Here is a 56235-nt window from a genome sequence, read left to right as displayed (position 1 = left end):
TGCCTCGCTGCTCACTGCTGCGGCAGTCACGCTGGCAGGCAGCGTCGGTTTTGTCGGGCTGGTGGTTCCCCATATGCTGCGCTTGGTGGGCGCGCATGATCACCGCGTGTTACTACCCGCAAGCGTGCTCTTGGGCGGGACGTTGCTGATCGTCGCCGACACCGGCGCCCGCACGGTCATCGCCCCGGCGCAGCTGCCCGTGGGGGTGATCACCGCATTGCTCGGGGTACCGCTGTTTCTGTTCCTGCTCAATCGGGGCTCGGAACGATTACTGGCCACGATACGCTGAACGATGGCAACACTGGCAACCCAGAAACTCTCCGTCAAAATCGGTAACGTCGCGATCTGTGCCGATCTCGACCTCGAAGTAGCCCCCGGTCAATGCTGGGGGCTACTGGGTCGCAACGGGGCCGGTAAAACGACCCTGCTTCACACACTGGCCGGACTGCGCGCACCGCTGGCCGGTAAGGTGATCCTGGGGAATCGGGCCCTAAGCGAGTTGCCGCGGCGCAAAGTGGCCCAACAGCTAGGCGTACTGTTTCAGGAGGAGGCCGACGCCTTCCCCGCCACGGCGCTGGAAACGGCTTTGATCGGTCGTCACCCTTACCTCGGCCGCTGGGCATGGGAAGACGATAAAGATGTCGGACGCGCCATACAGTCACTGCATCTGATGGGAATCGACGATCTGGCGACACGGCTGGTCTCGACCCTCTCCGGTGGCGAACGGCGCCGACTGGCGTTGGCGACTCTGCTCACCCAGGACCCGGACATCCTGCTACTCGACGAGCCCACCAACCACCTGGATCTGCATCACCAGATCCAAGTGCTCAGTCACCTCAAAAAGCTGGCCACCGAAAGCGGTAAAGCACTCCTGGTGATCTTACATGACATCAACCTCGCAACGCGCTTTTGCGATCATCTGCTCCTGCTGCTCGGCGGAGGAACAACCGTCGCGGGCCCTGCTGCGCAGACAATCGACGTCACCACGCTCGAAACGCTCTACCAACATCCCATCGCGAAACTTCACCACGAAGGGCGAGATATCTGGTTGCCGCGTTGACATCGCCGCGTCAAATCCCTACAGTTGCTCCACCGCTTCAGGTGCCCTTGGGACTTCCCTCCGAAGGGTGAAACGGGAAGCCGGTGCATGAAGAATTGTGTCGAAGTCGAGTTTTCACCGACCCCATTTTTCATAATTCCGGCGCTGCCCCCGCAACGGTAGGCGAGTTGTGGTGGATCAACCGGCCACTGTGCAGAGCACTGCATGGGAAGGCGGTCCACCCATAGGCGATCGGCCTTGACTCGCGAGCCCGGAGACCGGCCCGAAGCGCACGCAATAGACAGCGGCGGGCTGTGGCGGTTTCTTAAAAACCTCCCTCGAACAACCCTCCCTTGTCAATCTCTGCCTAGTGTACACATGCGCGGGTGGGCGCATGCCGGGAGGACACATGAACTCACACCTTGGTTTTCTTACTGCCGCCAGCATCATCATCGGTTCGGCATCGCTCCATGCGGAGCCTCCGGCGGAAAACGAAGTCATCGTTACCGCAACCCGCGTCGCCGAAACCACCGACGAATCGCTTGCCTCGGTCACCGTTATCGACCGCGCCACGCTCGATCGCAGCCAGCCCAAGGATATGGCCGAGGTGCTACGCATGGTACCGGGCATCGATATCGCACGTACCGGCGGACCCGGCAGCGACACCAGCATCTTCCTGCGTGGCAGCAACTCCAATCATGTGCTGGTGCTGATCGACGGCGTGCGTGCCAGCTCGGCAACCACCGGTGCGTTTAGTTGGCAGCATCTGCAACCGGCATTGATCGAACGCATCGAAGTCGTGCGCGGGCCACGCGCTGCGCTCTATGGCTCCGATGCCATCGGCGGGGTGATTCAGATCTTCACGCGCAAGGTCAGTTCGCCATTCGTGCGGCTTGAGGCGGGCAGCTTCGGCACGCGCAGCCTGCAGGCTGGCATCGGTGGTGGCGATCGCGTGCGTTTCCACATCAATGCCGAGCAGCGCGAGACCGACGGATTTTCTGCGCAGAACAGCAACGGCGGCAGCTACGATCCCGACGACGACGGCGCCGAGAACATCAGTTTCAATGCCGGAATGAATATCGACGTGAGTGCAGCCACGCAGCTGTCGCTCGTGATTTGGCGCAGCGCGAGTGACGTGGAGTTCGATAGCGGCACTCAGGAAAGCATCAATCAGACCTTTCAGACACGCCTGATTCACTCGGTCAATGACCTGTGGATCCAGACCCTTACCCTGGGACATACGGTCGACGAACTGGAGACCCGATCGAGTTCCCCGTCAGCTGCAGAGACCCGGCGCATCAGTTTCGATTGGCAAAACGACATCGCATTGAGCCCGGATCAGCTGCTAACCCTGGGAGTGAGTTTCCACGAGGACGATGCCCTTAACATCGATCTCGCAACCAACAGCACCGTGTTCGACCGCAGCGCCGACAATACGGCGTTGTTCGCACAGTTCCAGCACAACGGTACCGCGCACGATCTGCAGCTTGCCGTGCGCCATGACGAGCACAGCGCCTATGGCGGAGAGACGACGGGGCAGCTCGCTTGGGGTTATCGCCTAACCCAGCGCACACGACTGATCGCCTCGTACGGCACCGCGTTTCGCGCTCCCAACATCAACGATCTCTATCACCCCGGCTTCGATTTTTTTGGTGGCGGCACCTTTCTTTATTCAGGCAATTCCAATCTTCGTCCCGAGGATTCCGAAACCGCCGAGGTGGGGCTGCGGTGGCAACCCAACAAGGCCAGTCAGGTACGCGCCACCCTCTACCAAACAGCAATCGACAATCTTATTGCCTTTGAGGGAACCAACGCCCAGGCGATCAATATCAATCGTTCCTCGCTGGAGGGGATTGAGTTTGAGTACACTGTCAAGACCGGCGCTTGGGATATCTCCGGCAACCTGACCCTGCAGGATGCACGCGATAAGGACAACAATACCAGACTGCTGCGTCGCCCCGACCAAAAAGCCTCGCTCCGCGCCACCCATCACAACGAGCGCTGGAATTATGGCGGGGAGATTCTACTTAGTTCGGAACGCGATGAACTGGACTTCAACACCTTTCCGGCAACACGCATTCAGCTCCCCGGCTACGGCTTACTCAACCTCTTTGCCAACTACTCATTGAGCCGTGAGCTGGCGCTTGAACTCCGCCTCGACAACACGTTCAACAAATCCTACGAACTGGCTCGCGGCTATAACACGCCCGAGCGCTCCCTGTTTCTTGCGCTGCGTTACGCGCCACTGCGCTGAAGGAGAATACCCGACAGTGACTCGATGGCCGCCCCTGATGCAGTTCCTGCTGATCTCTGGCGGGGTTCATTTATCGCTGCTGGTTGCTGGTGTATTATCGACCACTCCGACGGAGCCGATACACCATCGGGTCGGTATCAGTTTGCGTGCAACCCTGCTGCCCACGACACCCTCCGTCGTGCGCGCATCGCCGATTGAATCCGACGCTGTCTACCCAAGCACTGAATCGGTGCGTCCGTCTGAATCAAGCTCGGTGCCAACAAAAGCCTTTGTCGCTGAAACCCGCGGTACCCTGCAAGTACAACCCTTGCGGTCGGACCGAACGCTCGCAGCGAAACCGCCGAAACAACCGAAGAACCGGTTTCTGCAGACCAAGGCCACAGAAACTTTACCATCAGGTAAGGTGGTAAAAAGGGAAACGGCAAGAACAGCCGGCAAGGTGGAAACAACTACGTTGTACGCGGCTCCCGAGACAATCACTGCATCGCAAAAGGCCAGCGACGAGCAGATTGCTCAATGGCGGTCGCATCTTCAGGCACAATTGACCGAACACATGCAAAGCCGGTTTCGCTATCCGTTGCTGGCGCGACGCAGCGGCTGGCAGGGTGTTGTCCGATTACGCTTTGTTGTGACCAACCGCGGCCAGATTATCGGCGTTGAATTGGTGAGCAGCTCCGGTTATAAGCTGCTCGACAACAGTGCATTGCACAATGCTGCGCAGATTCAGGAGATTCCGTTAGCGTTGGAGGACACAATTTCCGTTACGCCATTACGGGTGGAAATCCCTGTGCGATTTCTACTCCGGGGCTGACTTCGACAGGCTTGCACGCGCTTGCGCCAATATCTCGCACAACTGCGTCAACCCCTGCAGAATCCGACTTGTCGGCCTTTGCAGAAGATCCGGATCGATGCGGCGTAGGTGACCGTGTTTGACAGCGCGAAGCTGCGGCCAGCGTTGCCAACGCTCCAACCATTCGCTACGAGCTCTGCCAATACCACCGGTGACGATAACCATTGGATCTGCTACCAGTACGGCCTCAACCGTAACTGTCGGCGCAAGCAGGCTGAGATGGGCAAAGACGTTGGTCCCGCCACAGATAGCGATTGCATCGCTCACCAAATGCTCTCCATTCAAGGTCATCAGCGGTTGATCCCAGGCCTGGAAGAAGACCGAAACCGGTTTCTGATCGGCATACTGACTCCGCAATCGGTTGAGGTGTCTTTCGAACCGTTCTGCGACAGCATCGGATTGCATTCTGCGGCCGCTTAGCCTGCCGAGATCGCGCATCAAAGTCGGTATCTGATCCAATCGCCGCGGCTCGGAAAGATAGACTGGTATTCCTAACGCACGGATCTGTTCGATATGCTGCGAACGATTTCCCGACCACCAACCGATAACCAAGTCGGGCTTCAACTCAAGCAAGGACTCCATGTCAAAGTTCTTGTAATCGCCGATGCGCAGAATCTCGACTGCGGCAGGCGGATAATCGCTGAACTCCACAGCGCCGATCAGCAAATCGTTGGCGCCGATCTCGAATAGCAGCTCACTGACGTGCGGCGCGAGGCTGACGATCCTCCGCGCAGGATGCGCTAGTTCCACGGCCCTGCCGGAGGCATCGGCGATGCTCACCGGATCGGCAGCAACGCCAGCCGGTATCGCCATGCTGCAAATAAGGAGCAGGGTTTGCAGCACCAAACCATGATAGCGGATGATTTCCATTACAGCGCCAACACCCAACCGAGCAACGCAGCCGCCTCACTGATCTCTACCGTTGCGCCAAGCGTATCTCCCGTCGCACCGCCGATGCGCGCGATCATCAGGGCGCGAAGCCCGACTACGGTCAATCCCGCGCAGACCAACGACTGCAACCCTGCCGCGCCACCCGTCAGGAACAGCAGCGCTACGATACCTATTACCACCATCCCCGCTTGGCGCGGCAGCGAGCGTGCCAATGACGCGCCAAGACCGCCGACACGCACATAAACCGTGGTAAGAAAAAGCCCAACGATTGCCGCCCGCCCCAACATCGGAATCAGCAGCACAGCCACTAGCTCTCCCGCACGGACCAAGGCAGTAAGCGCGGCGAGTTTGAGCAACAGCACTAGCGCTACCAGCACGATAGCCGCCGGACCGGACCGCGGATCCTTCATAATTTCCAGCGTACGTGTTGTATTGCCCTGCCCGCCCAACCAAGCGTCCGCGCTATCCGCCAAACCATCGAAATGCAATCCCCCGGTAACCAGTACCCAGACAGTGAGCATCAGCGCGGCAATCACCATTGGATCGCTTGCCGATGCCACATACGCCGGAATGGCCACCAGCAGACCGATAACCAACCCCACCAAGGGATAGGCGATCACCGATCGACCTTGCACTTCAGGTTCAATATTGCCCGGGAGAGGGATTGGCAGACGAGTCAGAAATTGCAGTGCCAGTAAAAAGGGCTGTAGCATCAGGGCCGCCCACTATGGAAAACCAGATGGGGGTATTTACCGTTACCGTCCGCACGCAGGCGGGTGATGGCCGCATAAGGCACCTGCAGACGGAAGAAATTACGCGGCGGTATACCGAGCACATGAAACAGTATGGCGCGAATCACCCCGCCGTGCGCAACCAACAACAGATGCTGTCCCGTATGCTCACGCAGCAACTTCTCCCATGCTTTGGCCACCCGGATCTGAAACTGGTCGAAGGGTTCGCCGCCTTGAGGCCAATTGGCAATGGGATCGTTCCAAAAGGCTAACATGCGTTCGGGGTTCTCGGCTTCCAGATCCGCCGGGGCACGCCCCTCCCAAATACCGAAACAGATTTCGCGAAAGCCTTCGTCGATGCTGAGAGGTACATTTCTTTCATTGGCAAGCTCGTCCGCAAACTTTGCACAACGTTGCAACGGCGACGAAACGATTTTCTCCCATCCGTTGCAGTGAGCCGTTGCCTCGCGCATCTGCCGCCAACCGAGTTCACTCAGTGGATCATCTTTGTGACCTCGATACATTCGACCACCTTCCGGCTCGCCATGACGTATCAAATCGATGATCGTTGAATGCTTATTCATGAGATTCAGTGACTCCGGCCTCGGTAAACGTCGTCATTTCGTTATGTAACGCACAAGCCATTCGCAGAATCGGTACGGCGACCGCAGCACCGCTTCCTTCACCCAGCCGCAGACCCAGATTCAGTAACGGTTCGGCATCCAGGACTCGAAGAATCCGCGCATGTCCGGGTTCGGCGGAGGTATGCGAATAGATAAGCCACGGAGCAATGTCCGGACGCAGTCGTAACGCTGCCAGCGCGGCAGCAGAAGTGATGAATCCGTCAACCAATGCCGGCACCCCAGACTGAGCACAGGCGATGTACGCACCCGCCAACGCGGCAATCTCGAATCCGCCTACGCAGCGCAATACGTGCCAGGGATCTACAAAGGCGGATCGATGGTGCTGCAATGCTTGACGTATTACGCTCACCTTGTGGATCACACCCGCTGAATCGAGTCCGGTTCCGGGACCCGCAATTTCCTCGGGCTGGGCATCGAGTAGAGCGCAGGCCAGCGCCGTCGCCGCGGTGGTGTTGGCAATTCCCATTTCGCCGCCGATGAAAAGCTGTATTTTTTTTTCTACAGCGCGCAGCACAGCATCCCGACCAACGTCCATCGCGGTCGTCAACTGAGCTTCATCCATGGCCGGATGGCGAAGAAAATTGGCCGTCCCGCAGCCAATGCGCGTGCTAACAACGCCCACCAGCGGGCCAGGGTCCGATACCGCACCCACATCCACAACTTCTAACGAAGCGCCCAATTGTCGCGCCGCCACGCTGATTGCCGCACCGCCGCCGGCAAAGTTGCGTATCATCTCCACGGTCACCGATTGCGGGAACAGCGATACGCCTTCGGCAGCGATACCATGGTCGGCAGCAAACACCACTATACCCACCCGCTCCAGAGTCGGCCTTTCAGTGCTCTGCAATCCAGCCAAGCGGATAGCAAAGCCCTCAAGTCTCCCCAGCGATCCCGCCGGTTTGGTCAATTGAAGCTGCCTCGCGGTGGCCGCCGCTTGGCAATCGACGTTGATCTCGCATACACACTCATCGATCCACCCCGGTTTCATGCCTGTTCCTTCTTCAACTCAATGGGCAACCCCGCGACCATCAGCGTAACGCGATCGCAGATCTGCGCCAGTTCCTGATGCAACCTTCCCGACTCATCACAAAAACGACGAGCCAAGGCGTTCACGGGGATCACACCCTGATTGGTCTCATTGCCGACCAGAATAATGCGCCCAGCAACCACCGGGATGATCTCCAGCAATTGGTTGTAGGCTTGATTGAATCCAGATGCTGACTCCCCCTCCAAAGACAACCAATTGGAAAGCCACAGCGTCAGACAGTCCACCACCAGGCAGCGTGAGGGCGCCGCCAGATTCTGAAGGGTATCGGCTAGTTGGAGCGGTTCTTCAACGGTTATCCAACCCGCAGGGCGCTCGGCACGATGCCGCGCTATCCGTTGCGCCATCTCTTCATCCCCCGCGGCGGCCGTCGCAACGTACACCACCTCCATCTCGCTGGATAAGGCCCGCTGTTGTGCCTCGCGACTTTTACCCGAGCGCATCCCTCCAAGTATCAGTTCCGCCACCGCTGATCACCTCCGCAAAGCGCGCATTCTACCCTATCCGATCCCTATAGGGCTCTGCTAAGGTTATGCATTGAGTTGACTAGCGGAATACCCCATGGGCCACAGGCTTTCGAAAATCTACACCCGCACCGGCGATGATGGCACCACTGGACTTGGCAGAGGCGATCGGGTCGCGAAGGACAGTGCTCGAATCGAAGCTATCGGTGCTGTGGATGAAACCAACTGCCACGTAGGGATCGTGTTGTGCCACGCCCTGCCAGACCCGGTCACAGAAGTGCTGACACGCGTTCAGCACGAACTGTTCGATCTCGGCGGTGAACTGGCACTTCCGGAATTCGTCGCTATCGACGCAGAGAGCATTCGTCAACTCGAATCTGATCTCGACAAACTCAATGCGGAACTGCCCCCGTTGAAAGAGTTTATTCTTCCCGGAGGCACCTCATCCGGTGCAGCGTGCCATCTCGCGAGAGCGGTGTGCCGACGCGCCGAACGACGACTCGTTACTTTAGCGCAGCAAGAGCGCGTCAGTGATAACCTTCCGCGCTACCTGAATCGTCTATCGGATTTGCTTTTCGTGACCGCGCGAGTCCTTGTGCGCAGCGAGGGCAGCGATGAAGTTCTTTGGCAATCACGGCAAAAACGCGATAACAACTGATCGCGACTGACACGCATCATGCCCACGGACTGCCCATTGTCCCGCCAAGCCGTCTTTGTTTCTATTTGTTAGAATGTCTGCCTTGGAAAGCGCTGCAAACACCCGGAGATAACATGGAAATCGTCCTCGCCAACCCCCGCGGATTCTGCGCCGGGGTTGATCGTGCCATTGCCATCGTCGAGCGTGCGCTGGAACTCTTCGGCTCGCCTATCTACGTCCGTCATGAAGTTGTGCACAATCGTCATGTCGTCGAGAATCTCCGTGAAAGAGGAGCCGTTTTCGTTGAAGAGCTAGATGAAATACCCGACGGATCCACGGTTATCTTCAGTGCGCACGGAGTATCACGCGCGGTTGAGGAAGAGGCTGCGCGGCGCGGTCTTAAAGTATTCGATGCCACCTGCCCGCTAGTGACCAAAGTTCATATGGAAGTCGCTCGGCATGCCAAAGCAGGTCGCGAGGTCGTTCTGATCGGGCACCAGGGCCATCCGGAAGTAGAAGGCACGAAGGGTCGGTATGACAATCCCAACGGCAGTATTTACACGGTGGGTTCCATTGCTGAAGTTGAGGCCCTGTGTGTTGACAGTCCGGACAATCTTGCCTATGTCACCCAGACGACACTTTCGGTAGACGATACAGCGGAGATTATCGCCGCACTGCAAAAGCGATTCCCGTCCATTCTGGGACCAAAAAATGATGATATCTGTTACGCCACCCAGAATCGGCAAGATGCTGTCAAGGCGCTGAGCTCCGGATGCGACCTGATCATCGTAGTCGGATCGGCCAATAGCTCGAACTCCAACCGCCTGCGAGAGCTGGCGGAAAAACACCGCGTCGAAGCCTATCTGATTGACGGCCCCGATGCATTGGATGCAAGCTGGATCAGGAATCGGCAACTTGTGGGTGTCACCGCGGGGGCCTCCGCGCCAGAGGAGATCGTCGAATCGGTGGTTGAAAAACTGCAGAGCTTGGGCGCCACGCTCGTTCCGTCACCTAGGAAATTTAGCGAGGACATCCATTTTCCGCTGCCTGCGGAACTACGCTGAAGATCGATCTGTCCGCTACCAGGCTAGCGCCGCCAACACTGATTGGTTCCGAGAGGTCCCGATGCCGCTTTTGTGCCCGCCTGATTCACGGTCAAATTCCCGCATGCCGGATCACTAACCGGCGTTGCCTGGAGAGTAAAGGTATTTGCAGCAACAGCTGCGATTGTAATGGCGTATCGGGCGGTACCCCCATCCTTGGGTGACTGTGTCAAACCTGCCGGCAGAGCGACCGCGACGGGTACAGCATCGCGAGTCTGATGATACTGGCTGTTTTGCGTAAAGAAGCGCTCCATGAACTGTGCCGCTTCCAGCAACACCGCTTGAGCATCAGCTCGTCGTGACTGGCGTACCTGCTCCTGATAGGCAGGAAACGCGATGGCCGCGAGAATACCGACAATCGCCACCACGATCATCAACTCGATAAGGGTAAATCCCGCCTTCACTCTATTCATAGCAAACAGCGCCTCTCAGTAGAACCCCGGTTCGAGATCAACGGCCTTGAACCCCGACAGGATTGCACACAGCCTTTCCAATTCCACTACCACTGGGGTGGCGATTTCGATAATCAACCCACACAGTTAGAATATTCCGTAATGCGTGGGCCAGCACAACGGCTGCCTTTAGCGCAGCTGCCGCCACGACTGCCGGTTTGCAGGGCCCGCATTGTTTCGCCCAGCCCCTAGACGATCCTGTCCTCCGTACAAGTGATCGACATTCTGATTTCGGTCTCTAATATCGATAATCTGCTCACCGCCACCGCCGCCAAAACCACCGTAGTTTGTGCCGCTGGACGTATCGCCCGCGTCAAATTGACCATCGTTGTTGAGATCGAAAACCGGAAAGCTCGCCTGCCCACCCGAACCTAGCATGATATCCATGATGAAACCCGTACGTCCGGTACCGCATGGGTCCGGATCGGGGATCAGCGTGGAGAAGCGAATACGATCCTGGATCTGCCCTGAAGGGAAAGTTGGGCTACTGATCACCCGTTCGCCCATGGCGTTACCCGCGTAGATCAGATCCAAGTACCAGCCTTTATCTGCTCCGATTGCGTTGGCGGACATCTCTCGCACAGTATGCGTTTCGGTACCAAAAGTTTGGATGCCTTGATAGGTGATGGTTTGCTGCACCAGCTGGTTGCGTCCAGTCACAGCGACGCCGTTGGCATCGATAATCCCGTACAGGCTCTGCACTTGGTTGTTACCTCCGTCCAGATTCCGGAAATAGCTTCCCGTACCGAATAACACCATCAGGCTATTGGGGTCGTTGGGATTTAGGGCCACTTCGGGCCGTGCAGTGATGGATTGGGGAACACCACCACTATCCAGCGCCTGGAACAGAACCCCCCGATTGGCGGCACTGTCCCACTGATTGGGATCGATGGAGGAAACATCAAACCGCCACATATTGCCTTGCAGATCGCCAGCGTAGATATAACGGGCCGACAGATCGAGCCCAGGCCAATCCGTCACCTTCGGCGTGGCCAATCCGTTTGATGTCACGGCATCGCCCACGCCAGTGTCGATCTTGGCCAGTAATTGTCCATCGCTCAATCGCACGATGAACAGCATCGCGCGATGGTTATCGCTGTTATAGCCGTTGCCGAACACCGCAGCCCACTCCCCGTTGCGCATACGCGCGATAGTGGGTTGACCAACACCATAGCCCAGATCGGGATCCTTGAACTCCCACAGCACGCTGCCGGTGCCGAAGTTCTGCGGGGCAGTGACATCCAGGGCGAATACCGTACGTCCCCCTGATCCCATAGAGCCCACCAGCACCGTCTTCCAACCACTGGTGCCACCAACCCAACTCGCGGCGTGGGCATCGCCCACCGCTACGGTTCCGTCCATGAAGTAGCGGTGACTGTAGTTTGTGCTCATCAATGTAGTGATACGCGCGGAGGTATTGCCGCTCTCCGGTAACAGCAATTCGCTGGGCATGTAGGCAAAGATCTCGGTGCCATCCGTGGAACGGAAAGCATGCAGTAAACCATCGTTGGCGCCGACATAGATCACATCCGGTCGATTCTGATAGTCAGATCCGGGAGTTGTGCGAAAAGTTGTGTAACTCGCCCCCAGGCCGCTTAAGAGGCTGTAGCCAAAGTCCCTCTTGCCCGCGAATTGCGGATTGGAGTTCACGATATCGCCCAGTAAACGCACCTCGCTTGTTACCGAGTCCGTGCGGCTGCGGAACGAAGGATCGCCACCCTCGACGCCACGCAACCAGTTGATACGGCTCTGACCCAGCCCGTCGATGGTGCCGTCGGGACGGCGGTTCAGGGCATCCCGCTGCGCGTTGCTGAGACTAAGCCAATCGGTTGTCGGATTGAGTGCTATACCGCTGAGGGTACCGCTGCCAGTATCACTGGCTCGGGTGTAGAAATTCCGTGATGAAGGCAGTCGAACGCGCAGCACCGCTTCGGCATCCCATGCCACGCCGGTCAACGCCCCGCTGGACTGATCAATGTCGTTGGCTGTCAACATACCTGTCCAATCGCCGCTGCGAAATCCGGCCACGAAGAGCAGCGTGTTGGTTTGCAGTATCGCGGCACTGGTAGCGGCTGAGGTAGATGAGCTTTCGACCTCATTGATAATGCTCTCAAAGGCCTGGGTAAGCCCCAGCACCATCGCATCGGCTTCACCGGCGGTGAAGAAGTTATCGGGCCGCAAGAACGCTGCTTGGCCGGCACCACGGCTACCGAAGGGTGTCAGCGTCTCACCATTGGAATGCCACCAAGCATCGGGCAACGGACCGGCGTGCGTGTCGGGGTCGAAACCATCCGGAACTCTGAAGCCGCCATATTTGGCCGCCAGGGCGAACTGATTGCGTTCCATGCCTTCCAGTGATTGAGCTTCAAGCACATCGACCCAATAGGTGGAGACCGTGGTTTTGCCCCCGGTGAGATCGGGCCTGATATCCCGGGTGTGCGCATCATAGGCCAGGCCGGCCATGTAAGCGGAGTTATCTCGGCCCGTAAACGGCGTGTTGATGGCAATACCTTCGATGGTGGCAACGTCCTGCGTGCGAGTGACAACGTTGACCGTCGCATCCGACGACACCGCGCCCGGTGTAGCGGGCTCGTTAGTCATAACGCCGTTACCCGGTAAATTTTTGTCGGTCCACGTATAGATATCCCCAATTCCGAGAATCACATTGGGTTGACACCAGGCCTGGATCGGATCACCCCAATTGGTGATGACGGGGAATCCATCCGCCATGTTTGACCGGTCGACGGCGGTGCCGGTCATATTCGTATACTCCGCCACATTACCCTGATTCTTGAGATAGCGAATGGCTGCGTAATAGAGCTCGCTGACCGGATCGTAGCTCTTGTGATTCTGGCTCGTCATCTGTCCAAACTTGTTTAAATAGTTGATAACCCCACTGTCCAGAATGGAGATACCGTGCGCCGAGGAGGTGTCGGTAGCATCTGCGGGATTGGGATTGCGAACCAGCACACCCGTCACCGGATCCCACTCTTTGTTGGGGTTATTCGCTTCGACAACACCGCCGGGAATCACCGGTCCTACGGTCTTTATCCGCGACCGCAACACACCACCATCACGCGAGGTCTGGCCCTCATTGAGGTAGCCGAACACCCCATAACGCAGATTCCGCCAATATTGTTGTATGGTCCCCTCCGGCTTCCAACCCTGCGAGTAGGGACGGCAGTTGGATTCGACGCCCCCCGAGGCGGCGCTGTCGCATACCTTGACACGAATGCTGACTTCGTACGCCCGCGTTGTCAGCACTGCCGCACCGGGATTGTAGGCGGTCACACTGGCATCCACGTCATCGTCGTTGAGTCGGAAGCGCATCTTGTTACCGAGTCCCTGGATGCGCATGCGCATCCAGTTGTGACTGAAAGGCGTTGCGCCCTGCAGCATGGTTGAATTGTTTCCGGATGCTGGAATACGACGATTGGGGTAGATGCCGGTTCCACCCTGACCGGTGTGGTTTGCCTTTTCTAGCCACGTCTCAGTAGGCGTGTCTCTCACCCGGTACCCACCCGTCAATACCATGCGAAAGGGATCGATGGTCTGGGTCGCGGCCCAATTGAGGAAGTTGCCACTCCACTCATTGGCGCCCGTGCAGGTACGGTCAGCCGTATTGCGGACCGGATAGAAATGGCGATTCGCCTCCGTGGCGCTGTAGGAATACTGATAGCACTTGCCGGCGGAGAAATAGCCGATGTAGATGCGACTGACATCGTAATCACCCAGCGATGCCACGCTGGTGATAGTCGGCCATTCCACGGAGGGTACAAATAGCAAGTTACCCGGCACGTTGCTCGTAGTGAAAAGCGGAACATTGGCTATATCGACAGCCGCTCGAGCAGGTGCGACCACTGCCATGGAGAGTGCCAATCCCAATCCGAGCGCGCGCAGACGGCGGCGAACAACCGAATCGATTCGACCAATATGCAGAGTGCGGCTAGTGTTCATACTACCTCTCCCTAAAATCCCTTCGACGACTTTTCACCAGCAGTGAAAGACATGATTTGCCTCATGGCTCAAACATGGACTGAACGATCGTCACGGCCGTGCCCGTACCACCTACTCCGCGCGCAGTTACGGGATAGATAAAACGGTACTGTGCGGGTAGGCCAATGCCGATACGTACACGCTGAGGTGATCCGGCGTGAAAAACCGGATCCCCGGCGTAGATCTGTACACCGTTTACTATATTGAATCCCGCCAGCGAACCTTGGGGGGCGGGACTTGCGGCACCATCCCATGTGGGATCGGGTAGTGTCCCCGCCGCCTCCGCGGTTGCAGTATTGGCAGGCAACCATGCCTCACCCCCGCGCAACGCCGCTTCGGAAGCCTGGAAAGCCAGATTGAGGTCGCGCGTATTGCCGGCCATGCGCTCCTGCAAGGTCGTGGTCTGCATGGCTGTAACACCAATGATTGTCAGCAGAATGAGAAAGATCAGACTGACAAGTAAAACCGCGCCCTTCTGCCGCGAATACCTGTGACCTGTGACCATAGCAAGGCTCCTCATGGTAGCCGGTTCCGCAAGCCGACCGTGGTCGTAAACACCTGTCGCAATCGTGTGTCGGCGCCGACTCCAGAGTTGAAAACCGCGCCATCGAAGCTGATTGCCTGCGGACCGTCCGTTACCCCGTTTTCCACGCTGCGCGCCAGCAAACGCATTTGAACGCTCACCACACTGTTCCAGCGATTGGCGGCGTCAACCTGGGCACCCGTCCAATACGCGTTGCCGAGTGCGTGTGGATCGGCCATGCGATCACCATTGGTGTCTACTCCATAGGAGAAGCGCATTCGCTCGATACCCTCGACCAGCTCTTGGGCGGCATCCTGGTTGACGCGTTGAAAAAGTGCCGGTCCGCCACCCGCGCCGGTGCCAATGAAGTAGGAGCGTGTGGAGATGCGCGTCACGTCTGCCCCGAGAAACTCGCGCCCTAGTGCTGTATTGGAGTTTCCGGGGGATCCCACGCCAGTGAGGTGTGCGAGAGAACCGCTGGTGTCTGGATCACTGTTGGAGATCTGAAACACTGCCGCGGAAGTGCAATCGCTTACCACTACGACATCAAACTGGCTGAATCCGTTGGATGCAGGCACACCCAAAGCTTCCGACCCAGGAAACGCACCAGCCGGATGGGAAGTCACCGTTGTCGGCAGCCTCTCTACCCCGCGCAGCGTCAGGATATCGCTTTCATTCAACGCTGCAGCCAACGACGCGGGCAATGCCGGTGTCCAACTGGCACCATTCCATTGGTAGCCTTGCAGCCCGGTTTCGAAGGACCACTCATAATCGTTGGGATTATTGAGCCTCACCCGAAAGAAACCGGGAGCGAGAAGGCCTGCTCCAGCAGGATTCTCACGCTGCAGATTTACCGCACACCCCATATTACCGGCCATGCGCAAATCACGATTGAGTGCTTCGATGGCGAATCGCCCGTTCTCCTGCACCCGGGAAAGTGCCTCTTGAAAACGGTAGGTCTGTTTGCTACCCACGAAGAGTTGAATGATGCCAGCCGTCAATATAAGGCCAATAACCAACGCCACCATGATCTCGATCAGGGAAAGCCCCGCCTGAAATTGCGGCCTACCGTCATATTTCAAGTTTCGCCTTCTCATAGCTGCGTCGCCACATTGAATTCCTGGAAACCGGCAGCACCACGGCTGTCATCCCAGCGCACACTAATTGTGAAACTAGTGCCCACCCTCTGGATACGGCTGTCACCGACGGGAAGATTCGTCGAGACACGCTGGCGCCATCCCGTCAGATCGGCTTGCGCAACGCCAGCAGTAGCAGGCGCTGTGCTATATGCAAGATCGTATCCGCCCGCCTGCGCTACAACGCGATTGGCACGCATAGCATCAACAATCTCATAGGCAAGATGTGTCGCCTGTGTGCGCAGATAGGCACTGTGATTGTTGCGCACTGAGACACCCTGCAATCCCGCTAGTCCGAGCAATCCTATTGCCAGGATCAGCACGGTAACCAGCACCTCCATCATTGAAAAGCCGCGGCACGCGCGCACCCTGTATAACGGAGACCCCAGCCTTGTATTGGATGATTGCGTGATCTTCATGGGCAGTTTCCCGTAGAGACATTGGCGCGGCCGGTGTTGGAGATGCTGATTGTGCGCATGCGATTAACGGTACCCGATATGCAGCCTTGTGGTGTGAGTACGAAGCTAACCACCCCATTGGGAATAGCCTTTGCACCCTGTCCACTAAAAACCAGAGTGGTCACACCTCCCGAGTTCGCAGCCATGTCATTCATCGCCGTAAATACCCGGATGGTTCCCGCCGCGTTAAATACCCGCCAGCCTTGGACCCAAGTACCAACGCACGCAGTGCCATTTGAACTGGCGCACACGGATACCGGTTGGCCCGTTTTGATTGCCTCGCTACGGGCAAGGTTCATGGCCGTTACCAACTCGTTGGCCTGCGTAGCAAGGCGATTATTCTGAAATACCGTCTGAAAGGAAGGTATGGCAAAGGTAAGCACAATCGCCGCTATGACGAGAGTGATCATCAATTCAATCAAGGTAAAGCCACGCACTGATTTCAGTCTGTTCTCTTTCATGTAGCGTTTCTTAGCAGAACCCAGCCGGTAAATCCAAGTCCCACACGATAAGCGGTCAACCACTGCCGACCAGCGGAGGCAACAGTGCTGAGCACCCATCGGGAGGAGAATCATTGACCACGGTATGGCGGACGCCCTTAGAGGGATGATCGTTCATTACCCAACCGGTTAACGTGGATTTTGTCTAAACGCTGTCTATACTCAGAGGGCATGAAAAACTTGCCCTCCAACGGTTTGTCTCAGGATCTGCGCGAATTGATGCAGTCCCACGGCATCCTGCCAACCCAACAGCGCCTTGAGATTGCGGCGGTCTTATTTGCTCATCCGAAACACCTTTCCGCCGATCAGATACTCGCAATCGTAAACGACAGACCGACACGCCCCTCGAAAGCTACCGTCTACAACACCTTGAATCTGTTCGTACGCCAAGGCCTGATCCGCGAAGTGATTGTGGACCCCACAAAGGTGTTCTACGACCCCAATACCCATGCCCACCACCACTTCTACAACGTGGATACCGGGGAACTCGTGGATATCGAAAGCGGGGACCTCGCCATCGGCCGCCTCCCCCGGGCACCTGCCGGTACGCGTGCCGAGGGCGTCGACGTCGTCATCCGGCTTCGCAACTGCTGACCGCTGCCGCTGGCCGGTTGTCCGAAAATGGACAGATCCGATATACTCGGCGGCCTTCGCCGGAATAGCTCAGTTGGTAGAGCAACCGATTCGTAATCGGTAGGTCGGAGGTTCGACTCCTCTTTCCGGCACCAAGCCATCCACCCCAGACAAGGCCCGCCACTGCGCGGGCCTTGTCTGTTTCCAGGCGGGAGAATACTCAACCCTGCATTGGGAATAGAAACCGAGGGCGGCTAGGAGGTGGCGTAGCGCAGGGAGAGGTCGACGGCCTTCAAATCCTTGGTCAGTGCACCAACTGATATGTAATCAACCCCTGTGAGTGCAATCTCGCGCAGGGTTTGCAACGAGACATTGCCGGAGGCTTCCAGGCGCGCACGGCCTTCGTTGAGCACCACCGAAGCCCGCATCTCGTCCAGGCTGAAGTTGTCCAGCAGCAGGATATCGGCCCCCGCGGAGAGCGCCTCTTTGACCTCGCCGAGATTCTCCACCTCCACTTCGACCGGCATCCCCGGGGCTTCGCGCCGCGCCGCCCGGACAGCGGCCGCGATCGAGCCGGCGGCGTGGATGTGATTTTCCTTGATCAGTATGCCGTCATAGAGACCGAGCCGGTGGTTGCGGCAACCGCCGCAGCGAACGGCGTACTTCTGCGCCAGGCGCAGACCCGGCAAGGTCTTGCGCGTGTCGAGCACCGTGGCCCCGGTGCCTGCGGCTGCATCGGCATAGCGTCGCGCCTGGGTGGCTGTTCCGGAGAGGGTTTGCAGGAAATTCAGTGCCGTGCGCTCACCGGTCAGTATGCTGCGGGCCGGGCCTGCCACAAGGCAAAGTATTTGATCCGACTGCACGCGCTGACCGTCATCCGCCTGCCATGTCACGCGGATTGCGGGGTCAAGTTCGGCGAACACGGCATTGAACCATGCCTGCCCGCACAGCACCGCCTCCTCCCGGGCGATGACTGTCGCCTCCAGCCGCGCCGTTGCGGGCACCAGCCGCGCGGTCCGGTCACCGCTGCCGATATCCTCGGCAAGCGCCTGCCGCACGGCTGCGCGGATCACCTCGTCTGACACAGGTCTTTCATCGGCCAAACTCAACGTCTCCTCCCAAGCGACTCGGTTTCAGGGGGCCGCCATCTTAGCAGCCCTGACCCGATTCAGGTAATGTACGGGCATACCAAAACCAATCCATGGCGTGAGACAACAACTTTTTTCTTTTTTGAGGTTTGCCGCAGGCAGCGTGCGCGATCTGCTGCCGATCGTGCTGGTCGTAGCGTTTTTTCAGATCGGCGTCCTGCAGCAACCCTTGCCGGAGTTCGGTCGTCTGCTGGGGGGGTTGTTGGCGGTAATACTGGGACTCACCCTGTTCATTCAGGGTCTGGAGATGGGGCTGTTCCCGGTGGGCGAATCGCTGGCGTTCGACTTTGCCCGCAAAGGCAGCCTCGCGTGGTTGCTGGTGTTTTCCTTTGCCCTGGGATTCGGCACTACCATCGCCGAACCCGCTTTGATCGCGGTCGCCAGCGAGGCCTCGGTAGTCGCCGCCGAAGGCGGCATGATCGAAAACGCCGATTCCGAAAAGCACCGCTACGCGCTGGGTCTGCGCATCACGGTCGCCTTTTCGGTCGGCATCGCCATCGTGATCGGTGTGCTGCGCATACTCAAGGGCTGGCCTATCCAGTACCTTATTATCACCGGCTACATCAGCGTCGTGATAATGACCTTCTTCGCCCCCGCCGAAATCATCGGTATCGCCTACGACTCCGGCGGCGTCACTACCTCGACCATCACGGTGCCATTGGTAACGGCCCTGGGAGTGGGTCTCGCCTCCAGTATCCGCGGCCGCAATCCAATGATCGACGGCTTTGGCCTGATCGCGTTCGCGTCGCTCACACCGATGATCTTCGTCATGGCCTACGGGATGGCGGTGTGATGGAGGTCTTGATGCTGGTTTGGACCACCACCCTGACCACGCTGAGGGATGTACTCCCCATCGCGGCCATCATCTTCGGTTTTCAGTTCCTGGTGATCCGCAGAGCCCTACCCAATCTGAAGAAGGTGCTGGTCGGCTTCGCCTACGTGTTGATCGGTTTGTCGCTGTTTCTGATCGGCCTCGAGGAGGCGCTTTTCCCGCTCGGCAAGCTGATGGCCCAGCAACTTACCGATCCCCGTTTTCTGCTGGAAGGCGCAGCGCTCTCCGACACCACAATACTCAACTGGCGGCACTATTTCTGGGTCTACTGCTTTGCCGCAGCGATCGGCTTTTCGACGACCATTGCCGAACCCTCGCTCATCGCGGTGGCCATCAAAGCCAATCAGGTATCGGGCGGCGCCATCAGCGCCCGGGGACTGCGGATAGCAGTGGCCATCGGTGTCGCCGTGGGCATTGCCCTCGGCTCATTTCGCATCATCACCGGCACACCGTTGCACTGGTACATCATTGCCGGTTATATCGTCGTCATCATCCAGACCGTCTACGCCCCGCGACTGATTATCGCTTTGGCCTATGACTCAGGCGGTGTCACCACTTCAACCGTCACCGTGCCTCTGGTAACCGCCTTGGGGCTCGGACTGGCCAGCACGGTTCCCGGACGCAGTCCACTGATGGATGGCTTCGGCCTGATCGCCTTCGCCAGTCTTTTTCCCATCATGTCGGTCATGGGTTACGCCCAGTTGAGTGAATGGTTCGGCGCGCGCCGATCCCGAGGCACGCGGAAATAAGGAGGCGCAACATGCATTTCAAACTGATCATCACGCTTATCGAAGATCACAAGACGGATGCGGTCGTCGATGCCGCGCGTACGGCAGGAGCCACCGGCGCCACCGTTCTCAACCAGGCACGCGGCGAGGGCATGCAGAAACCCAAGACCTTTTTCGGTCTCAACCTCGAAACCCAGCGCGACATGGTGCTGTTTCTCGTCGAGGAGCACCTCTGCCGCGCCATACTGGAGACTATCGCAAAGGTTGGTGAGTTCGAGGAAAAACCCGGCACCGGCATCGCCTTCCAGATCGACGTGGAGGACGCCGTCGGCGTCACCGAGCAGATACGCAATCTGACCCCCCTGGTGGAGGACAAGCTATGAAAGAGGAGATCGTTCGCGTTCGCGATGTCATGACCCAAGATTTCGATCGCATCGATGGGATGGCCACCATCAGCGAGGCGCTATCGCGGATGAAAGCGATAAACGCGCGCTGCCTGGTGGTGAACAAGCGCCATGACGATGACGAACACGGTTTCCTGCTGCTTTCGGACATCGCGCGCAAAGTGCTGGCACCCAACCGCGCCCCGGAGCGGGTGAATGTCTACGAGGTGATGGCCAAACCGACCATCTGCGTGGAACCAGAGATGAACATCCGCTACTGTGCGCGCCTGTTCGACAATTTCCGACTGACTCGCGCCCCCGTTGTGGACCAGCGCGGTAACGTCGTGGGTGTCGTCAGTTTCGCCGATCTGGTGTTGCAGGGACTGTGCCGCAGCGTGTAGGTCCGATTGCACCGTGCGAAACGGCAACGCCAATGACCGGTCTCACCGTTCCGCTGTCGCAGGCGCTGTGCCCGGAAAAATCGAACCATGCGCAGTTGGGCAGCCTTCGTGAATCTGTGCTAGGAGAATCCAACCACCTATGGCCGCGGACCCCCTGACTATCGATACGCAGTGCGGCCGTCTGGTCGATGCCCGCTGGGTGGCGTCACCCAATTGCGATGACCGCCCGCTCGGTTGTGAGATCGATCTGGTGATCATCCACGGCATCAGTCTGCCACCGGGCGAGTTTGGTGGGCCCTGGATAGAAGCCCTGTTCACCAACACGCTAAACCCCGACATACATCCCTACTTTGCCGAGGTCCATACCCTGCGTGTCTCCGCACACCTGCTGATACGGCGGGACGGCGAGTTGGTTCAATTCGTGCCGTTCCATCGACGCGCCTGGCATGCCGGCGCATCGCGCTACCTCCAGCGCGCAAATTGCAACGACTACGCCATTGGCATCGAACTGGAGGGCACTGACGATACACCGTACGCAGAAGTGCAGTACCGGCAACTGGAACGCGCGGTTCGCGCGCTCTCGGTCAGCTATCCCCGCATCACCGCTGAACGCGTAGTGGGTCATTGCGACGTGGCGCCCGGGCGTAAAAGCGATCCGGGTCCCGCGTTCGACTGGCCCCGTCTTTATGCCGCACTGGACCAGGGGCCATCAGTGGGCTGACGGTCAGGGCGACCTGGAAGCACGATTGAGCAACGAGTCGAGAATCAGCAGCGTCACCCCCACGGTAATGGCGGAATCCGCCACATTGAACGCCGGCCAGTACCAATGTTGATAGTGCACTTCGATGAAATCGATGACATGACCAAACAATAAACGGTCGATGACGTTGCCTACCGCACCCCCCAAAATTAGCGTAATCCCCAACGCCTCCCAAACCACCGCGCGCGGCAGGCGACGCAACCAGAACACGAGAAACACACTCACCGCCAAGGCCAGGACGACAAAGAACCAGCGCTGCCAGCCTCCCTCGTCGGCGAGAAAGCTGAACGCGGCACCTGTGTTGTAGCGCAGCGTGAGATTGAATACCGGCAACAGCACCAGCGGCTCGTTGTAATTGAGCATCGACTCGGCCAACTGCTTGGTGATCTGATCCAACACCACCACACCACCGGCGACGCCCAGCCAACGAGCCAGCGCCGCAGGGCGTTCGGCAGTGGCTGCTGCTTGTTCCATACTCTCTGGTACCTGTTCCGTCTTCATGCGTAAAGGCGTTGTTCACCGCTCCCCGCTACGTTCTCCACGCACCGACCGCACAGCTCAGGGTGGTCCGCGTGCTTGCCGACATCCTCGCGCCGGTGCCAACAACGTACGCATTTACCATGACTGCTTGGGATCACTTTAAGACGCAGTCCCGCACGGGCAGTCTCCACCGTCTCGGCAGGTGCGGCATCGAGCGGGTGCACGACCGCCGTCGAGGTGATCAGCACGAAACGCAGTTCATCACCAAGTTTACTGAGCAGATTCTGTAAGTTTTTGTCGCAGTAGAGGTCGAGCTCCGCTTCCAGCGAAGAACCGATCTTGCCCTCAACGCGAACCCGCTCCAGTTCCTTGCTCACCGCCTCGCGTACTGCAAGTACCTCCTGCCAGTAAGCCATATTCAACTCGCCCATCTCCGCGGCCTCGGGAAAAGCGTAGTAGGTCTCCAGGAACACCGACTCACCGCGCGGACCCGGCAGGTACTGCCAGACCTCTTCGGCCGTAAAGCTGAGGATGGGCGCCAGCCACCGCACCAGCGCCTCGGCGATGTGATACAGGGCCGTCTGCGCGGAACGGCGCGCGCGGCTGTCGGTCGGCGTGGTGTATTGGCGATCTTTGATAATGTCGAGATAGAAGCTACCCAGATCCACGCTGCAGAAATTATGCGCCTTCTGATAGATGTGGTGAAAATCGAAATCCTCGTAGGCACGCATGACCTCATTCTGCAATTGGCGAGCCTGCTCCACCGCCCAGCGATCAAGAGCGAGCAGTTCCTGCAGCGGCAACTGATGCTGCACGGGATCGAAACCCGTCAGGTTGCCGAGCAGGAAACGCGTCGTATTGCGAATGCGTCGATAGGCATCAGCGGTACGCTTGAGAATTTCATCGGAGACATGCATTTCGCCGCGATAGTCGGTGGCCGCCACCCACAAACGCAGTACATCGGCGCCCAGGCTGTTGACCACCTGCTGCGGTGCGACGACGTTGCCCATCGACTTGGACATCTTGCGTCCCTCGGCATCAACGGTGAAGCCGTGGGTCAACACCGATTTGTAGGGCGCCACACCATTCATCGCCACCGAGGTCAGCAGCGACGAGTGAAACCAACCGCGATGCTGATCGGATCCCTCCAGATACATATCGGCGGGAAAGCGCAGCTCGGGGCGTTGTTCCAGCACCGTGTAATGTGTGGTCCCCGAATCGAACCAGACATCCAGCGTATCACCCACCTTTTCGTAATGCGCGGCTTCGTCACCGAGAAGGTCTTCGACCGCGACATCGAACCAGGCGTCGATCCCTGTGCGCTCGACGCGCAGCGCCACCTCCTCGATCAGGCGCGGCGTATCGGGATGCAGCGCGCCGCTTTCACGATGCACCAGAAGGCAGATCGGAATACCCCACGAACGTTGGCGCGAGATGCACCAGTCGGGACGGTTTTCGATCATGCCGCGAATGCGTGCCTGCCCCCAGTCGGGAATCCAGCGTACGCGGTCGATTTCATGCAGCGACATCTCGCGCAACGCCTTCTGCTCCATGCTGATAAACCACTGCGCTGTGGCGCGGAAGATGATCGGAGTTTTGTGCCGCCAGCAATGCGGGTAACTGTGGCGGATCTTCTCCACGTGCAACAGCGCCCCGCGCTCCTTGAGTACCTCAATGACATGGTCGTTGGACTTGAACACGAACTCGCCCGCGAAGAGCTCCGTACCCGGCAGGAAGCAGCCGTTATCGCCGACCGGGTTGTCCACCTCCAGGCCGTAGTGCTGACCGATCTCGAAATCCTCCTGACCATGTCCCGGTGCGGTATGTACCGCGCCGGTACCGGCCTCCAGCGTCACATGCTCGCCAACGATGACAGGGACCACGCGTTGATAAAAGGGATGATGAAGCTTCAGACCTTCCAGCACGCTGCCTGTGCAGCGGGCAATGATGCGGGTATTGAATCCGCCATAGCGTTTGATCGCTGCCTCATGCAGATCCTCGGCCAGCAGTAAACGCTCAGTGCCAGCCGCGGTATCGACCTGCGCCAGCACATAGTGGTACTCAGGATTGAGCGCAACAGCCTGGTTGGCGGGTAATGTCCAAGGTGTGGTCGTCCAGATGGGAATCGAAACTGCACCCTCGCCCACCTCGCCAACCGGCGAACATTGGGCGACAAACTCCGCTTCGTCCACCACACGAAAGCGCACGTCGATCGCCGGCGAGGTCTTTTCCTCGTACTCGACTTCCGCCTCGGCCAGCGCCGAACCGCAATCGGCGCACCAGTGCACGGGTTTGGCGCCGCGAAGCAGGTGGCCATTGGCGATGATCCTGCCCAAAGCGCGGATGATATCGGCCTCGTTCTTGAAGCTCATGGTGAGATAGGGGTGCTCCCAATCTCCCATGACACCCAACCGTTTGAAATCGGCGCGCTGCTTGTCGATCTGCGTAGCCGCGTAATCACGACACGCTTTGCGGAAGGTCTTGGCATCGACCTTGTCGCCCGCCTTGCCGATGCTCTTTTCCACCTGCAACTCGATGGGCAGACCGTGGCAGTCCCACCCCGGCACATAGGGGACATCGCGCCCCGCCACCAGTCGGGATTTGTTGATGATGTCCTTGAGCACCTTATTGACGGCATGCCCGATATGAATTTCACCATTGGCATAGGGCGGGCCATCGTGAAGGATGAACTGTTCCTGCCCCGTGCGCGCTTGACGTGCCTTACGATAGAGATCGATCTGCTCCCAACGCCTGAGCATTTCAGGTTCACGCTGCGGCAGATTGCCGCGCATCGGGAAATCGGTTTGAGGAAGATTGAGAGTCTGCTTATAGTCCGCCATGATCTTTTCAGTCGTTCAGCTTTTCATAAATTACGCTGTAAAAAAATGCCGTGCTGCCTTTACGTCCGCCGCGATCTGCGCTTGCAACGCATCCAGCGACTCGAAACGCCGCTCCTCGCGCAGCTTATGGAGGAAATCGACGTGGATGTAGCGCCGATAAATATCCTCCGCAAAATCGAAAAGGTGCACTTCAAGCAACGCCTGCCGTCCATCGACGGTAGGACGTATCCCGACGTTGGCCACGCCGATACGCGGTTCATGCTCCAGACCAAACACTTCGACGGCGTAGACGCCCGATAGCGGCAGTGCCTTGTGGTGCAGCCGGATGTTGGCCGTCGGGAAACCGAGGGTGCGCCCCCGTTTGTCACCGTGGGCCACCCGCCCCGAGATGCGGTAAGGTCGCCCCAGAAGTTTTTGCGCCATCGCCAAATCGCCCACTTCCAATGCATCGCGCACCCGGGTGCTGCTGACACGATTACCATCGATATTGACGGTGTGCATGCGCGCCACGGCAAACCCGCGCGCCTCACCCACCGCCTCCAGCATGGCGAAGTCACCCCTGCGGTTGCTGCCAAATCGAAAGTCGTCGCCGACTACCAGATAGCGCACGCCCAAATCGGCGATCAGGATCTGTTCGATGAACTGCTCGGCCGCCATTGCCGCCAGGCGCCGATTGAAACGCAGACAGACCACCCGATCCACGGCGAAACGCCCGAGCGCTTTCAGCTTCTCACGCAACCTCGTCAGACGTGCCGGTGCTGAACCCGGCGCAAAAAACTCCTCGGGTTGAGGCTCGAAAGTGATGATCACAGCCGGCAGATTGAGCTCCGACGCCTTCTCCGCCACCTGGCCCAACACCGCCTGGTGACCGAGATGAACGCCGTCGAACTTGCCAATGGTTGCCACGCAGCCTCGGTGCTCGCGCTTCAGGCTGTAATGACCGCGTATCAGCTCCATGATCCCGACCTCGGTGACGACTCATTGCCGATGGGCATCGCCACCACCGATTGTCTCAGTAAAGCGGCGATTATAAACAAAAAGGCACAGTGCCTGCTGCAGCAAACCGGGACGCAGAAAAACATCTAGCGTACGCTACTCGCAGCTCGCAGATGCGCGGGTCTCACACCCAGCAGTGCCAGCGAACCAAAATAGACCAGCACCGCGACGATCAGCCAAAGACACAAACGCACGGCTCTCTCCAGGACTCCTGCTGCCAACCACTCCTCAATGCCACCGGTCCCCCACCATAACACCGCCGCCATCACGCCACCGGCGATCATCGATCGCAAAAACAGCACGCCCCAACCGCTTCGGGGCCGGTAGACCGCCTCTTTACGCAAACCGCGATACAGCAATCCCGCGTTGATAAAGGCGGCCAGTGATGTGGCCAGCGCCAGCCCTGCATGGGCCAATGACCAGACCAGCATCAGATTCAGAGTGATGTTACCCAGCATCGCGATAACACCTATGCGCACCGGTGTTCGCATGTCCTGTCGCGAGTAGTAGCCCGGCGCCAGCACTTTGATCAGAATGAATCCGCACAAGCCCACCGAGTAGGCCATCAGGCTGCGCGCTGCCATCACCACATCGTCACCGCTGAAGGCCTCGTACTGAAACAGCGTCGCCAGTAATGGACCGGCCAGAACCGCCAGGCCCAACGATGCGGGCACACCAATCAATAGTACCCAGCGTAGCGCCCAATCGATGGAATCGGAGAATGCCGTGGGATTCTCGCTGGCATGTTCGCGCGACAGATGCGGCAGAATGACCGTCGCCATCGCGATTCCAAATATCCCGAGAGGGAATTCCACCAGACGATCCGAGTAATAGAGCCAGGAGATGCTGCCGGTGGCAAGGAACGAGGCGATCAGTGTATCGATGAGCAGGTTGATCTGGGTGACGGACACACCAAAGATCGCGGGCAACATCAGCCGCAGGATGCGCCGCACCCCGGGATCCTGAAACCGCGGCTTGGGGATACTCAGCACGCGCAGACGTACCAGGAAGGGAAGCTGAAACAACAATTGGGTCAACCCGGCGATCAGCACCCCCCACGCCAATGCAGTGATCGGCTTGTCCATCAGAGGTGCCAACCATACCGCCGCCCCGATCAGCGATAGATTGAGAAATACCGGCGTAAACGCCGGCACCCCAAAACGTCCGAATGTGTTGAGCACACCACCTGCCAAAGCGGTCAGCGAAATAAAGAGCAGGTAGGGGAAGGTGACCCGCAGCATCTCCACTGCCAGCGCACGCTGCGGTCCATCAGCCGGAAATCCGGGCGCAAAGATCAGAATCAGGACCGGCGCGGCCAACACGCCGAGTACCGTTACCCCGAAGAGCACCACACCCAGCGAACCGCTGACACTACCGACCAGATCGCGGACCTCATCGTGCGAACGCTGGGTTTTGTATTCCGCAAGCACCGGTACAAAGGCCTGCGAGAACGCCCCCTCAGCAAAGAGGCGGCGCAAAAAGTTGGGAATCTTGAAGGCGACAAAGAAGGCGTCGGTACCCAGACTGGCGCCAAAATAGCGTGCAATCACCACATCGCGCACAAACCCCAGAACACGCGACGCCAGCGTATTCAGCCCTACCGTCGCCGTCGATTTGACCAGCCGCTTGCTCAGTTCCGCCTCCCTCACACGCAAAATAGCCACAGTGCCTCGGAGGGCAATCGACGCGGTTGGCGTCGACCTGAATCCCTCTCTGGCCCTGTGGCCGGCGAGCGGTTATCCCATTGACAATGGACCCGAAAATCCGCATAGTATGCGGCCTTTCGGACCCTGGAACCAGTAGGAGTATTCAATTGGCCAACTCGCCGCAAGCAGCCAAGCGCGCCCGCCAGGCGGAGCAACACCGTCAGCGCAATACCAGCGCGCGCTCCATGATGCGCACTCATATCAAAAGGGTAGTTAAAGCCATTGAGGCCGGGGACAAGGATGCCGCTACTGCCGCCTACACCGCCGCCACGCCGATCATCGATCGTATGGCCCACAAGGGGCTGATTCATCGCAACAAGGCAACGCGTCACAAGAGCCGCTTGAATGCAAGAATCAAGGCAATGGGCGCCTGATTTAGATCGCTGCATCTCAGAACATGAAAAAGGCCGGTCTTGGACCGGCCTTTTTATTTGGTTGCTCGCGCGCCACTCAGGTAGTGCTAGACCAACACCAGGTTGTCGCGATGAATCAGCTCCGGCTCATCGACATACCCGAGCAGCGCCTCGATCTGCGCGCTGGGCATACCCTTGATGCGTTGCGCCTCCTCGGCACCGTAGTTGACCAAGCCGCGCGCTACTTCAACACCCTGCGCGTTGACGCAGCTCACCAACTCGCCCCGTGAAAAACTGCCGCCAACGTCACGCACCCCCACCGCCAACAGGCTGCGCCCCGATTCGCGCAACACACGTACCGCCCCATCATCGAGTTCGAGGCGGCCTTTCACCTGCAGATGCCCCGCCAACCAGCGCTTGCGGGCGGCTACCGGTTCCTGATCAGGCACCAGCAGCGTACCGATCTCTTCGCCTCCCCGCACGCGTTCGAGCAATCGCTCGCTGCGACCGCTGACGATGAGTGTCGTGGTACCCGACCGCGCTGCCAGTCGCGCCGCATGAACTTTTGTCGACATACCACCTCGTCCCAGACCGCTGACGCTGTCTCCCGCCATCCGTGTCAGCTCTGGATCGCCTGCGGAGCGTTGTGAAACCAATGCGGCATCGGGTTTCATGCGAGGATCTTGTTCGTAGAGCCCTTCCTGGTCAGTCAGAATCAAGAGCAGATCGGCCTCCACAAGATTCGCCACCAACGCGGCTAACGTATCGTTATCGCCAAAGCGGATCTCCTCCATAGCCACGGTGTCGTTTTCGTTGACGATCGGCACCACACCCAGTTTCAGCAGAGTGCGCAGCGTGCTGCGTGCATTGAGGTAACGCTTGCGGTGCGACAGATCATCGTGGGTCAGCAGCACCTGCGCGGTCTGCAGTCCGTAACGCTGAAAATGCGATTCATAGGCCTGTATCAGCCCCATTTGGCCAACGGCAGCAGCAGCCTGGAGTTCGTGCAGGGCATGCGGGCGCGCACGCCATCCCAGACGTGTCATACCCGCCGCAATGGCACCTGAGGAGACCAACATCACTTCCGCGCCGGTCGCTTGCAACGCTGCAATCTGCGCCACCCACGTGCCAATAGCGTCGCTATCGAGTCCACGACCGTCATTGGTCAACAGCGAACTGCCGATCTTGATCACCCAGCGCCGCGCATTGGCCAGTTGTTGACGCGTCTTCATGAGTGCTCCACGGAGCCGGTTGCTTCGCTTTTAGCCTCTTGGCACTGCTTTGCAGCGAGGGATTCCAAGTGTCCCATAATAGCGGATACCAATTCGCGCGTACCTTGCCCCGTTTGCGCCGAAATCATAAACACGGGTCCCCGCCATGCAAGCGCCTTGATCGCTTTTTGGGCAGCCTCCTCCGCCGTTTCGGCGTCCCCAAGATCGATTTTATTGAATACCAGCCAACGCTCGCGGGTCGCCAGATCCGTACTGAACTTGGCCAACTCCTCGGCAATCGCACGCGCGTTGTCGGCGGGTTCAGACTGATCAAAGGGAAACAGATCGACCAGATGCAGCAACAACCGTGTGCGCGAGAGGTGTTTCAGAAACTGCAATCCCAGGCCCGCACCCTCTGCGGCTCCCTCGATAACACCGGGGATATCCGCCACAACGAAGCTGCGCTCGCTGTTGATGCGCACCACCCCCAGATTCGGGTAGAGGGTCGTAAACGGGTAGTCCGCAACGCGCGGACGGGCCGCCGAAACGGCGCGAATCAAGGTCGACTTGCCGGCGTTGGGAAGACCCAGCAACCCCACATCAGCCAGTACCTTAAGCTCCAGCCGGAGTTTGCGTTGCTCGCCGAGCGTCCCCTTGGTGGCTTGGCGCGGCGCCCGGTTGGTGCTGCTCTTGAACCGCGTATTGCCCAGCCCCCCTCGACCGCCCTGGGCCACACAGAGTCGATCGCCCGGCTCGACCAGATCTCCCATCTGCTCACCGGTATCATCATCGACCACGACGGTTCCCACCGGCACGCGAATCACGAGATCTTCGCCGCTCTTGCCCGTGCAGTTACGCCCCATCCCGTTCCCTCCACGCTGGGCACGAAACCGCCGGGTATGCCGGAAATCGACCAGGGTGTTGAGCCCCGAATCAGCCTCCAGGAACAGACTGCCACCAGCACCGCCATCACCGCCGTCGGGGCCGCCGAAAGGGATGTATTTCTCGCGACGAAAGCTGACGCAGCCGTTGCCGCCATCACCGGCTTCAATGCGTATGATTGCCTCGTCGACGAATTTCATGGGATGAAGTTACAAGCTAGCAGCGATTGCGCCAAGCGGTTTGGACCGCAACAAAAAAGCCCCGCTGTGTCACGGGGCTTCTCCTGAATACTGGTTTGCGCGGAAACCTAGTCCGTGACAACACTCACATACTGGCGGTTTTTCGGGCCTTTGATCTCAAACTTGACCACACCGTCAGCCTTGGCAAAAAGCGTGAAATCGCGACCGCAACCCACGTTGACGCCGGGATGCACCTTGGTGCCGCGCTGACGGACGATGATGCTGCCGGCCCGGATAGCCTGGCCACCGAACATCTTCACGCCCAATCGTTTGGACTCAGAATCGCGGCCGTTACGGGTACTGCCGCCTGCCTTTTTATGAGCCATGGACTACTCTCTCCTATCGCCGATCAGCCGGCCTGAATGCCAGTGATCTGCACTTCAGTATACGCCTGCCGATGGCCCATGCGTTTCATATGGTGCTTACGGCGCTTGAACTTGATGATCTTTACTTTTTTACCGCGACCGTGTTCTTTCACGGAGGCGGTCACCTTGGACCCGTTCACTAGCGGCGTGCCGACCGTCGTCTCGTCGCCGTTTGAGATGAGCAGCACCTGATCAAATTCCACATTCTCACCCGCTTCGACGGGGAGTTTTTCAACGCGCAGGCGATCGCCCTCGCTCACCCGGTACTGTTTACCCCCGGTTTTGATAACCGCGTACATGCTCAGAACTCTCCGCAGAATCGGGCGGACGCAATAGCCGCCCCAAAAGGAAATGGGCAATTCTACTGATTGATCTGCAGTGGGTCAATCGGGAATTCCCGCAAAATCAGTCCTGTAGCCAGGTGCCACGGGAAGCGGCTCTTGACACCCCCAGGCCCCCTCCCTAGCATGAGCAGGCCCTCCGTTGAGTACTGTTTATCCAATGGAAATCGATCAAATCCGCGAACTGATCGCGGACGACATGAGAGCGGTCGACCAAATCATCCACGATCGCCTCAGTTCGGATGTCGTCCTCATCAACCAGCTCAGCCAGTACATCATCAACAGCGGTGGAAAACGCCTGCGCCCGATGCTGGTACTGCTCGCGGCGCGTGCATTTGGGTACTCCGGCGACCAGCACGTCAACCTCGCGGCAGTGGTGGAATTCATTCACACCGCGACACTCTTGCACGATGACGTGGTAGACGCCTCGGAGCTGCGCCGCGGACAGGAGACTGCCAATGCCCTATGGGGCAACGAAGCCAGTGTCCTGGTCGGTGACTTTCTCTACTCCCGCGCCTTTCAGATGATGGTGGACGCCGATAGCATGCGTGTCATGACCATTCTCGCCGATGCCACCAACATCATCGCCGAGGGCGAGGTGATGCAGTTGATGAACTGCAACGACCCCGACACGACGGAGCTCAAGTATCTCGAGGTCATCCGTTGCAAAACCGCAAAACTGTTCGAAGCCGCTACCCGTCTGGGCGCCATCCTCGGTGGCCAAGGCGGGGATACGGAGAGCGCCATTGGCGATTTCGGCATGCACCTGGGAACCGCCTTTCAGCTGGTGGATGACGCCTTGGACTACAGCGCATCCGCTGCCGAAACAGGCAAGAATATCGGTGATGACCTGGCCGAAGGCAAACCCACACTTCCGCTGATTTATGCCATGCGCAAAGGCACGTCGGAGCAAATCCGCATCCTGCGCAGAGCCATAGAGAACGGGGGACGCGAGTGCATCGATGAGGTCCTGAGCGCCATTGAATCGACCAAGGCTATCGAGTACACTGCCGAGCTCGCAAAGGCCGAGGCAGAACTCGCTGTGGCCCAGCTCGAAGGGTTGCCGGAGACGCCATACAAAGAAGCCTTAGCGAGTCTAGCGGTATTCTCCATCACCAGGAATTACTAGTTTCGGGGTGTAGCTCAGCCTGGTAGAGCACTGCCTTCGGGAGGCAGGGGTCGTAGGTTCAAATCCTGTCACCCCGACCAAATAAAAAAGCCGGCGGCCAGCCGGCTTTTTTATTCCTTAGGATTTGAAGGTGATCAGCTTGCCTTATCCACGCTATGCAGCATCGTCAGCAGCTCCGCCTCGCTGCGCGTCAAACCGCAGGTTTCGGCGATCTCCCTGACCGGCGCGCCGTTGTGCACCAGACGAATCGCCTGTGCGTAGGGGCGCTCGCCAGGATCTTTCAACTCAAGCCGCTCGTGCCGATCAGCCAATGCGCGCTGCTCGCGCTCCAGTTGCCGCAGGCGATCACCGAGCCCCACCGCACCCGCACAAAGCGCTCGCAGGTCCTGCCGAACACGGTTCATCTCTGCACCCTGGGCATCGCGCATCCCGAGAACAGCTTCGCCACTTCGTCGCGCAAGACGCACTGCCGACAAGGCGATCAGCAACGCGACGATCGTTACCAGCGGGTAGAGCCCTTCATGCCATTCAGTCATCATGCGTACTCGTCGATGTGTCCACCTTCACCCTCATCTCTTTTTTCCTTGCGGGATTTGGATGGAAGTTCGCGCGGCGATTCCTCATCTTTTGGTTTGCGCCTGTCCGATTTTTCGTTGGACCCAACCGGCCAGATCGGGCTTAAGGGAGAGACTTCGGGCAGTTTGGCCATGGCCACTGCGGACGAGCTCAAAGGCTCGTCATCTCCTCCCACTCCTCTTCCGTGAGCAGCTTGTTGAGATCGACCAGAATCAACAGATCAGAGTCCACTGTAGCCACTCCCTGGATGTAGCGGGCGTTCTCTTCGTTGCCGACATTCGGCGCCATATCGATCTCGGAACGGCGTAGCTCGACAACCTCCGCCACGCTGTCGACCAGAATCCCGAAGATCTGTCCCTGACTTTCAATGATGACCACTCGCGAATTGTCATCGACCTCTCCGGGCGGCATGCCAAAGCGTTTGCGCGTATCGATCACCGTTACCACATTGCCCCGCAGATTGATGATTCCGAGCACATAGTCGGGCGCACCCGGGACCGGGGCGATTTCACTGACCCGCAATACCTCCTGTACCTGCATCACATTGATACCGAAGGTCTCTTCCTCCAGGTGGAAGGTCACCCACTGCACCACAGGATCCTTGCCGTTCTCTGTCATTTGGTTCATCGTTTCACCCTGAGTCCAGCCACCGTCGGGCATCATTGCTGCAACGTCGCGTGGCGCGACGGGATTCCGACACTACTGCAACCCTATTCCAGTTTAAGCATGATCCATGCCAGCATAAATCGCCCCACGCTGCCGTGAAAGCAGTGGCGCGATTCCCCACCGCCTCATAGTGCCTTGATCATATCCGCCAATGCGTCGATATCCAGAAGCGCGCACATATGATCGACGACCGTGCCCGCCAGCCAGGGCCGCTTGGTTCGCGATGTGCGCCAGCGAACCTGATCCTTGCCAAGCGTGATCACCTGATCCACCCGCTCACAGGCGAGCCCCCAGCGACCCTCGTCGAAGAAGATGATATGGGCGTAAGCGGTAGGGGTGGTGGTGCCATCCAGGCGTTCGGGCATAACCACGCCTGCGGTATCGACGATGCCGGCCTGTCGCTCACGGTAGGTCATCACCCCCAGGAACCAGGCCGGGCGCTCGGGCAGTTTTGTCACGCCATCGGCCCATTCCGTGATCCCGCAGAGCTTTTCCAAAGGCACTGCCAAGGTCAGCCCGCGAACGTCAAAAAGCAGACACTGGAAGCGTGTTTCCACCCAGTCCGGCAGCGGCGATTCCACCGCAAGCCGGGCGCCTACCTCTGCAGGCGCCGCGACACTCTCCTCCTCAACCGCCGCGGGCTGACGCAAGAGATGAACAGCCGCTGGTTTTTCGGCTCCTGCTTCGAACTCGATCGGCACCTCGCGCAGCAGGGAATCCAGGTAGGCGCTCAGCGCGACCTGCTGATCCACCAGCACCGGGCGTTCCAACTTACCACTCACAGAGCCGCCGCCTTACCGACCTGGTGTACGTCGTCGTTCAGATCACCCAGCAGTTGCCGATAGGCATCGAGGCCCCTGGTATGCGCACTCATCGAGGAGAGCGGCACACCCGCCTGACTGGCTTCGCGAAACTGTGTATCGATGGGGATCACTCCACCCCAGAGGTGCTCGCTGTAGCGTTCGCGCAGTACCCGCAGGGTGTCGATGGAGGCGCGCGTGCGCCGATCAAAAAAGGCTGGCACGATCAGGTAGGGCAACGGCTGGGGGCGGGAGCGCCGCACCATCTCCAGGGTTCGGAGCATGCGGTCCAGACCTTTAAGCGCCAGGTACTCGGTTTGTGTAGGTATCAGCAGAAAATCGCTTGCGGCCAAGGCATTGATCATCAGTACGCCCAAGACCGGGGGGCAATCGATAAAGACATGATCGAATTTCCCTTCAAGTCGCTTCAGCGCGCGCCCCACCACCAGACCCATGCCTTCGCGGCTTCCGAGTTGACGGTCGAGCGTAGCGAGAGCAGTCGAGGCAGCCAGCAGATGGAGGCGCTCGATCCTGGTTGGCTGAACCGCAGCCGCAACGTTGGGCTGCACGCCGTCGGCGGTCTGCTTGAACAGCGTATAAACGCTGTTCTGCACGGTTTCGGGGTCGAACCCCAGGTAAGAGGTCGCCGAACCGTGCGGATCGAGATCGATCAGCAACACCCCATGGCCCTCGTCCGTCAGGAGTCCCGCCAGGGTAATGGCCGTGGTGGTCTTGCCCACACCACCTTTCTGATTGGCGATGGCCCAGACCTTCACTGCGGAGCTCCACCGGCACCAAGCGGCGGTTGCACCGGGATACCCGAGATTGGCGAAAGCTGCCCCGGCGCTTTGGGCGTAGGGACCTCAGGTGTGGGAGCCGACAGCGCCGGTGTCGCCGTCTCCGTGGCCAAAACCACCAGTGCCACGCGACGATTCTCGCGCCTGCCATCCACACTGGTATTGTCGGATACCGGGCGATGCTCACCATAGCCGATGGCGGCCATGCGCTTTGGATCCATTCCCACCTGAACGAAGAACTGGACCACGCTGGCGGCGCGCGCCGCTGACAACTCCCAGTTCGATGGATAGACCAGCGACCGGATCGGCAGGTTGTCGGTGTGCCCCTCCACCTGCACGGGGTTCGGATGTTTGTTCAACACTTCCGCCAGTTTGCGCAGCACCGGGAGCGCCTCTTCCGTCAGGGCAGCGCTGCCGCTTGGGTAGAGAATGCTCGCCTTGAGCTCGATCTCCAGCCAACCCTTGCCCTGGCGTACCTTCACCAGGTCCTGGTCAATCAGTGACTGAACCGCCTGTTGAATTTCACCGCTGATACTCTTCAAGGCGGTGGAAGCCGCATCGCTGGTGCGTCCCCCAGGCTCACGTTCGATACTGCGCTGCTGACCGCCCAACGCCTCTTCCAGTTTGCGCCGATACTCGTAGGGAAGATTGACCGGGGAACTGTTCGGGCTCTTCGCCAGCTGGCCGATCTGAACCGGATCAAGACTCTTGGCTGGTGAACGAAAGGCCGCCACTATGGCGTCGGAGAGAACACGGTACTTGCCCTCGTTGATCGAGGAGATGGAGTACATGACCACGAAGAACGCGAACAAGAGCGTGATGAAATCGGCATAGGAAACCAGCCAACGCTCGTGATTCTCGTGTTCTTCAGGTCGTTTTTTACGCGCCATGGCGAATCAGGTCAAAGGCGAACAATAAAAGCGCAAAGGGGCGAACTGCTCCCTCCCGGCACGCTTTACACTTTTCCCTGCCTCCTGTTGTCACGTCAGGTAGCCCCGCAGTTTTGCTTCGATATTGCGCGGATTCTCTCCCTCGGCAATAGAGATGATGCCTTCGACCACCATTTCGCGATACTGCGTTTGATGGTGAACGATGCTTTTGAGCTTATTGGCAATGGGCAGCAAAAACAGATTGGCAGCACCCACACCGTAGATGGTTGCTACAAATGCCACGGCTATACCGCTGCCCAATTTGCTGGGATCGGAGAGATTCTGCATCACGTGTATCAACCCCATGACCGCGCCGATGATGCCGATGGTGGGTGAATAGCCGCCGCCCGCTTCGTAAACCTTTGCCGCCTGAATTCCATGGTGTTCCTTGGCGGAGAGTTCGACCTCCATGATGCTGCGAATCGCATCGGGTTCGCTGCCGTCGACCAGCAGCTGCAGTCCTTTACGCACAAAGAGATCCGGCTCACCCTCGGACACCGCCTCCAATCCCAACAACCCCTCCTTGCGCGCCACATTGCTCCATTCGACGATCTTCTCGATTGCGACTTCAGCCTCCTGCTTGGGAGGCAGAATGATCCAGCCAAACATCTTTATGGCATGGAGGAAGGAGTTGAGCGGCGTCTGCAGCATCACCGCGCCCAGGGTACCGCCGATAACGATGATGAAGGCTGTGAGCTGTACCAACGAATCGGTGTGACCGCCTTCGAGGATATTGCCGCCGACGATCGCGCCCAACGCCAGGAGGATGCCGATTATGCTGAGGATGTCCATGGCTCATACCTCCCTTCAGATACTGGCCGTCAGCGCTGCGCCAATCTCATCCAGCGCCAGTACACGGTCCGCCAGATGCGCCTGGATAACGGCCGCTGGCATGCCATAAATCACGCAACTTGCCTCATCCTGAGCCCAGACGAGAGATCCGCCCTGCTTGAGCAGCCGGGCACCTTCGCGCCCGTCAGCACCCATACCGGTCAGCACCAACGCCAGCACTTCGCAGCCCATCGCGCGCGCGGCGGAGCCGAAGGTGACGTCGACACTCGGCCGATAAGTGAGTTCCTGCTTGCCATCCTGCACCGAGACCAGCAAACGCGCGCCGCTGCGTTCCACCAGCATCTGCTTGCCCCCCGGGGCGAGCAACGCCATTCCCGGTTTCAACTCATCCTTGTCCGCCGCCTCTTTGACAGAGATCGCACACTGTTGATCGAGGCGCTCGGCAAAAGCCCTGGTAAAGTTGGCGGGCATGTGCTGGATCAGGACGATCGGCACGGGAAAATCGGCAGACAGTTTGGCCAGGACCTGCTGCAGCGCCACTGGCCCTCCGGTCGATGCGCCGATCGCCAGCAGTTTGACGCTGCCGGGGCGGATGACGGATGCCGGCCGCGCCGTGGCAACCACGGGTCGATTTACGGCGCCGAACTCTGATGCGCGTTTGGTCGCTGACGGGGCGGCACTCGGTTTTGCCACTGAGCGCCGCGATCCCAACTGATAGACCCTGGCACACAGGACGCGAGCACCGCTCTCCCGATCCTTCGCCATATCCTCGAAGCGCTTCGGGAGAAAATCCACCGCACCTGCTTCCAGAGCGTCGAGGGTGGCCTTGCCGCCCTCGTAGGTAAGCGTTGAGAACATCAATACCGGCGTGGGATGCTCCGCCATGATGCGGCGCACAGCCGCTATGCCATCCATGACCGGCATCTCGATATCCATGGTAACCACGTCGGGCTTCAGACTCTTCACCTGCCGCACCGCCTCCATCCCGTTCTCCGCGCTCCCCACCACCTCCAATCGCGCATCGGAGGAGATGATCTCGGCGATACGGCGGCGAAAGAAACCTGAATCATCGACCACGAGGACACGCACGCTCATCGGCGTTCCTCGCACTGCAAGCCATGATTCTTGAACTCTGAAAGCCGCTTCACCGTTGATCCTTTGCCCGCGCGTGCCCGGCACCACGTCGACCCGCATAGGCTTTCAGCAGACTGGGCACATCCAGGATGAGCGCCATACGTCCGTCACCGGTTATCGTGGCACCGGCAAGCCCGGAAATTTTCTGGAGAAAGGCCCCCAAAGGTTTGATCACCACCTCCTCCTGGCCAAGCAGATGATCGACCACGAACCCCACCAGGCGTCCGCTCACCTGCACCACCACGACATGTCCGGAACTGGGTCGCTCGGAGGGCGTTCCTTTCGCACGGATCAACCACTCCTTGAGATAAAAAACCGGCAGTGCTTTCCCCCGCAGCATCACCACCTCTTGACCATCGATCATCTTGGTACGTGACAGATCGAGATCGAAAATCTCGTTGACGTTGCTCAAGGGTATGGCAAAAGCCTGGTCCTGGAGTCTGACCATCAGCGTCGGCAGGATGGCCAGGGTCAAAGGTACTTTGATCGAGATACGGCTACCGCGACCCAGTTCGGAATCGATCTCCACCGTGCCGTTCAACTGACCGATACGCGTCTTGACCACGTCCATACCCACACCGCGACCGGAGACGTCGGAGATTTCGGATTTGGTCGAGAATCCCGGCAGAAAGATCAGGTTGTAGCACTCGCGATCGGTCAGCCGTTTGGCCGCCTCTTCGTCCATCAAACCCTTCTCCACCACTTTGGCGCGCAGCCGCTCGGGGTCCATGCCCGCGCCGTCGTCTTCGATGGAGAGGAGGATGTGATCACCCGCCTGCTCGGCGGCCAATACCACGGTACCCTTGGGCGACTTGCCTGCCTTGACACGCACCTCGGGCAGCTCGATCCCGTGGTCGACCGAGTTACGCACCAGATGCACCAACGGATCGGCCAACGCCTCGACAAGGTTTTTATCGAGATCGGTCTCCTCGCCCTGCATCTCCAGGTCGATCTCCTTATTGAGGTGGCGGGCGAGATCGCGCACCACCCGTGGGAAGCGCCCAAAGACCTTTTTGATCGGTTGCATGCGGGTCTTCATGGCGGCCAATTGAAGATCCGAGGTGACCAGATCCAGATTGGCGATCGCCTTGGCAACCTGTTCATCGTTGATTTTGCTGCGCAGTGTGGCGAGTCGGTTGCGTACCAGCACCAGCTCACCCACCATGTTCATGATCTCGTCGAGGCGCTTGGTATCGACGCGTATCGTCGAATCCGACTGCGCGGTGGTATCAGCGCGTGGCGTGGCCGGCCGAGGCGCCGGTTGGGATGCCGGCTTCGCGGTTGGCTTGGATCCCGCCGCCACCTTCGGCGCGGGTTTCCCCTGTGCCTTGGCGGACGTTTTTTTGTCTGCCACGGCCCTGTTTGGGATGGCTGCAACAAGATCTGCGCCGAACTTCCCCTGACCGTGCAACTCGTCAAGCAATGCCTCGAACTCATCATCGGTAATCTCGTCGTCGTCAGCCGCGGCTGGTGGTGGCGTCGGTGCGCCCGGGACGGGTTGGGGTTCCGGTGCTGCCTCGATACCCGCGGCACTGAACTTCCCCTTGCCATGGAGTTCGTCGAGCAGGGCTTCGAATTCGTCCTCGGTGATATCCCCTTCGCCTGCTTCGCTTGGGGGTGGGGCGGACTCAGCTGCCGTGGCTTCCTTGCTGTTCGCTGCCGCATCGAGCAGTGCCTGAAACTCGAGATCGGTAAAATCGTCGTCGGGGGCTGGTGCGTTCTTCGCTTCCGCCTCCACCGCCGCGGGTGACGCCGCTTCGGCGACGGCGGCTTGACTGACAGCGGGGGCAGCATTGCCGCCGGGCGCAAGCCCGTGATCGGCGATATAGCGCAGCTGCTGGAGCAGTTCGGTATCGGCTGCCGCCGGCTCCTGACCGCCGCGCACCCCGTCGAACATTTCATTGACCGAATCGAGCGATCTCAGCACGATGTCCATGATGCCGGCATCGACGACAACGCTTCCCTGGCGCAGCAGATTGAAAACGTCTTCGGTGCAGTGGCAGATCTCGACCAGCGAGGTGATACCCAGGAATCCGGCGCCGCCCTTGACGGTATGAAAGCCGCGGAAGATGGCGTTGAGCAACTCGGAATCCTGAGGCTTGCGCTCCAGATCGACCAACTGCTCACCCAGCAGTTCGAGAATTTCCCCTGCTTCGATCAGAAAATCCTGAAGGATCTCGTCATCGCCATCGATGGCCATAATCCCCGCCCTTTTAGCCTTGGCACCCACTGGAACTCGCCGGCTCGCGCCGGGCGACAAACACCGCCCTCCGAACATCCGGGTGCGGTAACTCAACGGACTTCACCATTGCTTCGTTATACATCGGCCATTTGCCTGAAAACTTTTTACCGGTCGACAACACGACGTCGTCAGAAACCCAGGCTCGAGAGCAGGTCGTCCACATCGTCCTGGTTCGCAACTCGATCGTCGGTCAACAGGGCGGGCGGCGTCGGCCCCTCACCCTGAGACAGCGACGCCTCTTTAACTTCCGGCGCACCCGATTTGATCCGTCCGCCGGCGGCCCGTACCAGATCGACCAATTTGTCCTCTACCTCCTGTACCAGAGTAATGACCCGCCGGATGACCTGGCCGGTCAGATCCTGAAAATCCTGTGCCATCATGACGTCGGAGAGTTCGCCGCGCATGCTGGCTGCACACTGGGCGGCCGTCGAAAAATAGTCGCTGATCCGGCTGGACAGTCCTTTGAACTCCTCCATCGTCAGTTCGCGGTTGCGAAACCGCTCCCAGTCCGCCAGCAGTTCACCGCCCTGAATCTCGATCTGCTCCGACAGTGGGAGACAGGCCTCGACCGCGTTCAAGGTGCGGTGGGCCGACTGACCGGTCATCTCGATAACGTAGTTGAGCCGCTGCTTGGCGTCCGGAATCTCCTCGTCGGCCAACTTCGAGAGGCGCTCGTCGAGGTGGAAATTTCTCAGTGCATCGTGAATATCACGCGTCAACCTGCCCAGCTGCTGGAACATCTGGGATTCGCGCAACGCGAGCAGTTCGTCGAACAACGCCTCGGCACCAGCGCGGTTATCGGACTCGAGATGCTTCAGCAGTGCGCGCACGGCCTCGACGTCAGGCAGGGCCTTGGTATTCTCAGGGCGTATTGCCATGATCTTGCCCCGATTCAGCCGCCGCCTTCGAGACGCTCGAATATCTTCTCGATCTTCTCCTTGAGAGTCGCCGCCGTGAAGGGTTTGACGATATAACCGTTGACCCCGGCCTGCGCCGCCATGACGATCTGTTCGCGCTTGGCCTCCGCAGTCACCATCAGCACCGGGAGTTTCTGCAGCTTGGGATCGGTGCGTACCGCCTCCAGCAGCTGGATACCGGTCATGTTGGGCATATTCCAGTCGGTCACCAGAAAATCGAAATTACCGGCCTGCAGAATGGGTAAGGCCGTCGCGCCATCGTCGGCCTCAGCTGTGTTGTTGAAGCCCAGGTCGCGCAGCAGATTTTTGATGATGCGGCGCATCGTGGAAAAATCGTCCACGATGAGAATCTTCATGTTCTTATCCAAAACAACCTCCGGTGCACAGTTCTGATCGGCTCGGTCAGCTGCAGCATTACTCCCTCGCCGCCAAAATCACTCCTCCCCGTCCAACCAATCGCGCATCCGGGCGCGCAATCGAACCATGGCTCGGCCATGAATCTGGCAGACGCGTGATTCCGTGACACCCAGCACTTCCCCTATCTCACGCAAATTCAACTCTTCGTCATAATAAAGTGAAACCACCAGCCGTTCACGCTCCGGCAATTCGCTGATCGCCTCCGCCAATCCCTGCCGGAAATCATCGTTCTGCAGATTCGCCAGTGGATCCAGACCCTGCCCGGCGCCCTCCGCAAAAGGCAATTCGCCATCAATCCCCACATCTTCGACGCTGAAGATGCGCGCGGAGCTGGCATCCTGCAGAATCTGATGGTATTCGTCGAGCGAAATCCCCAGCAGCTCGGCGACTTCGCCATCGCGCGCATCGCGTCCGTTTTCATTCTCAATACGATGGACGGCTTCGGCGACCATGCGCACCTTACGGTGCACCGAGCGCGGCGTCCAATCCAAGCGCCGTATCTCATCGAGCATCGCACCGCGAATGCGAATGCCCGCGTAGGTTGCGAAACTCGCACCCTGCGTGGCGTCGTAGTTGCGTGCCGCCTCCAGCAAACCGATCACGCCCGCCTGAACCAGATCTTCCAGTTGCACGCTGGGCGGCAGTCGGCTGTGCAGGTGACAGGCGATCCGCTTTACCAGCGATGCGTGGCGCTCGACCAGTTCGGCACGCGACTGTTCCTGTTGTGCGGTGTATCCGGCCACGCCCTTCATCAGACTGCCTGCCATTCGGTCGCGCCCACTTGCAGCATGCGCTCAAAAAAGAACCGCAGGTGGCCGTCTGCGGCTTTGGTCTTCGGCCACTTATCGGCCACCTGGGCCATTTGCTTGAATGCCTGCGATGCCTTGCAGGCCGGATAGGCGTCGACCACCGCACGCTGGCGCTGGACCGCCTTGCGCACATAGCTGTCATGGGGTATCGCACCCATATAATCAAGCGTCACTTCAAGAAAACGGTCGGTGACACGGGTGATTTTTGTGAACAATTCCTTACCCTCACTGGGCGAGTGCGTCATATTAGCCAATACCCGGAACCGATGCTGCCCATGTTCGCGGCTCAACAGCTTGATCAAGGCATAGGCATCGGTGATCGAGGCCGGTTCATCACACACCACCACCAACACCTCCTGCGAGGCACGGCTGAAAGAGATCACCGAATCGGAGATTCCCGCGGCGGTATCGACAATCAACGTATCGATATGGCCGCCGACCTCGCTGAACGCTCTTACCACCCCGGCGTGTTCCGCCGGACTCATTTCGGCCATACCCTTGATCCCCGACGAAGCCGGCACAATGCGCACCCCGTGGGGGCCCTCCAGGATAACCTCATCCAGCGAACACTCACCCTTCATCACATGCGATAAGTTGAGCTTCGGATGCAGCCCCAGCAACACATCGACATTGGCGAGGCCTAGATCGGCATCCAGCAGCATCACCTGCCGCCCCAACTGCGCCAGAGATATGGCCAGATTCACCGAGACGTTGGTCTTGCCCACACCGCCTTTGCCGCTGGTCACCGCGATGACCTGCACCGGGCCAGGATTTTTCATGCGCCGCAGGCCCGCGGCCTGATCATTGTTGTCCTTACCGCTCGCCATTGGCTACCGCACTCCCTAAGCCGGGGGCCGAGGCCGTCTCTGCCGGTACGCTATCCCCCTGCAATGCCATGGAGACCGCCATACTAACCAAATTATGGGCCCTTGCGGGCGCCAGATCCTCCGGTACACGCTGGCCATCTCCCACATAGGCTACCGGCAATTGCTGCTCTATCAGAACCGATAGCGCACCCCCGAGACGGGTGGCCTCGTCGACCTTGGTCAGCATGCAACCGTGCAATGGCATCTTGCCGAAGCGGCGCACGATCTCCGCCAGACCGGTGCGATGGGTAGTGGCCGAAAGAACCAGGTAGCGCCTGATCGGCAGAAATTCGTCCTGCAGCTGCGCCAGATGCTGGTTCAACCGGGCATCGCGCTGCCCCATCCCCGCCGTGTCGATCAGTATCAGCCGGCGATCGGCGTAGTGCTCCAGCACCGACCCCAGATTCTCGCCCTCCTCGATCACACGCACCGGCACATCGAGAATACGCCCGTAGGTGCGCAACTGCTCGTGGGCGCCGACCCGATAGTTGTCGGTGGTAATCAAGGCGACCTGTCGGCGCCCGTGGCGCAGACAAAAGCGTGCCGCCAATTTGGCGACCATAGTGGTTTTGCCGACACCGGTCGGTCCCACCAAAGCGACGATGCCGCCTTGCGCGAGGATATCGTCTTCGGCGACCGGCACGGCATGCGCCAGCAGCCCCAACGCCTTGCGCCACAGTTGATCCTGATCACCCGCCGATCCGGTCTTGTCCGCGATGCTTTTTGCGAGTCGTGAACTCACACCCATATTGACCAGGCGTCGCAGCAGCGTGGCGCGCAGCGGCTGATTGCGAACCATGTCGCCCCACGCCAATCCCGAGAGTTGATTCTCCAGCAGATCGCGCATCGAATTGAGTTCGCGCCGCATCTCGGTCAGCACTGGTTCCTGCGACCAGATGCTCTCGGCGGGCCTGGGCCGCTCCGGCAACTCCTCGAAGGACTTTTCCGCAACCGGCTCGTCCTGCCGCCGCACCCTGTCGACTTCCACGGAACGCGCCTGTTGCAGCACGGTCTGTTCGTCGTAATCAACTGCGGCGACGATCTCCACCCCGCCTTCCACGGCCTTGTTGGAGAGAATCACGGCATCCGGCCCCTGTTGCTCGCGCACCTGCCGAATAGCGGTGCGTATGTCCGGTGCGAAATAACGTTTGATCTTCATGTATGGACCCTATTGGTATTTATTCCCAATCACCCACTACGCCCGTTCCAATGCCGCGGGTTGCCCGACGTTCGCGACTACCCGGATCTGCCGGTTATCCGGCAGCTCGGTATAAGCGAGCACCGCAAGCCCCGGTATCGTCGGCCGCAGGAAACGCGCCAGCCAGAGGCGGATCGGTGCGGCGACCAGCAGGAGTGCCGGATGACCGGCCATCTCCTGGCGCTCCACCGCTTCCCGAAGACTGTTGTGCAAGCGTTCAGCCAAGCTCGGCTCCAACCCGATTCCCCCCTCTTCGGGGGACTGCAAAGACTGGTGCAATAAGCGTTCCAGCTGAGGATCCAGCGTGATAACGGGAATTTCTCCTGTTGGACCAACGAGTTGCTGAACGATTGAACGACCCAGCGAGGTACGCACATGGGCCGTCAAAACGTCGGGGTCCTGACTCCTGGCACCGGTCGCCGCCAAAGTTTCGGCGATGGTGCGAATATCACGGATGGCGACCCCCTCGGCCAGCAGGTTCTGCAACACCTTGAGCACCGCGCCCAATGACAGGGTCTTGGGTGTCAAATCCTCCACCAGTTTGGGCGCGGCACGCGCCAGGATATCGAGCAACTGCTGGACCTCTTCATGGCCGAGCAACTCCTGCGCATGCTGTTTTACCAATTCGCTGAGGTGCGTCGCGACGACCGTCGATGCATCGACCACCGTGTAGCCGGCGGTTTGCGCCTGCTCGCGATGGGCCGGCTCAATCCACACCGCTTCGAGCCCGAATGCGGGGTCCTTGGTAGCCAGCCCTGGTACCGAGCCAAACACCTGACCAGGATTGATGGCCAACTCACGATCGGTATAAACCTCTCCCATACCGGCGGTCACACCGTTGATCGAGAGACGGTAGCCGTTGGGCGCCAAGTCCAGGTTGTCGCGGATGTGAACCGGCTGGACCAGAAACCCCAGCTCCTGCGTAAGCTTCTTGCGCACCCCCTTGATGCGGTTCATGAGCTCCCCGCCCTGGTTGCGATCCACCAAGGGGATCAGGCGATAGCCCACTTCCAGCCCGACAGGGTCGACCGGTTGCACATCTTCCCAGGAGAGCTCACGCGGTGCGGTCTCGACAGGGGCCACCTCCTCTTCCTCTTCCCCTGCCTCTGGCGCCAACCGGTTGCGCTGCGCAATGTAATAGGCCATGCCACCGGAGATCCCGGCGAGCACCAGAAAGGCCACGTTGGGCATGCCGGGGATCAGTCCCAGCAGTCCGATCACGCCAGCCGTCACCGTCAGGGCACGGGGATTGCCGAACAGCTGGTTGATGAACTGCTGCCCCATGTCCTGCGCGGTAGAAACACGGGTCACCATGATCGCCGCGGAGGTTGAAAGCACCAGGGAGGGTATCTGCGCCACCAGGCCATCGCCGATGGTGAGCAGCGTATAGACACGCAGCGCATCACTGAAGGGCAAGCCGTGCTGGACGATACCAATAGCCAGCCCGCCAATAATGTTGATGAAGAGAATCAGAATACCGGCGACAGCATCACCGCGCACGAATTTGGAAGCACCGTCCATGGCGCCGTAGAAATCCGCCTCCTGAGCGACTTCGGAGCGTCGCGTGCGCGCCTCATCCTGGGTGATCAGACCGGCGTTGAGATCGGCATCGATCGCCATCTGCTTGCCCGGCATCGCATCCAGGGTAAACCGGGCACTTACTTCTGAAACACGGCCGGCACCTTTGGTCACGACCACAAAATTGATGATGACCAGGATGACAAAGACCACAAGGCCCACCGCGTAGTTGCCACCCACCACGAATTCTCCGAAGGCCTCGATCACACGGCCCGCGGCGTCAGTGCCGGTGTGCCCGCGCAACAGAACCACGCGGGTGGAAGCGACGTTCAACGCCAATCGCAGCAGCGTGGCAATCAGCAGCACAGTGGGAAAGATGGGAAAGTCGAGCGGGCGCTGCGCATAGATACCGACCAGCAGCACCACCAGTGCGAAGGAGATGTTAAAAGTAAAAAGTATGTCGAGGGCGATTGGCGGCAGTGGCAGCACCACCATCGCCAGCATCATCACCAGCAGCAGCGGTGCCCCAAGACCCGTGCTCAGCAGGCCACGAAGGTTGAGATTACTGGGAACTGCGGCCATCTCGTTCTTCCTCTTCTCGCATTCCTAGTGGTATTGATCGGGAACCGGCAGGTCCGTCGGCTGATCGGGCGCTTTGCCGCCCTCGCGGCGCACGATGCGCAGCTGATAGACATAGGCCAGCACCTGCGCCACCGCCAGATAGAGCTCGGAGGGAACCTCCTGATCGATTTCGGTGGTGTGGTAGAGGGCACGCGCCAGCGGCGGTGCCGACAGGATGTAGACACCGGAATCGAGCGCGATGGTACGGATCTGCTGCGCAATGAGATCCCGGCCCTTGGCCACCACCCGCGGGGCGCGCATCCGATCCTGGTCGTAACGCAGCGCCACGGCGAAATGCGTGGGATTGGTGATCACCACATCGGCCTTGGGCACTTCGGCCATCATGCGCCGCTGGGCGATTTCGCGCTGCAGGTTGCGGATCTTGCCTTTGACCTCGGGACGCCCCTCGGTCTCTTTCATCTCGTCCTTGATTTCCTGGCGGGTCATGCGCAGCTGTTTGTGGTGATACCAGAGCTGAAACGGCACATCGATCGCCGCGATCAGAATCGTGGTCGCGGACAACAACAAGAACGACCAGCCTAACAGGCTGCCCATGTGGGCCATGCCCTGACGCAGCGGCTCCTGCCCGAGACCGAGGAAATCGTCGGCCAGGTTCCAGAGCAATCCCACGGCGACACTGGCCACCAGGGCGAATTTGGCGAGTGCCTTGATCATCTCCATCAGACCGCGCGAGGAGAAGACCCGCTTGATCCCTTTCAGCGGGCTGATGCGCTCAAGTTTCGGTGCAATCGACTGCGGGCTGAACGCCCAGCCACCGAGCGCCAAAGGCGCCAGGATTGCGACGACCACCAGGAAGAGAAACAGCGGCATCAGCAGCTCCAGAGCCCGGCCCACCATCTCGGCCGGCACCTCCAGCATCGCCGCGAGATCGAACGCCTGAGCACGCTCGATGCGCAGACCATCGCTCATCAGCTCACCCAGTTGCCCTACCAGATTGGGGCCCAACAGCAACAGCGCAGCGGCCGAGACCAGCATCATGGCCATGGTGTTGAGTTCCCGCGAGCGCGCGATCTGCCCTTTGTCCCGCGCCTCTTTCAGGCGTTTGGGAGTAGGTTGTTCGGTTTTTTCCTGACTGTTGTCTTCGTCGGCCATGGTCTACTCTCCGGGTCCCACGAGTCGCGCGGTCATATCGAGTCCATCCATCAGCAGCCGTTCGAACTGCGGGACGATCCCTGGCAGTGTCAACCACAGAATGATGAATCCCATCATGATCGTGAGCGGGAAACCGACCGCAAAGATGTTGAGCTGCGGCGCCGCTCGGGTGATCACGCCGAACGAGATGTTGAGCAACAGAATCGACGCCACCACCGGCATCGCGATCAGCATGGCGCCGGCGAACATGTCACTGCCCCAGCTGACCAGTGCCCAAAGACCGTTGCGGGTCAGGCCATCCACCGCCACCGGCAGCGACTGAAAACTCCGCGCCACCATTTCGATCAACATCAGATGGCCGTTGAACACCAGAAACAACAGCGTGGCGAGAATGACGTAGAGTTGACTCACGACCGGCACTTGCACACCGTTTTGCGGATCGATAGTAGAGGCAAACCCGAGACCCATACTGGTGGCCACCGTCTGCCCGGCGACCGTGAGTGCACTGAACACCAGACGCAGTGCAAATCCCATGGCGACACCGATCAGGATTTGCTGCGCCGAGATCAGCACCCCCTGTGCGCTGAGGGGATCAGCGCTTGGCGTTTGCGGCAACACCGGCAGCACCATCGCGGTCACCGCCAGGGCCATCACCACACGGATGCGCATCGGCACCATGTCGGAACTGAATACCGGTGCCGTTCCAATCAACGCGGCCACACGCAGGAACGGCCACAATGCAAATGTGACAAAACCTGCGAATTCGTCGGTTGAAATTACCATCGGCTTCGGCTTCCTAACCCACCAACACCGGTAAACTCTCGATCAGATCCTGGGTGTAATCGACGATCACCCCCAACATCCACGGTCCTGCAATCGCAAGCACCGCCACCAATACCATCAGTTTGGGAATGAAGCTGAGTGTCATCTCATTGATCTGTGTCGCTGCCTGCAACATGCCGACGAGCAATCCGACAAGCAGCGCGGAAAGCAGCAACGGTGCAGCGAGCAGCACCATCACCTTCATCGCCTGTTGTCCTATCGTAATAACCAGATCCGCATCCACTGTTTGCTCCTGCCGTCGTCAGGTCAGACAAAAAAGCTCGATGCCAGGGTGCCCATCACCAGTGCCCAGCCGTCCACCACCACAAACAACATGATCTTGAACGGCAGCGAGACGAGCATCGGCGAGAGCATCATCATGCCCATGGACATCAAAACGCTTGCCACTACCAGGTCAATAATCAAAAACGGAATGAAAATCAGAAATCCGATCTGAAACGCGGTCTTCAATTCACTGGTGACGAACGAAGGCACTAACAGGCTGAAGGGCACGTCATCCTGGCTGGCGAACTCTTCACGCCCCGAGATGCGCGTGAACAGTGCAATGTCACTCTCGCGTGTTTGGCCGAACATAAACTCGCGAAACGGTTTGGCCGCACGCTGCAACGCCTCTTGTGGGGCAATCTCTTCGTTGAGATAGGGTCCCAGCGCGTCGTTGTAGGCACGATCGAACACCGGCACCATCACGAAAAAACTGAGAAACAGCGAGAGGCCGATCAGAATCTGGTTGGACGGCGTCTGCATGGTGCCCAACGCCTGGCGCAGAATCGACAGCACAATGATGATGCGAGTAAATGACGTCATCATCAGCACCGCCGCTGGCAGTAGCGTCAGCGCGGTCATCAACATCAGCACCTGAATACTGACACCGTAAGTCTGCTGCCCGCCCTCGCCAGGCGTCACAACGAAAGCAGGGAATGCGGGAGCAGCGGCAACCTCAGTGCTCGACAACAATAGAAGCAGCAGGCAGAACGCGCGCATCATGAACCGCTCCTTTGGCGCATTGCGGTCTGCAGGCGTTGCGCGAAACCGCCGCCGCCCTCCGCACCGCCGACCGGAGACACCTCGACCGGATCATCGAGCACGTGGAGGGTCTGCACCCGTCCAGGCGCCACACCGAGCAATAGTTGCTGCTTGCCCACCTGCAACAGCACCACCCGCTCGCGGGTGCCCATCGACAGGCCGCCGAGGATTTTCATCTGCCCGCCCGCCGCGCTCTGAAAGCGATTGAAACGACGCAACAACCACGCACTGACGCCAATCAGCGCCAGCACCAGAATCAACCCCGCCATCAATTGCACCAGACTGGTGGTCGCCAGTGGATCGCTGGGCAAACCGGCACCGCGTCCGGTTGTGGACTCGGCCGCAAACAGGTTGTGCGTCACCGCCGCCGTGAGCGCCGCCAGCCGCACCGTCCATTTTTTGGGCACAAACAGATCCCTCAGTACCTGGGACTGACTCATCATCAGCTTGAACCTAGTGTGTTAAGTAAGGCGCTTGACGCGCTCGGATGGACTCACCACGTCGGTCAGTCGGATGCCAAACTTTTCGTTCACCACCACCACCTCTCCGTGAGCTATCAGAGTCCCGTTGACCAGCACGTCCATGGGTTCACCGGCCAGGCGATCGAGCTCCACGACGGATCCCTGATTGAGTTGCAACAAATTGCGGATACTGATCTTGGTGCGCCCGATCTCCATCGCCAACGTCACCGGAATATCCATCACCACGTCCAGATTGACCTCCTTGCCTCCCGGCCCTTTCAGCGCGGGTTGCAGGTCTTGAAATTGGGCACGCTCGACCGACTTCTTGCCGGCGGCCGGCGCTGCGTCCTCGATGGCCTGCTCCGCCATCGCCTCGGCCCACTCATCCGTCGCGTTGCCAGATTCTTCAGTCGCGTCGTCACTCATCGTTACTCTCCAGGCAAATCAACGATCACCCATCGGGGCGTTCCACACGTCGATCAATCTGGATCGCGTGTGAACCGTTGTGGACACCGTAGCGTCCGAGAAACACCGGGGTATCTTCGGCATAGAGCACTACGTGTTCCGGCAACTCGATCGGAATAACGTCACCGGGTTTAGCCTCCACCAGTTCACGCAGGCTGACCGTCGTCGTGGCCAGAACGCTGCTCAGATGCACATTGGCCTCCTTGGTCTGCTCACGCATCGCGCGTATCCAGCGCTCATCGATATCGGAGCGATCGCTCTGGATACCCGCGTCGAGCACATCCCGAATGGGTTCGATCATCGAATAGGGCATGGTGAGATGGAGATCGCCACCGCCGCCCTCCAGCTCGATGTGAAAGGTGTTGACCACCACCACCTCGGTGGGGCTGACGATATTGGCGAAGTGGGGATTGACCTCGGAGTTGAGATACTCGAAGGTCACCGGCATCACCGGTGACCACGCCTCTTTGAGATCCTTGAACACATCTTCCAACAGCATGCGCACCACGCGCATCTCCGTCGAGGTGAACTCACGACCTTCGATCTTGGTGTGAAACTGACCGCTTCCGCCGAAGAAGTTGTCGACCACCGTGAAGACCAGCTTGGGATCGACCACGCAAAGGGCCGTCCCGCGCAGCGGTTTGATATGGTGCAGATTGAGGCTGGTGGGCACGTAGAGGCTGTGTACATACTCGCTGAACTTCAGCATCTGCACCCCACCCACAGAGATCTCCGGAGTACGCCGCAGCATGTTGAACAGGCTCACGCGGAAATGACGGGCGAAGCGCTCATTGATCATCTCCAGCGTCGGCATGCGTCCACGCACGATGCGGTCCTGGCTGGTGAAGTCGTAGGCCCGTGCTTCGCCCGGGGCCAGGCCCTGGTCGCCTTCGGTCTCGACATCGCCATCCGACACCCCGTGCAACAGGGCGTCGATTTCGTCTTGGCTGAGCAGGTCGGTGGACATGGTTATTGCATCACGAAACTGGTGAAGTAGACGGCTTCCAAACCGGCCTCGCCGGTCTCCTTTTTCAGTATCTTGTTGATCTCCGCAAGGGTCGCCACCCGCAACTGCTCCTTGCCCTCGCGCGTACCCACGGCAACCGCATCCTGGCTGCTGAACAGTATCACCAGGTTGTTGCGGATCGCGGGCATGTGCAGCTTGACAGACTCGAGCAAGGGCGGCTCCCGCGTCATGACTTCCACGGCGATCTGCAAAAAGCGTATCTGGTTCTGGGTTTCGAAATTCACCACGAAGGGCGGGTCCAACGCCAAATACTGCGCCTGCTTGGGCGCTTTCTTCCTATCGGGCTTGGCGGCCGCCGCTTCTTCCTCGTCTCCGCCGGAAAAGGCCCCGGTAAAGAAGAGGGTCGCGCCTATCGTACCCCCCAGAACAAGTACACCGACGACGCTTAGAACGATGATCAGCTTGAGTTTCGAGCCGCCCTTCTTCTTCGCGCCTTCGTCGAGTTCGAGATCTTCGTCGTCTGCCATTGATCTATCCTAAGATTTCTTCTGATTTATGAGAAAGCAAGAGCTGTGCCAGCACAGATTCGTCAATTTAGTTCTTCAATATCATATGGTTACAAAACACATCGAGCGATGCGCCAAATGGTTGACTGCGTTTTTGAAGCTACCTAGCCAGATTATTGGCGCTTTGGGGCCGGTCTTTTCCCCCGCCCGTCAAGTTTAGCCTCCCAGTTACCACCGCCATAGCCCGGGCGGAAAACGCGAAGGCCCGGTTACCTTGCGGCAACCGGGCCTTCGATGGTGTCTCGCATTCCCGCTATCGATCAGGCAAAGGTATCCACCAGGCCGCTCCCATTCAGGATTGTCACCGAAGTGGGCACAGCCCCTTCAGCGTCGGCGATTCCCTCTGTTGGATCGCCCTCCACCGCTCCGCTTTTGCGCTCCCCGCCCTGGGCCTGCGCGTCTCCACCCTCGTGGCGCACATCAAAATGCGACAGTTGCAGTCCGCTTTCGGCGAGCATCTCTCGCAAACGCGGCAGCGCGGCTTCCAGGTGATCGGCTGTCAGCGCATGATGTGCGGTGAAAGTGATACTGGCCTGGTCGTTGTGGACGCTCACCTTGATATCCAATGGTCCCAAATGCGGCGGATTGATGCGCAACTGCGCCCCGGGTTGCTGATTGTTGAGCATCCAGGCCACCCGTTCACCGAGCGCCTCACCCCATCCTGGCTGCCCGGGCGGGATATCGATAGTGAATAGAGGGAGCGTTGCAACCGAGGATGGGGGTGTGGTTGAGGCGAGCGCAAACGCGGGATTGGTCGCTACCGCAGAGGCGGCTTGGAGATTCTCGCCCCCCTGCAGGACATTGACGAGCCCGCGCAACGTCAGGGGATCGCTCCCACCGCGCAGTGCGCCGCGCTCCCCGGCCAACGATTCGCTCAGTACCTGCAGCAGTTCCTGATCAGCTTCCGCACCCGAACCGTTCGCCATCAATACCATGTCCGGCATCGCCTTTACGGCACCGGCCGTCCCATTGAGCAAGGTCCCGATCCCGGCGCCCGATTCACCCTTGCCAAGGGTGTTGAGTGGGTCTCCCGGGCGGTTCCCCGTCCTCGCCAGCAGCACGAAATCCGCTTCTCCGGGTTGCACAGCGTTGGCGTCCAGCGGTGCCATCCCCGGCGGCAGCAACGGCAGCCCGGTAAGCAGAAACGACGCGCCACCCTGTCCCACATCAGCCAGGGTCCCCTCTAACTCAGCCTGCAACTCCGCACCGGTCAGCGGCAGCCCATTGCCGTCGAGCGGCAAGAGCAGTTCCGTCGGCACTTGCCCGGCAGTGGTGAGGTTGAGCCACTCCGTGGCGCCGGCAAGCTGCTCGCTTAAGGTATCAGGAAACGAGCCGGCACCCCCGTTCATCGCGAAACTATCTGTTAATAAAGGAGATTTTCCGGCGTTTGCAGAGCCGCTACCACCCGCCTGAACGGATGCAGGGGTGACCACGGTCGGCGTGAGTGTAGTCAGCAAGTTCGGCACGCTGCCTCTCCTTTACAGGATTGGTTAGAGATAATGCAGTAAGAGCAAAGGCCGTGCCAGATAGATGGGGCAGTACGGCCCCGTGGATTGAGGTCGCCCTAGAAGCGACTGCGATATCGCTGATTGGTACGCTCGTCGCTTTCGTGCTGCTCGCGTCGATCGGCCTTGCGCCGCTCTTCGCTGCGCAGGCGCTCTACCGCCTTGTCCATGGCATTGCAGCGTGTCCGCAATTCCATCCAGCGCTGATTGAAACGATCCACTTCGCACTGCTGGTGCGCGACGATGCGCTCCTGCTGCCCGATGGCGGTGTCGAGCTTGTCGAGGAAAACGCGATAATCCTGCAGACGTGAGGCGTTGACCCCACTCCCGCTCTGATCCTGCAGGCGGGCAATATACTCACCACGGTAGGCCTGCAGTTCCAGCAATTGCTTTTCATGACGAACCAGCAAGTCGCGCTGTTGCGCCAGCTCGCGGGCCGCATCCTCTTCGCGGCGTCCGGCGACGCGAACGACCGGCTCCATACGTTGTGATCGATTCATGGTGACCCGTTAGCGCCTCGTTGTAGCGGTGGACCCATCGCCCCTTCGAATCCTTGCCGACCCGTTACTTCAGTGTAGTCTTCGCCTCGGCCATCAGGTCTTGCAGCTGCTCGATGCTGGCATCCAATCTGACCGCGTTACCCATGTCCTGACGCAGAAACTCGAGTTGGCGCGGATGATAGGAGATCGCCTCGTCGATCCGCGCATCGCTCCCCACCTGATAGGCACCCACCGTAATCAGATCCCGGCTCTGGCGATAGGTAGAGTAGACCTGCTTGAAGCTTCGCGCGGCCTTCTGTTGGGGTTTGTCGGTAATCTCCAGCATGGCGCGACTTATGGAGCGCTCCATATCGATGGCGGGGTAGTGTCCAGCATCGGCCAGCTCACGTGACAATACAATATGGCCGTCGAGAATCGCGCGTGCCGCATCGGCGATGGGATCGTTCTCATCATCGCCTTCCGTCAACACGGTATAGAAGGCAGTGATCGAACCACCCCCCTTGTCGCCATTTCCTGCGCGCTCCACGAGTTGTGGCAGTTTCGCGAACACCGATGGCGGATACCCCTTGGTCGCCGGCGGCTCGCCGATGGCCAGCGCGACCTCGCGTTGCGCCTGCGCATAGCGGGTCAGCGAATCCATCAACAGCAACACCTGCAAACCCTGATCGCGAAAATACTCCGCGATACTGGTTGCCAGCATCGCGCCGTGCAGGCGCATCAGCGGCGTGTGGTCGGCGGGTGTTGCCACCACCACGGCCCGCTCCATACCTTCGGGGCCGAGGATATTGCGCACGAACTCCTTCACCTCGCGGCCACGTTCGCCGATCATCCCGACCACTGTGACGTCGGCCGTGGTGTAGCGGGTCATCATGCCCAGCAGCACGCTCTTGCCCACCCCGCTGCCGGCAAACAGGCCCATCCGCTGACCACGCCCTACCGTGAACAGCGAGTTGATCGCACGCACGCCGACATCGAGAGGTTCGCTGATGGGCTCGCGGGTCATCGGGTTGATGGAGCGCCCGGTTAGCGGGATCCGCTCGTCTGCCCGGATCGGACCCGCGCCATCGAGCGGCTTGCCGGCACCGTCCACCACCCTCCCGAGCAACCCGGGTCCGACGTGGGCTTCCACACCGTGACCAGTGGGGATGACACGCGCATCGGGCACCAGACCGCGAATATCACCGGTGGGCATGAGATAGAGTCGCTCGCCGGCAAAACCCACCACTTCGGCCTCGACCGAATCACCCCTGGGTGCCACCACGCGGCAGCGGCCGCCCACCGGAGCCTGGCAACCCACCGCCTCGAGCGTCAGGCCCACCATGCGGGTCAGTTTGCCTTCCACGACAGGACGCGCGGCGCCCTGCACCAGTTCCGCGCGATGACTCAACAGTCTCGCCCAATGGGCGCTGCGCTCACTCCTGGTCGCGGGATCGGTCATCTTGGCGCTCCCCGCCGAGCAGACTGGTCACCAGGGCAATCAGGCGGCTTTCGACGGTGGCATCAATACGGGACATCTCGGTCACCACCCGACAACCCCCGGGCGTGATCACCGGATCTTCTATGATCTGCCAGCCGCGCTCACCCCCGGGTTGCCCCAGCGCATCACGAACCAATGCCGCATCTTCAGGATGCAGCTGCACCCGCACCTCGCGTGAAGCGACCGGCAGCAGGGCCAGGCATTCGCGTACCACGGCGACGATCTCGCCAGGGTTGGCTTTGAGTTCGCGCCGGATCATCTGTTGCGCAACGACTGTAACCAAATGCAGGAGCTGTTCTTCGACCGCCTGATCCAGCTCTTCCAGGGGGTGGCTTAGAAGATCGAATGCCCCCTGCAGACGCTGCGCTTGCTGGCGCAGTTCCGCCATGCCGGCATCGCGGCCTTCGCGGCGCCCCTGTTCGAACCCCTCCTGATAGGCTCGTTGCTGCAGTTCCTCCAGCTTATGGGCAGTCATGACTTCAGGATGTCCCGCCACCGTACCGCGGGCGCCGGCAGCACCCGCTGCTCCGTCAACTTCGGGCGCAGCCCAACGCAGAATCGACTCCATCTGCTCTTTGGGGATGACGCGCGAAATGGTCACGATGCACGCTCCCTGGCATATCGTAGTGATCTTGCGCAGGCCATCGTCATACCATGGCCTCGCCCTTGCCGCCGAGAGAGATCTCGCCCGAATCGGCGAGTCTGCGCGCGGTCATCAGGATCTCCTTTTGCGCCGCTTCGACATCGCTCAATTTCACCGGACCGCGCACCTCGAGATCGTCACGCAGCATCTCGGCAGCCCGTTTGGACATATTCTTGAAGATCTTCTCCTTGACGCCCTCGTCGGCGCCTTTCAGGGCGACGGCGAGCGCGTCGCTGGAGATCTCGCGCAACAGGGTTTGAATACCGCGATCGTCCACATCCACGAGATTCTCGAAGACGA

At 59.4% G+C, this 56235-nt stretch carries 61 protein-coding genes, 2 tRNA genes and 1 riboswitch (2 of these 64 cut by a window edge); of the genes, 16 read left to right on the top strand and 47 right to left on the bottom strand.

Features of this window, described 5'->3' with window-relative positions:
• The 4 genes from DWQ09_10995 to DWQ09_10980 all read left to right on the top strand — a co-directional run.
• Nucleotides 1-289 carry the 3' end of an iron ABC transporter permease gene (locus DWQ09_10995; protein KAA3627693.1) on the top strand. 707 nt of this gene lie to the left of the window's left edge, so the window shows 289 of its 996 coding nt (coding positions 708-996); the start codon falls outside the window, past its left edge; the stop codon is at nucleotides 287-289.
• A 3-nt stretch (nucleotides 290-292) separates the two neighbouring features.
• Nucleotides 293-1060: an ABC transporter ATP-binding protein gene (locus DWQ09_10990; GenBank protein ID KAA3627692.1), complete on the top strand. Its 768-nt coding sequence runs from the start codon at nucleotides 293-295 to the stop codon at nucleotides 1058-1060.
• Nucleotides 1061-1082: 22 nt separating this feature from the next.
• A riboswitch (cobalamin riboswitch) is annotated at nucleotides 1083-1341 on the top strand.
• Nucleotides 1342-1433: 92 nt separating this feature from the next.
• Complete coding sequence (locus DWQ09_10985) at nucleotides 1434-3293, top strand: TonB-dependent receptor (protein KAA3627691.1); 1860 nt, start codon at nucleotides 1434-1436, stop codon at nucleotides 3291-3293.
• 37 nt (nucleotides 3294-3330) lie between these two features.
• Nucleotides 3331-4104, top strand: a complete 774-nt coding sequence (locus tag DWQ09_10980; protein ID KAA3627690.1) for an energy transducer TonB — start codon at nucleotides 3331-3333, stop codon at nucleotides 4102-4104.
• On the opposite strand, the gene DWQ09_10975 is transcribed toward DWQ09_10980, so the two are convergent.
• From DWQ09_10975 to DWQ09_10955, 5 genes are read right to left on the bottom strand one after another with little or no spacing between them, the layout of a single operon-like run.
• Nucleotides 4090-5013: a cobalamin-binding protein gene (locus DWQ09_10975; GenBank protein ID KAA3627689.1), complete on the bottom strand. Its 924-nt coding sequence runs from the start codon at nucleotides 5011-5013 to the stop codon at nucleotides 4090-4092. The two genes, DWQ09_10980 and DWQ09_10975, sit on opposite strands and share 15 nt — an antisense overlap.
• Nucleotides 5013-5747, bottom strand: a complete 735-nt coding sequence (locus tag DWQ09_10970; protein ID KAA3627688.1) for an adenosylcobinamide-GDP ribazoletransferase — start codon at nucleotides 5745-5747, stop codon at nucleotides 5013-5015. Before DWQ09_10970 ends, DWQ09_10975 begins: the two co-directional genes overlap by 1 nt.
• Complete coding sequence (locus DWQ09_10965) at nucleotides 5747-6349, bottom strand: histidine phosphatase family protein (GenBank protein KAA3627687.1); 603 nt, start codon at nucleotides 6347-6349, stop codon at nucleotides 5747-5749. Before DWQ09_10965 ends, DWQ09_10970 begins: the two co-directional genes overlap by 1 nt.
• The gene (gene cobT, locus DWQ09_10960; protein ID KAA3627686.1) at nucleotides 6342-7397 is read right to left on the bottom strand and encodes a nicotinate-nucleotide--dimethylbenzimidazole phosphoribosyltransferase; all 1056 of its coding nucleotides are present in this window, start codon (nucleotides 7395-7397) and stop codon (nucleotides 6342-6344) included. The genes DWQ09_10965 and cobT overlap by 8 nt, the downstream gene beginning before the upstream one ends.
• Nucleotides 7394-7921 carry a bifunctional adenosylcobinamide kinase/adenosylcobinamide-phosphate guanylyltransferase gene (locus DWQ09_10955; GenBank protein KAA3627685.1) on the bottom strand — a complete coding sequence of 176 codons (528 nt, stop codon included), beginning with the start codon at nucleotides 7919-7921 and terminating at the stop codon, nucleotides 7394-7396. The genes cobT and DWQ09_10955 overlap by 4 nt, the downstream gene beginning before the upstream one ends.
• A gap of 94 nt (nucleotides 7922-8015) precedes the next feature.
• Between DWQ09_10955 and DWQ09_10950 the strand changes: the two genes are divergently transcribed.
• Both DWQ09_10950 and DWQ09_10945 read left to right on the top strand, forming a co-directional pair.
• Nucleotides 8016-8576 (top strand): cob(I)yrinic acid a,c-diamide adenosyltransferase, encoded by a 561-nt coding sequence (locus DWQ09_10950; protein KAA3627684.1) that lies wholly within the window; start codon nucleotides 8016-8018, stop codon nucleotides 8574-8576.
• 113 nt (nucleotides 8577-8689) lie between these two features.
• The gene (locus DWQ09_10945) at nucleotides 8690-9619 is read left to right on the top strand and encodes a 4-hydroxy-3-methylbut-2-enyl diphosphate reductase (GenBank protein KAA3627683.1); all 930 of its coding nucleotides are present in this window, start codon (nucleotides 8690-8692) and stop codon (nucleotides 9617-9619) included.
• Between the two features lie 23 nt (nucleotides 9620-9642).
• Here the strand turns inward: DWQ09_10945 and DWQ09_10940 are convergent, their stop codons facing one another.
• From DWQ09_10940 to gspH, 6 genes are all read right to left on the bottom strand, one after another.
• Nucleotides 9643-10071 carry a type IV pilin protein gene (locus tag DWQ09_10940; protein KAA3627682.1) on the bottom strand — a complete coding sequence of 143 codons (429 nt, stop codon included), beginning with the start codon at nucleotides 10069-10071 and terminating at the stop codon, nucleotides 9643-9645.
• A gap of 168 nt (nucleotides 10072-10239) precedes the next feature.
• The gene (locus DWQ09_10935; GenBank protein KAA3627681.1) at nucleotides 10240-14067 is read right to left on the bottom strand and encodes a hypothetical protein; all 3828 of its coding nucleotides are present in this window, start codon (nucleotides 14065-14067) and stop codon (nucleotides 10240-10242) included.
• 61 nt (nucleotides 14068-14128) lie between these two features.
• Entirely contained in the window at nucleotides 14129-14626 is a 498-nt protein-coding gene (locus DWQ09_10930; protein KAA3627680.1) for a pilus assembly protein PilX, read from the bottom strand.
• Nucleotides 14623-15726 carry a prepilin-type N-terminal cleavage/methylation domain-containing protein gene (locus DWQ09_10925; protein ID KAA3628004.1) on the bottom strand — a complete coding sequence of 368 codons (1104 nt, stop codon included), beginning with the start codon at nucleotides 15724-15726 and terminating at the stop codon, nucleotides 14623-14625. The genes DWQ09_10930 and DWQ09_10925 overlap by 4 nt, the downstream gene beginning before the upstream one ends.
• Entirely contained in the window at nucleotides 15723-16184 is a 462-nt protein-coding gene (gene pilV, locus DWQ09_10920; GenBank protein ID KAA3627679.1) for a type IV pilus modification protein PilV, read from the bottom strand. The genes DWQ09_10925 and pilV overlap by 4 nt, the downstream gene beginning before the upstream one ends.
• A complete protein-coding gene (gene gspH, locus DWQ09_10915) occupies nucleotides 16181-16798 on the bottom strand; it encodes a type II secretion system protein GspH (protein KAA3627678.1) in 618 nt (205 codons plus the stop codon). Before gspH ends, pilV begins: the two co-directional genes overlap by 4 nt.
• A 96-nt stretch (nucleotides 16799-16894) precedes the next feature.
• On the opposite strand from gspH, the gene DWQ09_10910 reads away from it, so the two are divergent.
• On the top strand, nucleotides 16895-17317 hold the full coding sequence (locus DWQ09_10910) for a transcriptional repressor (protein KAA3627677.1): 423 nt from the start codon (nucleotides 16895-16897) through the stop codon (nucleotides 17315-17317).
• A gap of 58 nt (nucleotides 17318-17375) precedes the next feature.
• A tRNA-Thr gene (locus DWQ09_10905) sits at nucleotides 17376-17451 on the top strand.
• A 99-nt stretch (nucleotides 17452-17550) separates the two neighbouring features.
• Here DWQ09_10905 and DWQ09_10900 read toward each other — a convergent pair.
• The gene (locus DWQ09_10900; protein KAA3627676.1) at nucleotides 17551-18405 is read right to left on the bottom strand and encodes a carboxylating nicotinate-nucleotide diphosphorylase; all 855 of its coding nucleotides are present in this window, start codon (nucleotides 18403-18405) and stop codon (nucleotides 17551-17553) included.
• 88 nt (nucleotides 18406-18493) lie between these two features.
• Between DWQ09_10900 and DWQ09_10895 the strand changes: the two genes are divergently transcribed.
• From DWQ09_10895 to DWQ09_10875, 5 genes are all read left to right on the top strand, one after another.
• Complete coding sequence (locus DWQ09_10895; GenBank protein ID KAA3627675.1) at nucleotides 18494-19237, top strand: DUF1538 domain-containing protein; 744 nt, start codon at nucleotides 18494-18496, stop codon at nucleotides 19235-19237.
• Nucleotides 19237-20025, top strand: coding sequence for a DUF1538 domain-containing protein (locus DWQ09_10890; protein KAA3627674.1), 789 nt, complete (start codon nucleotides 19237-19239; stop codon nucleotides 20023-20025). Before DWQ09_10895 ends, DWQ09_10890 begins: the two co-directional genes overlap by 1 nt.
• 11 nt (nucleotides 20026-20036) lie before the next feature.
• Complete coding sequence (locus DWQ09_10885) at nucleotides 20037-20387, top strand: P-II family nitrogen regulator (GenBank protein ID KAA3627673.1); 351 nt, start codon at nucleotides 20037-20039, stop codon at nucleotides 20385-20387.
• A complete protein-coding gene (locus tag DWQ09_10880) occupies nucleotides 20384-20788 on the top strand; it encodes a CBS domain-containing protein (protein ID KAA3627672.1) in 405 nt (134 codons plus the stop codon). Before DWQ09_10885 ends, DWQ09_10880 begins: the two co-directional genes overlap by 4 nt.
• 139 nt (nucleotides 20789-20927) lie before the next feature.
• Entirely contained in the window at nucleotides 20928-21509 is a 582-nt protein-coding gene (locus tag DWQ09_10875) for a 1,6-anhydro-N-acetylmuramyl-L-alanine amidase AmpD (GenBank protein ID KAA3627671.1), read from the top strand.
• Nucleotides 21510-21512: 3 nt separating this feature from the next.
• On the opposite strand, the gene DWQ09_10870 is transcribed toward DWQ09_10875, so the two are convergent.
• From DWQ09_10870 to mviN, 4 genes are all read right to left on the bottom strand, one after another.
• Entirely contained in the window at nucleotides 21513-21983 is a 471-nt protein-coding gene (locus DWQ09_10870; GenBank protein KAA3628003.1) for a lipoprotein signal peptidase, read from the bottom strand.
• Between the two features lie 62 nt (nucleotides 21984-22045).
• Nucleotides 22046-24868 carry an isoleucine--tRNA ligase gene (locus DWQ09_10865; protein ID KAA3627670.1) on the bottom strand — a complete coding sequence of 941 codons (2823 nt, stop codon included), beginning with the start codon at nucleotides 24866-24868 and terminating at the stop codon, nucleotides 22046-22048.
• Between the two features lie 30 nt (nucleotides 24869-24898).
• On the bottom strand, nucleotides 24899-25825 hold the full coding sequence (locus DWQ09_10860; GenBank protein KAA3627669.1) for a bifunctional riboflavin kinase/FAD synthetase: 927 nt from the start codon (nucleotides 25823-25825) through the stop codon (nucleotides 24899-24901).
• Between the two features lie 125 nt (nucleotides 25826-25950).
• Nucleotides 25951-27498, bottom strand: a complete 1548-nt coding sequence (gene mviN / locus DWQ09_10855; GenBank protein ID KAA3628002.1) for a murein biosynthesis integral membrane protein MurJ — start codon at nucleotides 27496-27498, stop codon at nucleotides 25951-25953.
• Between the two features lie 179 nt (nucleotides 27499-27677).
• Here mviN and DWQ09_10850 point away from each other — a divergent pair, with 179 nt between their 5' ends.
• Nucleotides 27678-27944, top strand: coding sequence for a 30S ribosomal protein S20 (locus DWQ09_10850; GenBank protein ID KAA3627668.1), 267 nt, complete (start codon nucleotides 27678-27680; stop codon nucleotides 27942-27944).
• Between the two features lie 86 nt (nucleotides 27945-28030).
• Here the strand turns inward: DWQ09_10850 and DWQ09_10845 are convergent, their stop codons facing one another.
• The 4 genes from DWQ09_10845 to rplU all read right to left on the bottom strand — a co-directional run bounded on the left by DWQ09_10845 (nucleotide 28031) and on the right by rplU (nucleotide 30919).
• Nucleotides 28031-29155: a glutamate 5-kinase gene (locus tag DWQ09_10845; protein KAA3627667.1), complete on the bottom strand. Its 1125-nt coding sequence runs from the start codon at nucleotides 29153-29155 to the stop codon at nucleotides 28031-28033.
• Nucleotides 29152-30216: a GTPase ObgE gene (locus DWQ09_10840; GenBank protein KAA3627666.1), complete on the bottom strand. Its 1065-nt coding sequence runs from the start codon at nucleotides 30214-30216 to the stop codon at nucleotides 29152-29154. The genes DWQ09_10845 and DWQ09_10840 overlap by 4 nt, the downstream gene beginning before the upstream one ends.
• 107 nt (nucleotides 30217-30323) lie before the next feature.
• Nucleotides 30324-30581, bottom strand: a complete 258-nt coding sequence (locus DWQ09_10835; GenBank protein KAA3627665.1) for a 50S ribosomal protein L27 — start codon at nucleotides 30579-30581, stop codon at nucleotides 30324-30326.
• Nucleotides 30582-30604: 23 nt separating this feature from the next.
• A complete protein-coding gene (rplU, locus tag DWQ09_10830; GenBank protein KAA3627664.1) occupies nucleotides 30605-30919 on the bottom strand; it encodes a 50S ribosomal protein L21 in 315 nt (104 codons plus the stop codon).
• A gap of 202 nt (nucleotides 30920-31121) precedes the next feature.
• Here rplU and DWQ09_10825 point away from each other — a divergent pair, with 202 nt between their 5' ends.
• Together DWQ09_10825 and DWQ09_10820 are read left to right on the top strand one after the other, a co-directional pair.
• Nucleotides 31122-32090 (top strand): octaprenyl diphosphate synthase, encoded by a 969-nt coding sequence (locus tag DWQ09_10825; protein ID KAA3627663.1) that lies wholly within the window; start codon nucleotides 31122-31124, stop codon nucleotides 32088-32090.
• 3 nt (nucleotides 32091-32093) lie between these two features.
• Nucleotides 32094-32170 (top strand) — tRNA-Pro (locus DWQ09_10820).
• Nucleotides 32171-32224: 54 nt separating this feature from the next.
• Here DWQ09_10820 and DWQ09_10815 read toward each other — a convergent pair.
• The 27 genes from DWQ09_10815 to DWQ09_10685 form a co-directional block, all read right to left on the bottom strand.
• The gene (locus DWQ09_10815; GenBank protein KAA3627662.1) at nucleotides 32225-32629 is read right to left on the bottom strand and encodes a DUF2802 domain-containing protein; all 405 of its coding nucleotides are present in this window, start codon (nucleotides 32627-32629) and stop codon (nucleotides 32225-32227) included.
• Between the two features lie 187 nt (nucleotides 32630-32816).
• Nucleotides 32817-33293 carry a chemotaxis protein CheW gene (locus DWQ09_10810; GenBank protein KAA3628001.1) on the bottom strand — a complete coding sequence of 159 codons (477 nt, stop codon included), beginning with the start codon at nucleotides 33291-33293 and terminating at the stop codon, nucleotides 32817-32819.
• A gap of 164 nt (nucleotides 33294-33457) precedes the next feature.
• Nucleotides 33458-34102: a chemotaxis protein CheW gene (locus DWQ09_10805; GenBank protein ID KAA3627661.1), complete on the bottom strand. Its 645-nt coding sequence runs from the start codon at nucleotides 34100-34102 to the stop codon at nucleotides 33458-33460.
• 8 nt (nucleotides 34103-34110) lie between these two features.
• A complete protein-coding gene (locus DWQ09_10800; protein ID KAA3627660.1) occupies nucleotides 34111-34908 on the bottom strand; it encodes a ParA family protein in 798 nt (265 codons plus the stop codon).
• The gene (locus DWQ09_10795; GenBank protein ID KAA3627659.1) at nucleotides 34905-35819 is read right to left on the bottom strand and encodes a flagellar motor protein MotD; all 915 of its coding nucleotides are present in this window, start codon (nucleotides 35817-35819) and stop codon (nucleotides 34905-34907) included. Before DWQ09_10795 ends, DWQ09_10800 begins: the two co-directional genes overlap by 4 nt.
• Before the next feature lie 90 nt (nucleotides 35820-35909).
• On the bottom strand, nucleotides 35910-36650 hold the full coding sequence (locus DWQ09_10790) for a flagellar motor protein (GenBank protein KAA3627658.1): 741 nt from the start codon (nucleotides 36648-36650) through the stop codon (nucleotides 35910-35912).
• 15 nt (nucleotides 36651-36665) lie between these two features.
• Nucleotides 36666-37745, bottom strand: coding sequence for a chemotaxis response regulator protein-glutamate methylesterase (locus DWQ09_10785; GenBank protein ID KAA3627657.1), 1080 nt, complete (start codon nucleotides 37743-37745; stop codon nucleotides 36666-36668).
• Between the two features lie 49 nt (nucleotides 37746-37794).
• Nucleotides 37795-39984, bottom strand: coding sequence for a chemotaxis protein CheA (locus DWQ09_10780; GenBank protein ID KAA3627656.1), 2190 nt, complete (start codon nucleotides 39982-39984; stop codon nucleotides 37795-37797).
• A 170-nt stretch (nucleotides 39985-40154) separates the two neighbouring features.
• Entirely contained in the window at nucleotides 40155-40904 is a 750-nt protein-coding gene (locus DWQ09_10775; protein ID KAA3627655.1) for a protein phosphatase CheZ, read from the bottom strand.
• 14 nt (nucleotides 40905-40918) lie between these two features.
• Nucleotides 40919-41311 carry a chemotaxis protein CheY gene (locus DWQ09_10770; GenBank protein KAA3627654.1) on the bottom strand — a complete coding sequence of 131 codons (393 nt, stop codon included), beginning with the start codon at nucleotides 41309-41311 and terminating at the stop codon, nucleotides 40919-40921.
• Between the two features lie 66 nt (nucleotides 41312-41377).
• Nucleotides 41378-42112, bottom strand: coding sequence for an RNA polymerase sigma factor FliA (locus tag DWQ09_10765; GenBank protein ID KAA3628000.1), 735 nt, complete (start codon nucleotides 42110-42112; stop codon nucleotides 41378-41380).
• A complete protein-coding gene (locus DWQ09_10760) occupies nucleotides 42112-42948 on the bottom strand; it encodes a MinD/ParA family protein (protein ID KAA3627999.1) in 837 nt (278 codons plus the stop codon). The genes DWQ09_10765 and DWQ09_10760 overlap by 1 nt, the downstream gene beginning before the upstream one ends.
• Before the next feature lie 34 nt (nucleotides 42949-42982).
• The gene (gene flhF / locus DWQ09_10755; GenBank protein ID KAA3627653.1) at nucleotides 42983-44194 is read right to left on the bottom strand and encodes a flagellar biosynthesis protein FlhF; all 1212 of its coding nucleotides are present in this window, start codon (nucleotides 44192-44194) and stop codon (nucleotides 42983-42985) included.
• A 36-nt stretch (nucleotides 44195-44230) separates the two neighbouring features.
• On the bottom strand, nucleotides 44231-46333 hold the full coding sequence (gene flhA, locus DWQ09_10750; protein ID KAA3627652.1) for a flagellar biosynthesis protein FlhA: 2103 nt from the start codon (nucleotides 46331-46333) through the stop codon (nucleotides 44231-44233).
• A gap of 24 nt (nucleotides 46334-46357) precedes the next feature.
• Nucleotides 46358-47485 carry a flagellar type III secretion system protein FlhB gene (locus tag DWQ09_10745; GenBank protein KAA3627651.1) on the bottom strand — a complete coding sequence of 376 codons (1128 nt, stop codon included), beginning with the start codon at nucleotides 47483-47485 and terminating at the stop codon, nucleotides 46358-46360.
• 3 nt (nucleotides 47486-47488) lie between these two features.
• Complete coding sequence (gene fliR / locus DWQ09_10740) at nucleotides 47489-48268, bottom strand: flagellar biosynthetic protein FliR (protein KAA3627650.1); 780 nt, start codon at nucleotides 48266-48268, stop codon at nucleotides 47489-47491.
• 13 nt (nucleotides 48269-48281) lie between these two features.
• Nucleotides 48282-48551: a flagellar biosynthetic protein FliQ gene (gene fliQ / locus DWQ09_10735; GenBank protein ID KAA3627649.1), complete on the bottom strand. Its 270-nt coding sequence runs from the start codon at nucleotides 48549-48551 to the stop codon at nucleotides 48282-48284.
• A gap of 23 nt (nucleotides 48552-48574) precedes the next feature.
• A complete protein-coding gene (gene fliP, locus DWQ09_10730; protein ID KAA3627998.1) occupies nucleotides 48575-49309 on the bottom strand; it encodes a flagellar biosynthetic protein FliP in 735 nt (244 codons plus the stop codon).
• Nucleotides 49309-49791 (bottom strand): flagellar biosynthetic protein FliO, encoded by a 483-nt coding sequence (fliO, locus tag DWQ09_10725; protein ID KAA3627997.1) that lies wholly within the window; start codon nucleotides 49789-49791, stop codon nucleotides 49309-49311. Before fliO ends, fliP begins: the two co-directional genes overlap by 1 nt.
• Before the next feature lie 21 nt (nucleotides 49792-49812).
• Nucleotides 49813-50238: a flagellar motor switch protein FliN gene (gene fliN / locus DWQ09_10720; protein ID KAA3627648.1), complete on the bottom strand. Its 426-nt coding sequence runs from the start codon at nucleotides 50236-50238 to the stop codon at nucleotides 49813-49815.
• 25 nt (nucleotides 50239-50263) lie between these two features.
• Nucleotides 50264-51244 (bottom strand): flagellar motor switch protein FliM, encoded by a 981-nt coding sequence (locus DWQ09_10715; protein KAA3627647.1) that lies wholly within the window; start codon nucleotides 51242-51244, stop codon nucleotides 50264-50266.
• 2 nt (nucleotides 51245-51246) lie between these two features.
• Nucleotides 51247-51771 carry a flagellar basal body protein FliL gene (locus tag DWQ09_10710; GenBank protein KAA3627646.1) on the bottom strand — a complete coding sequence of 175 codons (525 nt, stop codon included), beginning with the start codon at nucleotides 51769-51771 and terminating at the stop codon, nucleotides 51247-51249.
• Between the two features lie 299 nt (nucleotides 51772-52070).
• The gene (locus DWQ09_10705) at nucleotides 52071-53159 is read right to left on the bottom strand and encodes a hypothetical protein (protein KAA3627645.1); all 1089 of its coding nucleotides are present in this window, start codon (nucleotides 53157-53159) and stop codon (nucleotides 52071-52073) included.
• Between the two features lie 215 nt (nucleotides 53160-53374).
• A complete protein-coding gene (fliJ, locus tag DWQ09_10700) occupies nucleotides 53375-53815 on the bottom strand; it encodes a flagellar export protein FliJ (protein KAA3627644.1) in 441 nt (146 codons plus the stop codon).
• Nucleotides 53816-53879: 64 nt separating this feature from the next.
• Entirely contained in the window at nucleotides 53880-55253 is a 1374-nt protein-coding gene (gene fliI, locus DWQ09_10695) for a flagellar protein export ATPase FliI (GenBank protein ID KAA3627643.1), read from the bottom strand.
• Complete coding sequence (locus tag DWQ09_10690) at nucleotides 55228-55893, bottom strand: flagellar assembly protein FliH (protein ID KAA3627642.1); 666 nt, start codon at nucleotides 55891-55893, stop codon at nucleotides 55228-55230. Before DWQ09_10690 ends, fliI begins: the two co-directional genes overlap by 26 nt.
• Nucleotides 55894-55939: 46 nt before the next feature.
• A protein-coding gene (locus DWQ09_10685; GenBank protein KAA3627641.1) for a flagellar motor switch protein FliG crosses the window boundary here: on the bottom strand, nucleotides 55940-56235 show its final stretch. 715 nt of this gene lie beyond the right edge of the window; 296 of the gene's 1011 nt are visible here — the last part of the coding sequence; its start codon lies off the right edge, out of view; it ends in the stop codon at nucleotides 55940-55942.

This window comes from Pseudomonadota bacterium, from assembly GCA_008501635.1.
GTDB lineage: Bacteria > Pseudomonadota > Gammaproteobacteria > QQUJ01 > QQUJ01 > QQUJ01.
The sequence above is the reverse complement of the archived record's forward strand: the minus strand, read 5'-3'. Positions and strand labels throughout refer to the sequence as shown.

Bases quoted from the DNA above. Each gene is read 5' to 3' on its own strand.
- DWQ09_10970 (KAA3627688.1), bottom strand. From the start codon at position 5,747: ATGCTACAGCCCTTTTTACTGGCACTGCAATTTCTGACTCGTCTGCCA.
- DWQ09_10940 (KAA3627682.1), bottom strand. From the start codon at position 10,071: ATGAATAGAGTGAAGGCGGGATTTACCCTTATCGAGTTGATGATCGTG.
- DWQ09_10810 (KAA3628001.1), bottom strand. From the start codon at position 33,293: ATGAACCAAATGACAGAGAACGGCAAGGATCCTGTGGTGCAGTGGGTG.
- DWQ09_10860 (KAA3627669.1), bottom strand. From the start codon at position 25,825: ATGGAGCTGATACGCGGTCATTACAGCCTGAAGCGCGAGCACCGAGGC.
- DWQ09_10815 (KAA3627662.1), bottom strand. From the start codon at position 32,629: ATGATGACTGAATGGCATGAAGGGCTCTACCCGCTGGTAACGATCGTC.
- DWQ09_10890 (KAA3627674.1), top strand. From the start codon at position 19,237: ATGGAGGTCTTGATGCTGGTTTGGACCACCACCCTGACCACGCTGAGG.
- gspH (KAA3627678.1), bottom strand. From the start codon at position 16,798: ATGATTCTCCTCCCGATGGGTGCTCAGCACTGTTGCCTCCGCTGGTCG.
- DWQ09_10715 (KAA3627647.1), bottom strand. From the start codon at position 51,244: ATGTCCACCGACCTGCTCAGCCAAGACGAAATCGACGCCCTGTTGCAC.
- DWQ09_10985 (KAA3627691.1), top strand. From the start codon at position 1,434: ATGCCGGGAGGACACATGAACTCACACCTTGGTTTTCTTACTGCCGCC.
- DWQ09_10705 (KAA3627645.1), bottom strand. From the start codon at position 53,159: ATGAACGGGGGTGCCGGCTCGTTTCCTGATACCTTAAGCGAGCAGCTT.
- DWQ09_10790 (KAA3627658.1), bottom strand. From the start codon at position 36,650: ATGGACATCCTCAGCATAATCGGCATCCTCCTGGCGTTGGGCGCGATC.
- DWQ09_10745 (KAA3627651.1), bottom strand. From the start codon at position 47,485: ATGGCCGACGAAGACAACAGTCAGGAAAAAACCGAACAACCTACTCCC.
- DWQ09_10845 (KAA3627667.1), bottom strand. From the start codon at position 29,155: ATGAAGACGCGTCAACAACTGGCCAATGCGCGGCGCTGGGTGATCAAG.
- fliR (KAA3627650.1), bottom strand. From the start codon at position 48,268: ATGGTAATTTCAACCGACGAATTCGCAGGTTTTGTCACATTTGCATTG.
- DWQ09_10885 (KAA3627673.1), top strand. From the start codon at position 20,037: ATGCATTTCAAACTGATCATCACGCTTATCGAAGATCACAAGACGGAT.
- DWQ09_10980 (KAA3627690.1), top strand. From the start codon at position 3,331: ATGCAGTTCCTGCTGATCTCTGGCGGGGTTCATTTATCGCTGCTGGTT.
- flhF (KAA3627653.1), bottom strand. From the start codon at position 44,194: ATGAAGATCAAACGTTATTTCGCACCGGACATACGCACCGCTATTCGG.
- DWQ09_10975 (KAA3627689.1), bottom strand. From the start codon at position 5,013: ATGGAAATCATCCGCTATCATGGTTTGGTGCTGCAAACCCTGCTCCTT.
- DWQ09_10835 (KAA3627665.1), bottom strand. From the start codon at position 30,581: ATGGCTCATAAAAAGGCAGGCGGCAGTACCCGTAACGGCCGCGATTCT.
- DWQ09_10785 (KAA3627657.1), bottom strand. From the start codon at position 37,745: ATGAGCGTGCGTGTCCTCGTGGTCGATGATTCAGGTTTCTTTCGCCGC.
- DWQ09_10775 (KAA3627655.1), bottom strand. From the start codon at position 40,904: ATGGCAATACGCCCTGAGAATACCAAGGCCCTGCCTGACGTCGAGGCC.
- DWQ09_10825 (KAA3627663.1), top strand. From the start codon at position 31,122: ATGGAAATCGATCAAATCCGCGAACTGATCGCGGACGACATGAGAGCG.
- rplU (KAA3627664.1), bottom strand. From the start codon at position 30,919: ATGTACGCGGTTATCAAAACCGGGGGTAAACAGTACCGGGTGAGCGAG.
- DWQ09_10780 (KAA3627656.1), bottom strand. From the start codon at position 39,984: ATGGCCATCGATGGCGATGACGAGATCCTTCAGGATTTTCTGATCGAA.
- fliJ (KAA3627644.1), bottom strand. From the start codon at position 53,815: ATGAATCGATCACAACGTATGGAGCCGGTCGTTCGCGTCGCCGGACGC.
- DWQ09_10795 (KAA3627659.1), bottom strand. From the start codon at position 35,819: ATGGCGCGTAAAAAACGACCTGAAGAACACGAGAATCACGAGCGTTGG.
- DWQ09_10930 (KAA3627680.1), bottom strand. From the start codon at position 14,626: ATGAGGAGCCTTGCTATGGTCACAGGTCACAGGTATTCGCGGCAGAAG.
- fliP (KAA3627998.1), bottom strand. From the start codon at position 49,309: ATGCGCGCGTTCTGCCTGCTGCTTCTATTGTTGTCGAGCACTGAGGTT.
- DWQ09_10875 (KAA3627671.1), top strand. From the start codon at position 20,928: ATGGCCGCGGACCCCCTGACTATCGATACGCAGTGCGGCCGTCTGGTC.
- fliO (KAA3627997.1), bottom strand. From the start codon at position 49,791: ATGAGTCAGTCCCAGGTACTGAGGGATCTGTTTGTGCCCAAAAAATGG.
- fliN (KAA3627648.1), bottom strand. From the start codon at position 50,238: ATGAGTGACGACGCGACTGAAGAATCTGGCAACGCGACGGATGAGTGG.
- DWQ09_10760 (KAA3627999.1), bottom strand. From the start codon at position 42,948: ATGAAAAATCCTGGCCCGGTGCAGGTCATCGCGGTGACCAGCGGCAAA.
- DWQ09_10965 (KAA3627687.1), bottom strand. From the start codon at position 6,349: ATGAATAAGCATTCAACGATCATCGATTTGATACGTCATGGCGAGCCG.
- DWQ09_10925 (KAA3628004.1), bottom strand. From the start codon at position 15,726: ATGAGAAGGCGAAACTTGAAATATGACGGTAGGCCGCAATTTCAGGCG.
- DWQ09_10880 (KAA3627672.1), top strand. From the start codon at position 20,384: ATGAAAGAGGAGATCGTTCGCGTTCGCGATGTCATGACCCAAGATTTC.
- DWQ09_10950 (KAA3627684.1), top strand. From the start codon at position 8,016: ATGGGCCACAGGCTTTCGAAAATCTACACCCGCACCGGCGATGATGGC.
- DWQ09_10710 (KAA3627646.1), bottom strand. From the start codon at position 51,771: ATGGCAGACGACGAAGATCTCGAACTCGACGAAGGCGCGAAGAAGAAG.
- DWQ09_10840 (KAA3627666.1), bottom strand. From the start codon at position 30,216: ATGAAATTCGTCGACGAGGCAATCATACGCATTGAAGCCGGTGATGGC.
- DWQ09_10990 (KAA3627692.1), top strand. From the start codon at position 293: ATGGCAACACTGGCAACCCAGAAACTCTCCGTCAAAATCGGTAACGTC.
- pilV (KAA3627679.1), bottom strand. From the start codon at position 16,184: ATGAAGATCACGCAATCATCCAATACAAGGCTGGGGTCTCCGTTATAC.
- DWQ09_10935 (KAA3627681.1), bottom strand. From the start codon at position 14,067: ATGAACACTAGCCGCACTCTGCATATTGGTCGAATCGATTCGGTTGTT.
- DWQ09_10765 (KAA3628000.1), bottom strand. From the start codon at position 42,112: ATGAAGGGCGTGGCCGGATACACCGCACAACAGGAACAGTCGCGTGCC.
- DWQ09_10865 (KAA3627670.1), bottom strand. From the start codon at position 24,868: ATGGCGGACTATAAGCAGACTCTCAATCTTCCTCAAACCGATTTCCCG.
- DWQ09_10910 (KAA3627677.1), top strand. From the start codon at position 16,895: ATGAAAAACTTGCCCTCCAACGGTTTGTCTCAGGATCTGCGCGAATTG.
- DWQ09_10945 (KAA3627683.1), top strand. From the start codon at position 8,690: ATGGAAATCGTCCTCGCCAACCCCCGCGGATTCTGCGCCGGGGTTGAT.
- fliI (KAA3627643.1), bottom strand. From the start codon at position 55,253: ATGACCGATCCCGCGACCAGGAGTGAGCGCAGCGCCCATTGGGCGAGA.
- flhA (KAA3627652.1), bottom strand. From the start codon at position 46,333: ATGGCCGCAGTTCCCAGTAATCTCAACCTTCGTGGCCTGCTGAGCACG.
- cobT (KAA3627686.1), bottom strand. From the start codon at position 7,397: ATGAAACCGGGGTGGATCGATGAGTGTGTATGCGAGATCAACGTCGAT.